The organism is Corynebacterium sp. HMSC036D02, assembly GCF_001836165.1.
Lineage (GTDB): Bacteria > Actinomycetota > Actinomycetes > Mycobacteriales > Mycobacteriaceae > Corynebacterium.
This window is the reverse complement of record NZ_KV827705.1, coordinates 1-56739: the sequence shown is the minus strand read 5'-3', so window position 1 is coordinate 56739 and position 56739 is coordinate 1. Positions and strand designations below refer to the sequence as shown.

The following is a 56739-nucleotide window of genomic DNA, read 5'->3' as shown; positions in this document are numbered from 1 at the left end:
GTAATGATGACCTCTGCACCCTCCACGGCGGCGGTGGGGGAATCGGCAAGGGTAGCGCCGGCATCGACCAGCGGCTGCGCGCGCTCGACGGTGCGGTTCCAAACGGTGAGCTCATGGTTCTTGAGGAGGTGTCGGGCGAGCTCCGTGCCCATGCGGCCAGTACCAAGGAATGCAATCTTCATGCCGCCCAGTGTGCCATTATTGTGGGCAGGCTCGCCGCGATTTATGCGAGCCCCGGACGAGGGAGCCGTACCCGGTGACGCGACAAGACGGCCAGAAAGGGCTGGCCATGTCGTGGTTCGTGTTGATTTTCTCCGGTGCCTTTGAGGCTGTGTGGGCAGCGGCGCTGGATAAGTCGGAGGGCTTTAGCCGCCTGTGGCCCTCGGTGATCTTTTTCGTTGCCTGCGCCATTTCCATGGGTGGGTTGGGCTGGGCCATGAAGTCCATCCCCGTGGGCACGGCCTATGCGGTGTGGGCCGGCGTGGGCGCGGTGGTCACCGTCATTTACTCCTTCGCCGCCGGGCACGAGGCGGCCACGGTGTGGAAGGTGCTATTCCTCGCCATGATTATTGGTGGGATCGTGGGGCTGAAGGTGGTGCACTAGGGGGCGCTGTCGTTTGAAACGACGACGCGACACTTATTCGTAGCGCAGTGCCTCAATCGGGTCCAGTTTCGCGGCCTTGCCCGCGGGGTAGTAGCCAAAGAAAAGGCCAATAGCCAGCGAGAAGAGCAGCGAGAGGATGACCGCCCACAGCGGCGGCGCCACGAGTGAGCCGATGGCGGCCGCGCCCGCCATGCCGGCGGCGGTGCCGATGGCGATGCCGATGACACCACCGATGAGGCAGACCACGATGGCCTCCGTGATGAACTGGATGCGGATATCGCGGCGGCGTGCGCCAAGCGCCTTGCGGATACCAATCTCGCGGGTGCGCTCCGTGACGGTGATGAGCATAATGTTCATCACGCCGATACCGCCGACGAGCAGCGAGATACCGCCGATGGCCGCGAGAACCAGGCTCATCGTGGTGAAGATCTGGTTCAGGGACGCGAGGTCATCGCTGAAGTCAGATACCTTCACCATGTAGTCAGGGTTGTCCTCGTAGTAGCTATCGAAGACGCGCTGCAGGTTGCTGGCTACCGCGGCCTTATCCAAATCCGGGTTGCCGCGAACGGTGACCTCGCTGAACGCGGTGCCAGCACCTGGGGAATCGGAAAGCTCGGCCTCCAGCGGGTAAGGAACGAAGGCGGTTTGGCTGGGGCCACCGCCCACCAGAGGCCCAGTTTGGGGCTCTTCAAAGACACCGATGACAGCGAGCTCAATGGGGGAGGCCTCCTGGCTTTCAAAGCTCACGTATTGGCCAATGGCGTCTTCAGGGGCGCCGAAAAGCTTGGTGGCTGTTTCCTTATCCAGCATGGCCACTGCCCGGCTGGAGTCGATATCGTCTTCGCTGAGGAAGCGCCCGGCCACGATGGAATAGGACGAGCCTGAGACATAGTCCGGGTTGGTCGGGCGGACCAGGAGGTTGGCGGTCTCCTCCCCAGACGTGCCCTCGACTACGAGGGCGCCGGAATAAGAGCTGTACTCGCCGATATTGATGCCGGCGATCTGATCTCCCAAGACCTCCTTGGCGCGGTCCAGCATGTCAGGGGTGAGCATGGAGGATTCGTCTTCGACGAAGCCGCCGCCCATGAAGGGATCATCGGCTTCTTCCTCTTCGCCCTCCTCAGGGCGCTCCTTGACCTGGACGGTGAAGTTATTGGCGCCGACCTTGTCCAAGTCTTTCTGCACGGAAGCCTGCAAGGAGTGGCCGAGCGTGACGATGGCGATGACCGCGGCGATGCCGATGATGACGCCCAAGAGCGTCAGCGCCGAGCGCATCTTGTTGGTGCGCAGGCTGGTCAGCGCCATCTTGGTGGATTCAGCAAAATTCATGACAGCACACCGTCCTTCATCGTGACGGTGCGGCTGCACTCATCAGCCAATTCCGGGTTGTGGGTAATGAACAAAATGGTCTTTCCATGCGTGCGGTGCAGTTCGTGGAAGAGGTCCATGACCATGCGGCCGGTCTGCGAATCCAGCGCGCCGGTGGGCTCGTCCGCTAGGAGAATCTCCGGCTGGTTGGCCAAGGCGCGTGCCACCGCCACGCGCTGCTTCTGACCACCGGAGAGCTCATTGGGGAGGTGGTTCATGCGGTCGGACATGCCGACCATCTCCAGAAGCTCTTCCGCACGCTGGGTGCGCTCGTGGGCGGAAACGCCTGCATAAACCATGGGCATCTCCACGTTCTTCAGCGCGGACATGCGGCCGATCAGGTTGAAATTCTGGAAGATGAAGCCGATTTTTTGGCCGCGGAAGGAGGCTAGTTTGTCGTCGCCAAGCGCCAGCGCATCCACCCCAGCCAGCTGGTACTCGCCAGCGGTGGGGCGGTCGAGCAAGCCAATGATATTCATCAGCGTGGACTTGCCGGAGCCGGACTGGCCCACGACGGCCACGAACTCGCCCTCCTCCACGCTGAAGTCGAGGCCCGGGATGACGGTTAGCTCGCTGTCGAGGCCCTCGTTGAAGCGTTTGACGATTCCCCGCATCTCAATGAGGCGGCTCATGCGTTCTCTTCCGCAGCATCGGATCCATCGACGGAGGCGGACATGCCGACCATGTCCTTGTGCGTATCCGCCTGGCTGATGACGGTCTCGCCCTCCTTGAGGCCGGAGGCGATGGCGGCAGAGAAATCAGATTCGCTGGCCACTTTGACCTCGCGCGCCTGGATCGTGCCGTTGTCGACGACGAGGACGTTCTTCTTGCCGCCTTCTTCATAGATGGCGGAGAGCGGCACGGTGATGACGTTCTTGTCCTTCTTCGTAATGATCTTCACCTTCGTGGTGGAACCGAGGCGCAGACCCTCGCGGTTGCCATCGACACGGATGTGCACCGGGAATTCGGGCTTGGAGGAGCCAGTTGGCTTGCCGGAGCCGCCGCCTGCACCAGCCTCGGCGTCGGGCTGCTCAGCGGTGGGGGAGATGAAGGTGACCTTGCCCTTGAACTCCTTGCCGGGGCTCGACGGCGAGGTGAACGTTACTTCATCGCCGACCTTGATGCGGGCGATATCGCCCTCCTTGACCGTGGATTTCACCAACAGGGAGGAATCATCCGCCACGGTGAGGATGGGGCCTTCGGCGGGCATGCCGGCTTCGCCATTGACGGCGGTGACAACGCCCGCCAACGGGGAGCGCAGGTCGGCCTGGGAGAGCCTGTACTCCAGAGGCCCATTTTCCTTGGCGTTGTTCGCGCTTGCCGACGCCGCCGATTCCACCGCATGGTTCACCGCTTGGGACTGGGAGGAAATCTGCTGTTCGATGGCCAGGTTGCTGGCTTGGAGTGCGCGTTCGGCATCGGCAACCGCTTGGTAGGAGGCGGCGGTGGCGCGCTGCTGTTCGCCCAGCTCGCGGTCGATGCCGCGGAGGACGCGGCCATAGGATTCCTCGGACTGCTTGAGCTGACGTTCAGAGTCCTGCACGGCCTCGTCGGAGTCGAGGTAGCTCAAGAAAGCGCTGGCGGTGTTGATTCCGGAGGGGTCCTCGGTGGCGGTGCCGATGGAGGCCAGTGCGGACTGGAAAGACTTGGACTCCGCATCGCGCACACCGGAGCGCGCTTGTTCGACGGCCGCGCGGGCCTCTGCAATTTCGGGGCGGTCGCCCTTGGTGGCGAGGGCATCGTCGAGCTTGCGTTGTGCCTCGGCGTACTCGGTCTGCGCCGAGTTCACGGCGGACTGGGCGCTGTTGACCTCTGGGTTGAGGCCTTGGTCGAGGGAATCTTGGAGCTGGCGCAGCTGGAGCTGGGCGTCCTCGATCTGGTGGACGGCCTCGAGCTTGCCTGCCTCCTGGGAGGTGCGCTGGGCTTCGAGCTCGCGCTCGGTCTCGGTGGTGTCCATGCGGCCGAGCAGCTGTTGGGCCTCGACGCGGTCACCCACCTTCGCGTCCAAGGACTGGATGGGGCCGGTCAGCGAGGTTGTCAGCGAGAGCTCGCGCTCGGCAGAAACCGTGCCGGTGGCGGAGACGGAGCTGATGAGGTCTTCTTTGGCAGTTTTCGTGACATCGGTTGCGGTGAGCTGAATATCGGAAGACCCACTGGTTAGTGCGTACATTCCACCACCGCCTGCGAGGAGAACCGCAGCGATAGCGCCAGCAGTGATGCCGAGAGCTTTCTTATTCATGAATCCCTTACTGTCAGGTTAACGCCGTCATTGAAAATCGGGTTCAGATTAACTCTCGGGCATGCTTCCTGTCATGCGCAGTGGGGGAATATAGGAGGTAGATCAGGGTCTACCCTTAGTTGGTGTGAGGCCATGAGGACTGGTGACGTTTCGATCAAATAAGGGCTCCAAAACGGGCGGTTTCCTGCCACTATTTGATCGAAACGTACGTGGCATCCGCCTTTTAGAGGGGCACATCGATGCGGATATCCTCCGCGCGCGGCAGCGGGGGAAGCGTAGGTATGTGGTTGAGGCCGTCCTGGACTTCCGGTGGAAGGGGGATCTGCGGAGGCTGGGGCAGTTCCAGCTTGGGTTTGGGTCGCTGCGGCGGGGCTGGGCGTGGCGCAGGAGCGGGCGCGGGCGCTGGCGCGCGGACGGTGACGGTTTCTACTTCGACGCGCGGCGTGGGTGTTTCGGCTACTGCGGGTGCGGGAGCTGGTGCTTCGGCTTCAGGTTCCGGTTCGGCTGGGGCGGGAGCAATAGAGGTGGTGCCGCCAAGGCGGTTGACCGGCTGGGGCACCGCATCAGGCTCCCAGGAAGGCAGCTGGGTCGAGGTGGTGGGACTGGGGTCGGTTTGCGGAGCGGGCTCCGCCTGCGTGGCAGCGCAGGCGGAAAGCGGAAGGCAAGCAAGAATGACAAGAATACGGCGCGATGCCATGGGAATCCCCCTTAAGTAGTGCCTCTCCACAGCGCACCCCAGCGCTTAATGAAGGAAAGGCAGAATCAACAGTGTGCTGTCAGCATAGCGTTCCCGTGGCGGGTGCGCAGCGCGAGCGCACTGAGGGTGCTCGCGAGGCGGTGGAGAGGCGGCTGCAGGACACGAGGGGAGTCCAACTTTTGTATAGGGCTAAAACCGATACAATGTGGGCTATGCCTAACTCCAGCCAGCTAAACCAGCAGAATACGTCCCAGTCCGCCGAGTGGTTCGAGCGCGCCACCAAGGTCACCCCGGGTGGCGTGAATTCCCCGGTTCGCGCCTTCGGTTCCGTGGGCGGCCAAGCCCGCGTTATCGCGCGCGGTGAGGGCTCCCGCCTCTGGGATATCGACGGCAATGAGTACGTTGACCTGGTCAGCTCCTATGGCCCGATGATCCACGGCAATGCCCACCCGGCCATCGTGGAGGCAGTGCAGAAGGCGGCTGCCGACGGCCTCTCCTTCGGCGCCCCCACCGAGGGCGAGACGCTGCTGGCGGAGCACATCGTCAAGCGCACCGCCGTGGAGCAGGTGCGCCTGGTCAACTCCGGTACCGAGGCCACCATGTCCGCCGTGCGGCTGGCCCGTGGTTTCACCGGCCGCGCCAAGGTCCTGAAGTTTGAGGGCTGCTACCACGGCCACGTGGACGCGCTGTTGGCGTCGGCTGGCTCCGGCGTGGCCACCTTCGCGCTCCCGGATTCCCCGGGCGTGACCGGCGCCTCGGCCGCGGATACCATCGTTGTTCCTTATAACGATCTCGACGCCGTCCGCGAGGCCTTTGCCGCGCACCCGGGAGAGATCGCCTGCATCATCGCCGAAGCCGCGGCGGGCAACATGGGCACCGTGGCCCCAGAGGAGGGCTTCAACGCGGCACTCAAGGAGATCGCGCATGCCGACGGCGCCCTGCTCATCCTCGACGAGGTCATGACCGGTTTCCGCACCTCCTACAAGGGCTGGTTCGGCGTCGATGGGGTAGCGGGTGACCTGGTGACCTTCGGCAAGGTGGTCTCCGGTGGCCTGCCCGCAGCTGCCTTCGGTGGCCGCGCCGACGTCATGGCATCGCTGGCCCCGGCTGGCCCCGTCTACCAGGCGGGCACGCTGTCCGGTAACCCGGTGGCGATGGCCTCCGGTCTGGCTTCGCTGGAACTGGCCAACGAAGAGCTGTACCCGCGCCTGCACTCCAATGCGGATCGCCTGACCGGCCTTATCACCGAGGCACTGAGCGCCGCCGGCGTGGAACACCACATCCAGCGCGCGGAGACGATGTTCTCCATCCGCTTTGCTGAGGGGCAGGGCCGCAACTTCGCCGATATGCAGACCGCCGATACCTGGCGCTTCGCCCCCTTCTTCCACGCACTGCTGGAGGGCGGCGTCTACGTCCCGCCGTCAGCCTTCGAGACCTGGTTTGTGTCTGATGCGCTCACGGACAATGATTTTGAGGTAATCGAGGCAGCTCTCAAGCCTGCCGCCCAGGCCGCCGCCAGCGCGCAGCGCCCGCAGTAAACCAACCATTTGAGGGGATAGACACAGGTATATGTCCACCACCATCGTCCACTTCGTCCGCCACGGCGAGGTTTATAACCCGGATAAGATCCTTTACGGGCGCATCCCGGGCTATCACTTGTCCTCACGTGGGCACTCGATGGCTGCGCGCACGGCGAAAGCCTTCGAAGGCCATGACGTGACCTACCTGGCGGCCTCGCCGCTGCAGCGCGCGCAGGAGACCGCGATGCCGATTGCACAGGTGACGGGCTTGGAGGTGGACGTCGACAAGGGCGTCATCGAGTCCGGCAACCGCTTCGAGGGCCTGCGCACCAAGGGCTGGAACTCGCAGCTGTGGAACCCGCAGCGCTGGCCGCTCATGGTCAACCCGCTCGAGCCCTCGTGGGGCGAGCCTTTCGAGGAGATCGCCGCGCGCATGATGGACGCCGCCGAGCGCGCCCGCGCCAAGGCCGAGGGGCACGAGGCCATCGTGGTGTCTCATCAGCTGCCCATCGTCATGGTGCAGCGCACCGTGTTGGGCAAGCGCCTGGCCCACGCGCCGTGGGACCGCACGTGCGCGCTGGCTTCGGTGACCTCGTTGGTCTACCGCGACCGCGAAATCATCGATATCTTCTACTCCGAACCGGCCCAGGACATCTAATGGCGCGCAGAACTATCCGCGCCGCCGCGGCCGGTGTCCTTGCTGTGATTGCCTTGGCCGGCTGCTCGCAAAGCGAAGAAAACGCACAGAACGCCGTGGCTTCCGGCGGCACCTTCGAGTTCATCTCGCCCGGCGGGCAAACCACCATCCGCTATCCGGAGGAAGAGCGCAAGCCGCTCAAGGACTTCTCCGGCGAGGACCTGCGGGATGAGTCCACGACGATCAAGCTCTCGGATTTCAAAGACCAGATCGTCGTCCTCAACTCCTGGGGCCAATGGTGCGCGCCGTGCCGCTCCGAATCAGATGACCTCCAGGCCATCCACGCGGAGCTGCAGAAGCGCAAGGTCGGCACCGTACTGGGCATCAACGTCAAGGACTTCAACCCGGAGATCTCCCGGGACTTTATGGCCGATAACGGCCTAGAGTACCCTTCCATCTACGACCCGCCCTTCAAGACGGCCGCAGCACTCGGCGGCGTGCCTACCTCCGTGGTGCCCACCACCATCGTGCTGGATAAGCAGCACCGCCCCGCCGCGGTCTTCCTGACCGAGATCACGGAGAAGGATGTCCTCGAGGTCGTCGACGAACTGGAGAAAGAACAGTGATCCTCGCCGCTGACGGTGTGGGACAAAGCTTTGCTGATGCCGCAGTGTCCGGCCCGCTCCTTATCGGAGTGCTCGCCGCCGCTGTGGCCGGTCTGGTCTCTTTCGCCTCACCCTGTGTGGTTCCGCTGGTTCCTGGTTATATCTCTTACCTCGCCTCCGTGGTCGGCGGTGAGGTGAGTTATGACGAGGAGCTTGGGGTGGGCGTCGGCAAGCGCCGGCGTTGGGCCGTCGTCGGTGCCGCAGCACTGTTCGTGCTGGGGTTTACCGTCGTGTTCGTGCTGGCCACGGTCTCGGTTTTCGGCGCTATTTCGGCGCTGACTCTCAACGCGGATACCCTCATGCGCGCCGGCGGCATCATCACCATCCTCATGGGTGTGGTGTTCATGGGCGTGGTGCCGGTGCTGCAGAAGGACACGCGCATGGCGCCGCGGCGCTGGACCACGTGGCTGGGCGCGCCTCTGCTCGGCGGGGTTTTCGCCCTGGGCTGGACCCCGTGCTTGGGCCCCACGCTGGCTGCCATCATGTCCGTCTCCGTCGGCACCGAGGGAACCACCGCGCTACGCGGCATCATCCTCATCATTGGCTACTGCCTGGGCCTGGGCCTGCCCTTCCTGCTCGTGGCACTGGGCTCGGCCAAGGCCATGCGCACCATTTCGTGGATGCGCACGCACTCCCGCGCCATCCAGATTGCCGGGGGTATCGCCATGATCCTCGTTGGTCTAGCGCTGTTGACCGGGCTCTGGGGAGATTTCATCAACGCCATCCGCCAGTGGACTGTGTCCTATGGTGCGACGCTGCTGTAAAGGAGAATTTTCGTGAGATATATCCGCAAGGCCTGGCACTGGTTGACCAGCATGCGCACCGCGCTGGCGCTGCTCTTCCTGCTGGCCATTGCCGCCATTCCCGGATCGCTCCTGCCGCAGCGCTCGCTCAATGAATCCAACGTTAATGACTTCATTGAGACCAACGGCAAGGTGGCGGAGATCTACGATAAGCTGCAGCTTTTCGACGTCTTCTCCTCCGTCTGGTTCCAGGCCATCTATGTGCTGCTCATGATTTCTTTGGTGGGCTGCATCATCCCGCGATCGTGGGATCACTACAAGGCTTACCGCACCCCGCCGACGCGCGCGCCGAAGTACCTGGAAAAGATGCCGCTGAACGCCACCGGGCACTCGGAGAAATCCCCGGAGGAGATCGCCGCGGCCACCACAACCATGCTGAAGAAGTGGCGAGTCTCCGAGGTCTCGCCCGAGAAGGACCGCGCGGGTGCGCAATCCTTCTCCGCGGAGCGCGGCTATGCCCGCGAGCTGTGCAACCTCATCTTCCACATCGCGCTCGTAGCCATCCTGCTGACCATGGCCGCCGGACGCCTGGTGCACTACGAGGGCCAGGTCATCGTGGTGACGGAGAAGAACTCCCAGGGCCAGACCCAGGAACAGCCACAGTCCACGGAATTCTGTAATACCTCAACCTCTGTCTATGACTCCTTCCGCGCCGGCCCGCTGTTCGACGGCACCGGCCTGCACCCCTTCTGCTTTAAGGCCCACGATTTCACCGCGGACTACCTGCCCAATGGCCAGGCGGAGATGTTCACCTCGAACGTGTCCTATGCCGCAGGCGACGATATCTTTTCGGATCCGGAGACCTGGGAGGACTACCAGCTGCAGGTCAACCACCCGCTGCGCATTGACAACAACCGGGTCTACCTGCAGGGACACGGCTTTGCGCCGACCATGACGGTGGAGTGGCCCAACGGCGAAAAGCGCACGCAGACCATCCAGTTCCAGCCCAACGACACCACGTTCTTCCTCTCTTCGGGTGTTATGCGCTTCGACCCGCCGGCGGGCATGTACCCGGACCTGTTTGAGCGCCGCCAGAACCAGATCGCCATCCAGGGCCTCTTCGCGCCGACCGCCGAGTGGTCCGGTGAGAACGGCAAGCTGCTGCAATCCTCCTACCCGGCGATGCTGGATCCGGCGGTGGCCATCGATATCTACCGCGGCGATGCCGGCCTAGACACAGGTACCCCGCAGTCCTTCTTCTCCCTCGATTCCAACCTGGTCCACACGGGCCAGCTGCAGAAGATCGACCGCGTTAACCTGAACCAGGGTGAATCGGTCACGCTGGACGACGGCACCAAGGTCACCTTCGACGGTGCCTCCGAGTTTGCGAACTACCAGGTTTCCTATGACCCCTTCCAGAGTTGGGTCTTGGTGTCCTCGCTGGTCATGCTGGTCTCGCTTGTTGGCTCGCTGGTGATTAAGCGCCGCCGCGTGTGGGTACGCATCCGGCCGGGCGCCAACGGCGGCACCGACATCGAGATGGGTGGGCTTGCTCGTACCGACCGCGCCGGCTGGTCCGAGGAGTTCCACAAGCTGCACCGCGAGCTCTTGGAGTTGCCGGATCCTGATGAGGTGGAGGAAGACGAACTCTACTCCGCCGACTAAAGGCGCGGAATACATCCTTCAAAAGTTGGATACTGCAACGGTTGAGGGGTAGCCTTATGAGCACCATAAATCTCTCCGCTCATGCAGCCTCGTGCGCGAAGCACGGTGTAGGCACGATTGTGAAGGCAAGGTTTCCCACTCATGCAGGTTGATCAAAATCTGTCCAACTTTTCCGACATCGCGGTGCAAACCGCGTTCGTCATTTATGCTCTCGCCTTGGTGCTGTCCCTGGTCTACTACGGCCGGATGCACAGCATCATCGAGGCTATGCGCGCCCGCACGACTGCCGCGGCGCAGCAGCGCGAGCTCGCCACCGTGGGGGCTTCGGCAGATGGCGCCGTGCTTGGCGACGTCCCCCCGGAAACCAGCGCTGGCCCCGATGCTGACCTAGATGCGGATCTGGCGAAAAAGCGGGAAAACGCTGACAAGCTCGGCGGCATGACGCAGATGCTGCTGTGGCTGGGTATCGCCCTGCACCTGGCTGCCATCGTGCTGCGCGGCCTGGCAACGGGACGCTTCCCGTTTGGCAACCTTTACGAGTACGTGCTCATGGTGACCGCCGGCGCCATGGTGGTGGCGACCATTGCCATGCAGCGCAAGGAATGGCGCACCCTGTGGCCGTGGCTGCTCACGCCGATTCTGGCGCTGATGTTCTACGGCTCCACCAAGCTTTATGCGGAATCCGCGCCGGTGGTTCCGGCACTGCAGTCTCACTGGCTGCCCATCCACGTCACCGTGGTCTCGCTGGGCGCGTCCATTGGCGTGGTTTCCGGTATTGCCTCTCTGCTCAGCGTGCTGCGTGAATTCCAGCCGAAGGGCAGTGAGTCCGGTTTCTTTGGTGTGCTTGCTCGCCCGCTTCCTTCGGCTAAGAAGCTCGACCGCTTGGCTTATCGCTTGGGTGTGGTGGCGCTGCCGACCCTGGGCTTGGGTATTGTGCTGGGCGCCATTTGGGCTGAGTCTGCATGGGGCCGCTACTGGGGTTGGGACCCGAAGGAGACCGTCTCTTTCGCCACCTGGATCCTCTACGCCGCTTATCTGCACGCCCGTGCGACGCCGGCCTTCCGCAAGGCCGCGCCGTATATCAACATCGCGGCGATGCTGCTCATGATCTTCAACCTGTTCTTCATCAACATGGTTGTCTCCGGCCTGCACTCCTATGCGGGGCTGAACTAAATGGCGGATACCCCTAAGCCGCGGCACAAACAGGGCAAGCCGGCGGGCGATAACCCGCAGCTCATCGCTCTCGGTGAGGGCTTTGCGCAGCGCCGCCGAGAACTCGGTATCTTGCAGCAGGAGCTGGCTGAGAAGGCCGGGATTTCGCGCTCCACGCTGCACACCATCGAGCACGGCGGCTCTGGCGTGCGCTGGGAAAAGGTGATTGCGGTGGCTGAGGCCCTCGGCCTTGAGATGACCTTCGAGCCGAAGGCTTAGGCTTCGTCGGCTTTATTGTCTTTGTCCTCGGGGGCCTTGGGTTTCTGGGAACCTTGTGAACCCTGTGAGCGCCGGCGGCGCTCTTCTTCTTGGCGCTCTGCCTCCCGCTCCTTGGCGCGGCGCTCTTTGAAGCGCTGCTTCTCGAGGTTCCACAGGAACTCTTCGTCATCGTCCGGGCCCTTGATTGCGGGGCGCTGCGGCTGCTGTGGCTGCTGCACCTTCTTATTCCAACTCGACGGCCCAAAAGCCTTCCACACGAGGACTGCCGCGAGGACAAACAAGAGTAGTAGTATCAATCGACCCATGCGTTGTATTCTACGGAATGCCCGCAAAGCAAAAGTGAGAATTATGAGTCAGACAGAAAACACCACCAATACCTCCCAGACCCCCGAGCCACCCCAGCCGGACCCGGCGCTGAAGCGCCGCTCGCGCCAAGCGCTGTGGAAGTACGGGGCTGCCCGCGTGGTGCTGTTCATTGTGCTCACCGCGGTGATTCAGCTGCTGGCCATGGCAGTACTCGGGGCCTTTCCGCTGCTGGTCTCCGCCCTGTTGGCGTTGTTTGTGGCGCTACCGCTGTCCATGCTGATCTTCTCCAAGTGGCGCATGGAAGCCACTCAGACGCTGGCGGAGTACTCCGCGCAGCGCAAGGCCCACAAGAAGTGGGTCCAGGAGGAGCTGGCTGGCCGCTAAATCGGTGCTTAAACCAGGGCCAGCGCTACTGCGTTGACAACCGCCCACACCAGCATCGCGCGGCCGGTCATGCCGAGCACCGGGATGAGTTTGGGTCCGCGCGCACCGCGGTTGACGGTGCGGATAGCGCCCAGTGCGAGGGGGAAGTAGAGCAGGGAGGCCAGCGCTGCCCAGGAATCGAAGGCCAAGCCCACGGTGAGCAACACCGGGAGCAGCAACAGGATCATGAATAGCGTGCGGGACTTTTTATCGCCCAGGCGCACGGCCAGAGTGATTTTTCCGGTGGCCTGATCGGAGGGGATGTCCCGGATGTTATTGGCCAGGTTTACCGCCGCACTCATACCGCCGATACCCACGGCTAAGGCAAGGCCTGTCCACGTGATGCGGCCGGCCTGTGTGTACTCGGTACCTAGGACCGCGACGAGCCCGAAGAACACGAAAACGGCGATTTCTCCGAACCCGCGGTAGCCGTAGGGATTCTTGCCACCGGTGTAAAACCAGGCGCCGGCGATACACACAGCGCCGACGAGGATGAACCAAGCCGCGTTGGCAGCCAGGGAGAGCGAAATGCCCGCGATAGCCGCCACGCCGAAGCAAGCGAAAGCAGCGAACTTGACGTGCTGCGGCTTGGCCAGTCCGCCCCCGGTAAGCCGCTGGGGGCCGGTGCGGTCATCATCGGTGCCGCGGATGCCATCGGAGTAATCGTTGGCGTAATTCACGCCGATGATAAGCGCCCAGGCCACGATGAGCGCCAGCAACGCCCGGCCCCAGTGCAGGCCGTGGGCCGCGGCAGCGGCACCGGTACCAGCGATAACGGGAGCAAAGGCATTGGCCCAGGTGTGCGGGCGAGCACCCTGGAGCCAATCGGCAGGAGTGGCGGAATAGGCAGACATGCTCACTATTGTGCCACTGGTGTGGTGTGCTGCGGCAATGAGCTGGTGCGTTGGCGAAAGCGGTAGATGATGAGCACTGCAACGAAAATAACGGCATTGGTGACTGTCATTGCGGCAGAGGTAGCCGCGTCAAGGACATAGGCAACCCAAAATCCCACGACCGCGCTGATAGCGGCAACGCCACAGGCGGTCAACACCAGCGTGGGCACGCGCTGAGTAAGCAGCCGCGCGGTCATCGTCGGGAATACCATGAGAGCGATGACCAGCATGGCACCGGCAGCGTGAAAGGCGGCGGTGGCGGTGCAGGCAACCACGGTCATAAATATGATGTGAAGAACGCGCGTGGGCACCCCGCGTGCGGCACAAAAATCGGCGTCAAAAGTCGTGGCGGATAAACGCGGCAGTGTAAGGGCGAGGAAGAGAGCATTGATACCCAGCACTGCGGCCATGATGTAGCAATAGTTGGGATTGGAGAAGGCCGCGAGGTTGAGATCACCGACGAGAACGGCGTGGACATCAAGGTGCACGTGGCTCATGTGCGTAGAAATCAGGATGACTCCGGCGGCAAACAGGGCGGGAAAGACCAATCCGAGGGCGGAATCAGCAGTCACCAGCGGGCTGCGCTGTAGTGCGTCAGTTCCCAACGCCACCACCAAGGCGCCAGCGGCCGCGGTAACGAGCAAGATGGGTGAATCTAGATCTGCGGTAAAGAGGTAGCCGACGGCAATTCCGGGAAGGACGGCATGGCCGATGCCGTCGATAAGCATGGCCTGGCCTTTGAGGACAACAAAGGTGCCGGGGATAGCACAGGCCAAGGCCGTCAGAACGGCAAGGAGACAAGCGGTCGCGGCGAGGGTCATGAGGCTAGCTTTCTACTGGTGAGGCTGATAGTAACGAGCGCCGCCTGAGCCAGGACGATGACCGGACCGGTGGGCAGCGGGCCGTGCGCAATGGAGACATAGCAGCCGAGAGCAGCGGTGGCCGCGCCGAAGAACCCGGAGAGCGCGATGAAAGGTAGCAAGCGCGTGGTCCAGGGGCGGGCAGCGGCGGCAGGGCTGATGACCACGGCGACCATGAGCACTACGCCGACGACTTTGACGCCGAGCACCGTGATGGCGGTGAGAGCGAAGAAACTAGCCGCGTTGAGGAACGAGGTGCGGATGCCGGCTACCTGGGCAAAACTTGAATCAAAAGTGACTGCGGCCTGCCGGGTGTGAATGAGGAAAAGAAAAAGCAGCACGCAGCCACCGATGATGAGTGTGGACCGTACATCCGCGCGAGTGAGCGTGGAGGCATTTCCCAGCAAATAATCCTGGATTCCGGCCTTGCCAGGCAATGGTCGGCGGGAAATATACTGCATGAGCAGCATTCCCACCGAGAAAAATGTGGTTAGCGTGGCCGCCATCGCAGTGGTTTGCCCCAGGGGAGTTAACCGCGGGATGAGGTGAATGCACCCCACCGCGAGGGTTCCGGTGAGCAGGGCGCCGCAAGAAAGAAGCCAGACATTTCGCCCGTCCCAGCCAATGGCGGTGGCCACGAGGAAGGCGGTGAGCAGTCCAGGCAGGGAAGAATGCGAGATGGCATCGGCCAGCAGGCTGGTGCGGCGAACATATACCAGTGGGCCTAGTGCACCAGCGCAGCCACCGATGAGCACGGTGCCCAGGAGTGCCTGGGTATAGGTGTAGTTCTGAAGAAGCTCGAGTGGGTTCATGATGGCAGGGAAAACATGTCGGCAATGGCGGACTCGGTAAGTACCTGCTCGGTGGGGCCAGCAGCAATGAGCCGGCCGTGGCCGACCATGAGGACCTCATCGCAAAAGTCGGCGACCTCCGCCAGGTTGTGATGCACCAGCAGGATGGTCACGCCGTTCTCGCGCAGTTCCTTGAGTACATCCATGATGGCGCGCTGACTCGCGGCATCGACACCAGCGAAGGGCTCGTCGAGGATGATGAATTCCGGCTCGCTAACGAGCGTGCGCGCCAACAACACGCGCTGGCGCTGACCACCAGACAGGGCGGAAATCGGCAGCTGCGCGTGTGCCTGCATTCCGGTGCGGGAAAGCGCGGCGTGAGCGGCGTCTTTGTCAGCGCGGCTGGGCCACTGCCACCAGCGCAGCCCGGCGGTGCGGCCCATCAGGGCGATGTCGAAGGCGGTGGCAGGGTAATTCCAGTCGATATCCGCATGTTGTGGCATATATCCGAGACGCTGCCGAAAATGTGCCAGATCGACGCCATCGAAGGTCATCGACCTGCAGGCTAGTGGCGGAAGGAGCCCCACCAGCGTGCGGACCAGAGTGGACTTTCCCGACCCATTCGCGCCCACCAGTCCAGTGATGGACGCGGGGGTGAGGGTGAAGGAGGCGTCGTGAAGCACCGGCGTGCGGGGATAGCCGGCGGTGAGGTTTCCTACGCTGAGCATTAGCTTAGTGCTTTCGCCACGGCGCTAGCGTTATGTTCGAAGGCTCCGAGGTAGGTATCGGTTGGGGCTTCCGGGCCGAGGGTATCGGCAAAGAGCTCTTCATCCGAGATGGTGACTGTCCAGTTGCGGGTTTCTACGGCTTCCTTGAGAGAAGTGATGGCCTGTGGGTTCGCCTGGTTATCTTGGAAGATAACGGGGACCTTCTTCTCCGCGATCGTATCCGCGAGCTCGGAGATCTCAGTGGCGGACTTGGTGGCTTCGGTGGTCACGAAGTCGGTGGCTTGGACTTCAAAGTCGAAGGTCTTGCCGAAGTAGTTGAAGGCGTCATGGCCGGTGATGAGGACGCGCGGGGAGGCGTTTTCGAGTTCCTTAGCCGCTTTGTCATGCGCGGCTGCAATCTTGTCTTCATATTCATCGGCGGCCGCGGCATAGTCTTCGGCATTGTCAGAGTCGATTTCGCCGAGTTTGGTGCCGATGTGATCGACGACCTGGCTCCACAGCTCGGGGCTATTCCAGATGTGCGGGTCGTAGAGTTTTTCGCCCTTGTCACCTTGCTCGGGCCACGGCAGAAGGTCAGCAGTATCGAGCTGTTCGCCGACAGCTAGCTGCTTCTCACCGAGGGAGGAGAGCTGGTCCACCATTTGCGCCTCGAGGTGAAGGCCATTCCAGAGGACGAGGTCGGCGTCCTGCATCTTTTCAATATCGCGCGTGGTGGGCTGGTAGGTGTGCGGATCGCCGCCGGGACCGACCATGGTGGTGATGTCGGCGTCCGGGGCGATATTGGCGGCCGCATCAGCCAAGTAACCAGTCGTGGCGAAGATCGTCAGATTGTCGTCCTGGGCTTCGGCGGAGTCGCTGCTGGTGCAGGCAGTCAGCGCGGTGGCAGCCACGAGGGAAGCGAGGGGAAGCGCAATAAGTTTCTTCACGGGAAACCTCTCTTATTAAAAGTGAATGTCGATGTTCAATAGATTGAACTTGAAAGAGCATAAGTCCTGAAACCTTTGGAAGCAATAGGCTGAACTACGATGGGGGTATGCACATCAGTGAGCTGCCCGAACGCACCCAGGATTACCTCAAGATCCTCTGGACCTATGAGGAGAAAGAGGGCGCTAATACCGCGATGCCGCTGGGGGACCTAGCTAAAGCGGCGGGGCAGAAGCTGCCCACCACGTCGGAGGCGGTCAAGCGCCTGGCCGCGAAGGGGCTGGTGGAACACGAACGCTACTTCGGTGTTCGGCTTGTTGAGGAAGGCCGGCGGCTGGCTGTGGCAATGGTGCGCCGGCATCGGCTCCTGGAAACCTTCCTCGTGCGCACTCTGGGCTATACCTGGGATGAGGTGCACGATGAGGCAGAAATGCTAGAGCACGCGACGTCCGACAGGCTCGTTGAACGTCTTGATTCTTTCCTGGGCAACCCCGCCCGCGATCCGCATGGTGATCCCATACCTGCCCCGGATGGCACTGCCGAGCCGGTCTCGCGCATTACGCTTATCGACGTCCCCGCGCAGACCCCCGTCACCGTGGAGCAGGTCACTGACGCTGATGGCGAATTTTTGCGCTACCTGGATAAATATGGAGTGCGGCCGGGAGTAGAATTGACCGTCGTTGCCCCTTCGGTTGCGGGTGTGCTCGAGGTTGCCGTCGATGAAGGTTCACACTTCCCCCTCGGGGAATCCGCTGCGCGCGGCATTGCCGTACGCAGCTTTGGCGAAGCGGAGGCTTAGCTGTCCCACATGCGGGCGACGGCGAGGCGGTCAACCTTGCCGGGACCGGTGGTGGGGAGCTGGGCCAGGCGCTTGAAGTCCTTGGGGATTTGCCACCGGGGAAGGCCACTATCGTCGAGAGCCACAAGGATATCGCCGACATCCGCCCATCCGGTATAGGCAGCGACGATCATCTGTCCTAAGCGTGGGTGGGGGATGCCGGCCACGCACACGCTCTCCACTCCCGGCACGCGCAGGATGTGCTGCTCGAGCTGTTCTGGATGGAGCTTGAGCCCGCCGGTGTTCAGGATGTTGTCGAGGCGCCCGGTGACGGTGAGGTGGCCGTCGTGAAGCGCGCCGGTGTCGGAGGTGGCGAACCAGGAAGTGCCGGATTCATCGACCATGAAAGCATCCGAGTCCACGTTGCGGTAGCCCTGCGCAATCATGGGCCCGCCGAGGAAAACGCGGTTCTCCTCGCCGATGCGCACGCGCGCACTATCCAGGGGTTCACCGTTATAGACGCAGCCCCCGGCGGTTTCCGAGGATCCATACGTAGTGACGATGCTGATGCGCAGCTTCTTTGCCGAATTCAGCAACTGCGGGTGGGTGGCAGCGCCCCCGACGAGGATGGCATCAAAGGTGCGCAGGGCCTCGATTCCCTCTAGTGAATCCATGGCCTTGGCCAGCTGCATCGGGGTCAGTCCCGTGTATGAGCGATCCCCGGTGGCGGCCAGCTCGTGCGCGGCGCGGGCGAAATGAGGGACGGAGAACCCTTCTGAGAGATCAAGGCACAGCGGCTCCACTCCCGCGACGAGGGAGCGCACCAATACTTGGATGCCCGCGATATGGGAGGCAGGCATGGCTAGCAGCCACTGGCCGGTGCCGCCGAGAGCCCGGTGCGTGGCATCGGCGCTGGAGACCAAGTTGGCGGCCGTGAGTTGCGCGCCCTTCGGTGTGCCCGTGGACCCGGAGGTGGCCACGACCAGCGCGATGGAGGAGTCAATGGGTTCTCCTGCGCGCATGTGGTTGCGCAGGAGCTGCGCGCGGGTGCGGTCCTCCGCCGGGACGGGCAGGAAGGTGGCTTGTCCTGCGATGGCCGCTTCCAGATCAGGGAGGATGGCGGCGGGGTCATGTGGATTGACAGGCAGAGGAGAGAGGATGGTCACGGTTAGCTAGGTTACCGCCCGCGGTGCTCGTAAGGGTTGATGAGCTCATCCTCCTGATCGAAGGGGCGCTCGCCGTCCCTCTGAGCCTGCTGGATGCGGCGTAACATCCACACGCGGGAACCGATGACGGCAACGAGCGCGATGGCCGCGAGGGCAATGGAAAAATAAAGCACGTCAGGCTCTCCTTGGGGGAACTAGTAGTAGTACGGGAAGTCATCCCAGTTGGGCTCGCGCTTTTCCAGGAAGGATTCCTTGCCCTCGACGGCTTCGTCGGTCATATAAGCCAAGCGGGTGGCTTCGCCGGCGAAGACCTGCTGGCCCATGAGGCCATCATCGGTGAGGTTGAAGGCGAACTTGAGCATGCGCTGGGCGGTGGGGGACTTCATGTTGATCTCGCGTCCCATCTGGATGGCGGCGTCCTCCAGCTCGGCGTGGTTAACTACTTCGTTGACGGCACCCATCTCGTACATGCGCTGCGCGTCGTAGGTGCGTCCCAAGAAAAAGATCTCGCGGGCGTACTTCTGGCCCACCATCTTGGCCAGGTAGGCCGAGCCATAGCCGGCGTCGAAAGAGCCGACGTCGGCGTCGGTCTGCTTGAAGCGGGCTTCCTGGCGGGAGGCAATGGTCATATCGCACACCACGTGCAGGGAGTGCCCGCCGCCGGCGGCCCAGCCGTTAACCACGGCGATGACCACCTTGGGCATGGTGCGGATGAGGCGCTGGACCTCCAGGATGTGCAGGCGGCCGCCCTCAACTTTTTCGCGGGCGGTGTCGACGGTGGATTCGTCGGCAGTCGCGTCATCGTGCGCGTGCTCGGTGGCGTAGCGGTACCCGGAGCGGCCGCGAATGCGCTGGTCACCGCCGGAGCAAAACGCCCAGCCGCCGTCCTTTTGGGAGGGCCCGTTGCCGGTCAGCAACACCGTGCCAACATCTGGCGTGCGGCGCGCGTGGTCCAGCGCGCGGTAGAGCTCATCCACCGTGTGCGGGCGAAACGCATTGCGCACCTCGGGGCGGTCGAAGGCGATGCGGACGATGCCGTCCTTGCGCTGTGGCTTTGGGCCGTCGCTGATGAGCCGGTGATAGGTGATATCCGTCAGGGCCTCAAAGCCCTCGACGGGGCGCCAGAGTTCCGGTTTGAACGGATTATCGGTGCTGTAATTCTTCTGCTCGCTCATGGCACACCAGCTTAATTGGAAAGCAGTGCGCCGGAAGTATAGTCCCCATTCCCAACCCTCACCCACACTCTCCGCCCAGCGCGGCGGTGATAAACAATAAACAATACTGCGGGGTATGCCCCGTCAATGTGCACGTGTACTCCGTACCAGCGCGGTACACCATACAGTGGGACGGAATCGAACCTCCCTGCCTTCTTGCGCTACGAAGGCGCCTGAGAAGCACTGGACTTTCCCTGCCCAGTAAAGGGTTGCGCTCGCTGCGAAGAGTGTGGGCTACCGTCGTGTGCGGTTCGACGCACACGACATGACTACGTGCCGCAAGGATGCGGCACAACTAGCGGCAGTCGCTATTTAGTTATCAGTTCCGTATTCCAGTTCAGCTGCTGGATGCGGGTATCCAGTTCGCGGTACTGGCGGGCCAGATCATCGGCGCGCTCGCGCAACTTCGGCACGGGCACCGTGGCCACGAACTTGATCTCTGAGCGGGAGTAGCGGTCGTGGCGCGCACCCGCGCGCTCGGCCAATCCCTGGTAAATGCGGCGCTTGCGCAGCAGTCCATCACGAAGTGCGAGTGCCTCCATCAGCGTGATCTCATCGTCGAACGCGGTAGCCGTGTTCGTGGCGTTGATCGCGATGACGAGCTCATCGATGCGCTTGGTTACGCCCTCCAGCTCACGGAGGAGATCCGTCGGGTTCTCATCCGGTTCATCGCCTTCCTGGATGCGGACGGTTGCCGCGAGTCGGTCACTCAGCGAGTTGAGGCGCTCCTGCGCCTGGGCGCGCTCGGCCAAGGCTTCAGCAAGTAGCATGGTTCCTCCTTTAACCCTTAATGGGATTGATTGTCTGTGCAATTGTACGGCAGGCAAGAGGCTTCGCCGTGCGGTCGTGACACTTCTAACAAATAGTGCCCCAAAACTTCGATGATCTGGGGCCTTATTTGATCGATATGTACGTCATGTTCGGTTTCTCGCTAAGGCTGGCCTTCGGTAGAAAGCCGGTTGGTCCACGTCTGGCTATTGGCCTCTTCAAAGCTGGCGTAGACAGAGTTGTCGCCGTCGATGCCGCAGTAGAAAGTTCGAGTGTCAGAGCCCATGGCGCAATACAGGTCGTAGGTTTGTTTGGTCGCCGGGCTCGCTGCAGAAATGTGGGTGTTGTAGGAGCCATTCACGGTGGGGTTACGCTGTGACCAGGTAAAAGTGTGCTTGATGGCCTCATCAAACATAGCGGCGGCGAACTCACAGGAGGTGTTTTCTCCTGCGTGGATCTTGTCGCCTTTATTGGTATAGCCGCATTCGCCGCCGACTTGCCCGACATTGATGTTGTGGCCGCCCGGGTTGGGGTTGGCGTTGTCGTCCGTGGCGGGGGTGTCGCTCGGGGCATCGTTAAGAGTCGGCGCGGGGCCGCTGTCCTCGGCGGCCTCGGAAGTGGAGACAGTCACTGAGGCCGCAACGGAGGTTAATTGGCTGTCGACAGAAGCCTCACTAGCAGGTGCGGAGGCATCAGGATTATCGCCGCAGGCGCTCAATGCAATTCCGGCGGCGACGAGAAAAGAGAGAGTAGAGAGTTTTCGCATGAGTTGTAGCCTAGCGCCCCGCATGGTGGTCTAAGGGGGCGCTGAGGCCATAGCCGGGGAGTGCTACCCAATAAACATGAACGCAAACAGCGTGTTGAGCACCGTCGCCACAATCATGGGCACGGAGGTGCGCTTGACCAATTGGATGGGATTGACCTTGATGGCGCCGGCAACAATGAGTACCGCGGCGTTGACCGGGGAGACCTGGCGCATCAGGTTGGACGTACCCCAAATGGCGGTGAGCATCTGCGGGGCGTGGATGGAGGTCTGCGAGGCCAGGTTGGGCACTACCTCAGAGAAGGCGAAGTAAGGCGCGGTGCCGGAACCGGTGAGTGCGGCCATCGCGGCGGTCGCGGCGACGAAGATGAGAACGATGATGACGGCGGCGCCGGAGGAGCCTTCGGCGGCGTCGATGAGCATGTCAATGACGCCCATCTGCGTAATACCTTCGACCAGGACGGCGGCGGCAACCAGCAGGGCCACGACGCCCGCAGCACCTTCGCCCATGCCCTTGAAGAAGCTGGAGATGGAATCCACGGCACCCGTGACGGTGCGCTTGCGGATGGACTCGATGATCATCGCGATGAACAGGGAGACCACAGTCACTGGGAGGATGCCGCCCTCAAAGGGGATAACGCCCATGCGGTTGAGGATGGCGGAGACGATGATGAGTAGCAGCGGCATGAGCGGAAGCACGGCGTAGTAGCCCGGCAGGGAAGCGGCGCGGGCGATAGCTTCCTCGGTAGCGTCATCGTGCATCGAATCGGCGCTGACCTCACCGGAGCTTTCAGCCTTGCGGGCATCCACCTTATCGCAGTGGCGCTGCCACCACATGTGGACGAAGGCCGTGATGAGGAGCGTGGGAACGGTGGCATAGGCGACAGCACCGTAGACGAATTCCGTCGGCGTCATGTTGGTGAGATCGGCGCCCTGAATGAGGCCGGCCTCAAGTGGGGTGGGCACAATGGTAGAGGAGGTCACCACGATGGCGCCCACGGTCAGCGGGGTCAGGCCCGCAGCGATGAGCGCTGGCAGGAGAGTGGCCACAAGAAGCAAGGACAGCGCTGCGGCCGAGGGGATCACCAGCGAGAGCAGCGTGCCCAAGATGAAGCCCACTGGAACCAGCCAGTAGGAACCTTTGAAGCGCTTGAGCGGTGAGGAGAGCACCACGACCGTCTTGGCATCAGCACCAATGTGCCGCATATAGGACACGAAGCCGAAGAGCACCATAATCGCCATGCCGATGCCGGAGAAGCGTGCTTTGAATAGCGCGTCCACGACGAGCAGCTGATCGTAGAAGGCATTACCCGTGGCTTCGATTTCGGTGGTGCGGAAATCCGCGCGCCCAGTGAGGGCGGCGAGCATGAGCAGGACTACGCCAACGGCGAAGATGGAGGCCGCGGCGTGGACTTTCTTATAGATGAGGTAGACAACTGCGGCGATGGCCAGCAGTGCGATGAGAAGGTAAAGCATCTGAGGATCCTTCTTCTGGTTATATCCACTTACTGTTATAAGGTAACACCGGCTATGACAGGTGTCGCGCTCAACCCCCCACACGTACGATGAACCTCATGCACATTGATGACGTCCTCGATCGCGCCCACGTGGTATCCCTGCCCCTCGCCGTGAAATTCCGCGGCATTACTACCCGGGAGGCGCTGCTTATCGATGGCCCCGCGGGCTGGGGTGAGTTCGCCCCCTTCCTGGAGTACGGAGCGGAGGAATCCGCCCGCTGGCTCGCCGCCGGGCTGGAAGCGGCCTACGAAGGCTTTCCGGAACCCGTGCGCGAGTGGGTAGAAGTCAACGGCACCGTCCCTGCGGTTCCTGCCGAGCAGGTGCCGGAGGTCATGGAGCGCTATCCCGGCTGCCGCACCTTCAAAATCAAGGTGGCGGAGAAGGGGCAGACCCTAGAGGACGATATCGCGCGCGTTCACGCTGTCCGCGCCTACATCGAGGCACAGGGTCGCGTGCCGGTTTTGCGCGTCGACGCCAACTGCGGCTGGAGCGTTGAGGAAGCCGTCACCGCGGCCAAGGAGCTCATGCCGCTGGATTACATGGAACAGCCGTGCAAGACCGTTGAGGAACTCAAGGAGGTGCGCACCCAGCTCATGCGCGCCGGGATTTTCGTGCGTGTGGCGGCTGATGAATCCATACGCAAGGCTAGCGACCCTTATCGGGTGGCGGAATTGCAGGCGGCCGATGTCGCCGTGGTTAAGCCCGCGCCGCTGGGCGGGGTGCGCAAAGTACTCGAGGTAGCCTCCCACCTGCGCGAGCGCCACATGGACATCACGGTGGCCTCTGCCCTGGATACCTCGGTGGGAATCTCCATGGGACTTGCCGCAGTGGCCGCCTTGCCGCAAATCTATGACGACGAAGACATCGACGTCACCCCGGCCGCTGCGGGCCTGGCTACCGGGTCGCTGTTCCTGGAGGATGTGACAGCACCACGCGAGCTTGTCGACGGTCACCTGCGCGCCGAATCCCTTGCCCCCGATCCGGATCGCCTCAGCGCGCTCGCCGCGCCGGGCGAGCGCCGCGAGTGGTGGTTCGAGCGTGTGCGTCAGTGCTGGCCGCACCTTTAAAAGCACAGCTCACGGTCCATGTCCGGAGGTCAGCGTAGGCTGGCGGGCATGACGATTTCCGTGAGAGACGCGCACCTGCACAACCTTCGCAACGTGGATGTGGACCTTCCACGCGGCCAGCTCGTGGCCGTGACGGGGGTGTCCGGTTCCGGCAAGTCCTCGCTGGCCTTCGGCACCATTCATGGCGAAGGCCAGCGCCGCTACCTGGAATCCGTCGCGCCCTTTGCTCGACGCCTCATCGCCTCCGCGGTGGACCCTCAGGTCGGCCGCATTGAGGGGTTGCCGCCGACGGTGGCGTTGCAGCAGTCGGCGTCGGCAAGCAGCGCGCGCTCCACCGTGGGCACGATCTCCGCCATGTCTAACTCCGTGCGCCTTCTTTACTCGCGCTGCGGTGACAACCCGGAGGGCCTGTACTCCGATTCCTTCTCCCCGAATACCCCAGAAGGCATGTGCCCGGAGTGCCAGGGCACCGGCGTGGTCCACGAACCCACGGAGGCGTCCATGGTGCCGGACCCCAGCCTGAGCATCGAGGAAGGCGCGATTGCTGCGTGGCCCGGAGCCTGGGCGGGCAAGAACTTCCACGACATTCTGCAAGAACTGGGCTATGACTTGGATTCACCGTGGGAGGATTTGCCGAAGAAAGACCGCGAGTGGATCCTCTTCACCGAGGAGCGCCCGGTGGTAACCGTCAAGCCGCGCCGCGGGGCGGATCAGATCCAGCGCAATTACGAGGGCACGTGGCGCTCCGTGGCCAGCTACCTGACCAAGACCTATGCGGAGACGAAGTCGGACACGCTTCGCGCCCGCGTCTTGAGCTTCATGGAAACCCGCCGCTGCGATGTTTGCGATGGGCGGCGGCTGACGGCGAAGGCGCTCAAGGTGACCTATGCCGGGCTGCCTATCGATCGTTTCAATGCCCTCCCGCTCAGCGAAACCTTCGAGCTCCTCAAAGCCCAGAAACCGCAACCGAATGACGCTGAGGACCTGCTCCTCAAGGCCCTCCTGCCGGCTTTTGAATCGGCCTTAGAGCTCGGCCTTGGGCACCTCAGCCTGGACCGGCCGACGGAGACACTTTCGGGCGGTGAGGTCCAACGCCTGCGCCTGGCCGCGCAGCTGCGCTCCGGGCTCTATGGCGTGACCTATGTCCTGGATGAGCCCTCTGCGGGCTTGCATCCGGTGGAGAGGGGCGCGGTGCTGGACATGTGCCGTCGCTTCATTGCGGAGGGCAACTCGGTGCTGCTGGTGGAACATGACATGGAACTGGTCAAGCACGCCGATTGGATCGTGGACGTCGGCCCACTCGCCGGTGAGCGCGGCGGCCAGGTGGTGTACTCGGGTCCTGTTGCTGACTACATTGCGGCCGCGGACTCCGCCGACACTCCCACCGCGCGTGCCTTGGCTCGCCCGCGCCCCACGCCCAAGGCCGATGCGCGCTCGGCACACGGGGATATCGCTCTGCGCCAGGTGCGCTCGCACACCATCGACGGCCTTGACGTGGACTTCGGGCTCGGCCAGTTTACGGCCATTACTGGGCTGTCGGGCTCCGGCAAATCCACATTGCTGGCCGCACTCAATGACACGCTCACGGGCCCGGAGTGCCCGGAGCAGGTCAAGCGCGTGGTCTCCATTACCCAAAAGCCCATCGGCCGAACCCCGCGCTCCACGGTGGCGACGTACACCAACCTCTTCGACAACGTGCGCAAGCTCTTCGCCGCTACCCCGGAGGCCAAGAAAAAGAAATGGACGGTCTCGCGCTTTTCCTACAACGTCAAGCAAGGCCAGTGCCATACCTGCGGCGGTGCCGGTCAGATTGAAGTCGAGCTGGTCTTCCTGCCCGGCTCCTATACCCAGTGCCCGGACTGCCACGGACAGCGCTATAACGATGACACCTTGTCCATCCGCTGGCAGGGTAGGACCATCGCGGACATCTTGGACCTCACGGTGGAAGAAGCCCTGGAAGTCTTTGCGGATGAAGCACCGATTCTCCACGCGCTCCAAACACTGGAAGCGGTGGGGCTGGGCTACCTGCGCTTAGGGCAGGGCGCGCCGGAGCTCTCCGGCGGTGAGGCGCAGCGCATCAAGCTCGCCACGGAGCTGCAGCGCTCCCGCAACTCGCGCCGGGGCCATACCGTCTACCTGTTGGATGAGCCGACCGTTGGTTTGCACCCGGCCGATATTGACCTCCTGATTACGGAGCTACATTCGCTGGTGGATGCCTCCCACACCGTGGTGGTGGCGGACCACGACCGCCACCTCATCACCGGCGCGGACCGCGTCATCGAGATGGGCCCGGGCTCCGGGTCGGAGGGCGGACAGATCGTGGCGGATGGCACGCCGGGTCAGGTCGCCACGGGCCAAACGCCCACCGGCCGGGTGCTAAGCGGCGCGGGTGCACGATAAGGTAAATCCCATGACCCACAACAACGGTGACAACGAGACGCGGCAGTTCGGCCGCGTCACCGGTGAGAATGAAACCCGCCAGTTCGGCGCGCCCCAACAGCAGCCGCCACAGCGCCCCCAACAACACTTCCCGGAGCCCGGCTCCCAGAACACGCAGGCTTTCGGCCAGCCCTATCAGCAGGGCTATGACCAGAATTATCAGCAGCCGCAGTATGACCCGGTGCCGTCCAGCTACCAGGTGGAGCAGCCGAAGAAGGGTGGGGGAGCCCTGTCCTATGTCTTCGCGGCCATCGCTGCCCTCGCCGTCGTTATTGCCGGCGTGCTGTTTTTCTTGTGGCGAGGTGCGGCAGCGGATGCCGATAAGCCTGCTCCGGAGCCGGTCACCGAGACCGTGACCACTGAGGTTCCCACCACGGTGACCACCACCAAGAGCTCGCCACGGGATAACCTCCCCACCGATATTCCGACGGAGCTGCCTACGGAGCTGCCGCCGGACATCCGGGACCGAGTGGAACGGGGCGGAGACGACATCGATGGGTTGATCAATGACCTCTTCGAGCAATTCGATTCGGGCATGGAAGAACTCGGTGCGGGTGATGCAGGCAATGCCTAATACTGAGTCTCATTCCGAGAAGACTGCCGCCGCGCAGCCGGAGTCGATGCAGCTGGCCGAAGCGCTGGCGGCCCAGCTTTCGCGGCACCTCACTGACGTGGTGATCTGCCCGGGTTCGCGCAATGCACCGCTGTCTTTGGCGCTTCTCGCGCGCAGCGATATTCGCGTGCATACCCGCCTGGATGAGCGCTCCGCCGCATTCGCCGCCTTAGGTCTGGCCCGCGTCCAGCGCCGGCACGTCGGCATCGTCATGACCTCCGGCACCGCGGTGGCCAATACGCTGCCCGCGATGGTGGAGGCGCATTACTCCCATACCCCGCTGGCCGTCATCAGCGCGGACCGCCCGGCTCGCTTGGTGGGCACGGGGGCCTCTCAGACCATTGAGCAGCCCGGCATCTTTGGTGTGTATGCGGAGACCACCCAGGTGGAGAGCACGGGTGATATTCCGCTCATCGCCGAGCGTTTTTTGAATGACCGCCAGGTGCACATCAACGTGGCTCTCGATGCCCCGCTGGTAGGGGAGGAGCTGCCCGGTACCCCGACGGATTACACGCAGCACCGCGCGCGCACCCCGCGGTGGTCCAATCACGGCGAAGTGGCTGTCGATCTCAGCCGCAACACGCTCGTCATCGCGGGCGATGAAGCCTGGGAGGTCGAGGGGCTGGAGGATGTCCCGACCATCGCCGAGCCCACCGCACCCGCGCCCTATCACCCGGTGCACCCGGCCGCAGCACACCTCTTCCGCCGCGCCCAAGTTTCCGCCAATGACTACGTGGTCAACACCAAGGTGGAGCAGGTTATCGTCGTAGGCCACCCCACCCTGCACCGTGGTGTCCTGGCACTGCTGAGTGATCCCGATATCGACCTCATCTGCCTGTCCCGCACGGAAGATTTCACCAACCCGCGCGGCGAAGCCGCACAGCTGGGAACCACCGTGAAGACCAGCGGCGAGCCGACGCGCGAGTGGATGAAGATCTGCGAAGGTGCGGCACAGATGGCGGCCGACGGCGTTCGTGAGGTTCTAGCGGAGACCACCGGTGAGGATGCCACCAAGCCCGAGATCGGCTTTACCGGCCTCCACGTCGCCGCCGCGGTGGGGGATACCCTGGCCGTCGGCGATACCCTTGTCCTGGGCGCCTCCAACGCGGTGCGGGATGCTTCCTTCATCGGCCTGCCTTTCGACGGCGTGGAAACCTACTCGCCGCGCGGGGCCGCCGGCATCGACGGCACCATCGCGCAGGCCATCGGTATCGCGCTGGCCACCCAGTCCCGCGAGGCTGACGCACCCCGCGCCCCACGCACCGTGGCGCTCATGGGGGATGTCACCTTCCTCTACGACGCCACCTCGCTCATTCTCCCCGAGGACAACCCGCGTCCGGAGAACCTCACCGTCGTCGTTTCAAACGACGACGGCGGCGGCATTTTCGAGGTGCTGGAACAAGGCCGTGAGCCCCTGCGCCCCTCCTTTGAGAGGGCCTTTGGGACGCCGCATGGGGTGGGTGCTGCCAAGCTGGCGGAAGCCTGCGGCGCTGAGCACCGCGAGGTGAGCTCGGCGCAGGAGCTTCTCGACGTTTTGGCAGAACTCAAGGAATACTCCACCGGCATCACCGTGGTGGAGGCACATACCACCCGGTCTTCGCGCCGTGCGCTACAGGAAGCGCTGAACGCCAAGGTAGGTCAGTAAATGCCGCGGCGCCGGGTACGCCAGCTGATCCTGGTGCTGTATGCCGCAGCTTTAGTGGGCATGGCGGGAATGGTCATCGGTCCTTTCCTCAATGACCGCACCATCGGCGCCAACCCCGGGCGCGCCCTGGCCACGGTGACGGATGTCGGTACCTTACGCACCTTCGTGGATTTCCAGGATTCGAAAGGGATTTATCACACCCCGCCCACCGGACTGCTTTATCCCACCGGGCTGGGGGAGGGCCAGCAGGTGTGGGTGCTCTATGCCAAGAACAACCCGGACCTAGTCAAGGTGGAAGGCCGAGAATGGACGCTATCGATCATTCCGGCGTTGTCCTCTGCGGCCGTGGCCACCTTGATCGCCGGGGCATGCTGGTGGGCAAGCGGGAAAATTAACCGGAATTTAGCGCGTGCTTTACCAGCTGAGCACTCAGGAAAGGAATGATGGGGCGCATGCGTGTAGCCATCGTCGCGGAATCCTTCTTGCCTAACGTCAACGGAGTGACCAACTCCGTGCTGCGTGTCCTCGAACACCTCCACGAGCACGGCCATGAGGCCATCGTCATCGCCCCCGGCGCCCGGGATGGGCAGGAGGAGATCCCCGATTATCTCGGCTTCACCATCGTGCGCGTGCCCACCGTGCGGGTGCCGCTGGTGGATTCGCTCCCGGTCGGGGTGCCCACCTCCGCAGTGGACGAGGCGCTGCGCGAGTTCAAGCCGGACATCATCCACCTGGCCAGTCCCTTCGTTCTCGGAGCTGCGGGAGCATTCTCCGCACGTCAGCTGCGCATTCCTGCAGTGGCGCTGTACCAGACGGACGTCGCGGGATTTGCCACCAAGTACCACGCCTCCGCGCTGGCCTATGGGGTGTGGGAGTGGCTGCGCACCATCCACAATGCGTGCCAGATGACTCTCGCGCCCTCCTCACTGACCATCAGCGACTTGGAGAAGCACCACATCAAGAACGTACGCCACTGGGGTCGCGGCGTGGACTCGGAGCGCTTCCACCCCTCGAAGCGCTCGGCCGCACTGCGCCGCGAGTGGGATCCCACAGGAAGCAAGAAGATCGTCGGCTTTGTGGGACGCCTGGCCGCGGAGAAGGGCGTGCACCGTCTGTCGGCCCTTAACGGTCGCGAAGACATTCAGCTCGTCATTGTTGGCGATGGCCCAGAGCGTCCGCTGCTGGAGGCCCAGCTGCCAGGTGCAGTCTTCACTGGGGCGCTGGGTGGCGAGGAGCTCGCAGCCGCATATGCAAGCCTTGATGTCTTCGTGCACGCCGGCGAGTTCGAGACTTTCTGCCAGGCCATCCAGGAAGCGCAGGCCTCAGGCGTGCCCACCATCGGCCCCCGCGCGGGCGGCCCGGTGGACCTCATCGAGGAGGGCTATAACGGGTTGCTTCTCGATGTCCCCACGTTCGTCGAGGATCTCCCGAATGCCGTCGACGCGCTTCTCAATCCGGAGATTCACCAGGAGTTGCGGGAGAACGCCCGGAAGTCGATTGCCTCCAAGACCTGGCCGGCTCTCTGCGAGCAGCTGCTGGGCTACTACGACGAGGTTTTGGAGAATGTCCGTGAGGTCCCGCTGACCATTTTGGGCCAGCGTCCGGAGCTGCCGCGTTGGGCCGCTCGCGCTCTGGGAGCGCGCGTCGCCTAAACTAGGCGCTTGTGTCTAAGGCAGATCTGGAGAAGAAGCCCTTCGATGTCGCGCGCATGTTTGACGCGGTGGGCAAGAAATACGACATCACCAACACGGTGCTGTCCTTTGGGCAGGACGCGCGCTGGCGCCGGCTGACCCGCGAGCGGCTCAACCTGCAGCCGGGGGAGAAGGTCCTTGACTTGGCTGCCGGAACGGCCGTCTCTACCGAGGAGCTGTCCAAGTCCGGCGCGTGGTGCGTGGCCTGTGACTTTTCCCTCGGCATGCTCGCGGCTGGCGCGGAACGCGATGTTCCCAAGGTGGCCGGCGATGGAATGCGCCTGCCCTTTGCGGATAACACTTTTGACGCGGTGACCATTTCCTACGGTCTGCGCAATATCCACGACTTCGAGCTGGGCCTGCGGGAGATGGCGCGCGTGACCAAGCCCGGCGGGCGCCTAGCGGTGGCGGAGTTCTCCAAGCCGGTCATCCCGGTCTTTGGCACCGTCTACAAGGAGTATCTGACCCGCCTGTTACCGCCGATTGCCAAGGTCGTCTCCTCCAACCCGGAGGCCTATATCTACCTCGCAGAGTCCATCCGTGCGTGGCCGGAGCAGCATGAGCTGGCCGCCGCTATTAATCGCAATGGCTGGGAACAAGCAGGTTGGCGCAACCTGACCTGGGGCATCGTGGCGTTGCACTCCGCAGTGAAGCCCGCTTAAGAGGGCAGCAGGCCTAAAGGCCCTAGGCCCAGAGAGGTGTATCGCGCCGCAGCGTGGAGACCGCCCCGCCGGCCAGCCGCCAGGCGCGGGCGAGGAGGTCCTTGTCCTCGTCGGTGATGAGGTTGCCCATAAGGCGTGCCGCGGCCGGCATGAGCATGCGGCCCACCGGCCCGCGCATGGCCACTGGCCCGGCCAGCGGCAGGAATTGTGGGTAGGTCAGCAGGCGCGCGGCGGTGCGAGCGAGCAGGAAGGCCTCGCCATACTCGGCGCGCAGCCGGTCTGGCCACGCCAAGGTGAGGTCCTTGGTGCCGAGCATCTCCACGGCGAGCGCTGCCGTTTCCAGGCCATAATCGATGCCCTCGCCGTTGAGCGGATTAACGCAGGCCGCAGCGTCACCGATGAGCATCCAATTGGCGCCGGCAACTCCAGACACCGCACCACCCATCGGCAGCATCGCCGAGGTGACGTTGCGCAGCTCGCCTAGACCCCACTCCGAACGCTGCTGTTCGGCGTAGAAATCCAGCGCCTTCTTCGTGTTGAGGCGGGCCGGGCGGGCGGCCGTAGAGAGCGCGCCCAAGCCGATATTGACCCCCTGGCCCAGCGGAAAGATCCAGCCATAGCCCGGCTGCACCACGCCCTCGGGGTCCTTGAGCTCAACGTGGGAGTGCATCCATTCCTCGCCGTCCCGCAGTGAATCGGCATAAGCGCGTGCAGCAATGCCATAGACCTCCTCGCGGTGCCAGGTGCGGCCCAACTGCTTGCCAAACGTCGAGCGCACCCCGTCGGCCACGATGACCCACTGGGCGCGCACGCGGCGCTTGCCGACGGAGAACTCCACCAGCCGGTTGCCGTCCAGCTCCGGCTGTGTCGCCGCGCCGGTCACTAGCCGTGCGCCGGATTCTTGGGCGGCATTGACAAGCAGCGCGTCGAATTCATAGCGCGGCAGGGCTGTGCCTTCGTGAGAGGGGTAGGTCTTAGGCCACGGAGCGGTTACGGTGCCGCCGAAGCCGTGTAGCTTGAGCCCGCGGTTGCGGTAGGACGCGTTGACCTCGATGCCGAGGAGCTCCAACTGGTGCATGGCGCGCGGGGTCAGTCCATCGCCGCAGGTCTTGTCGCGGGGGAAAGGGGAGGCGTCGACAAGCAGCGTCTCATGGCCGGCGCGTGCGGCGTGGATAGCGGCGGCAGCGCCGGCGGGCCCGGCACCTACGATGGCGACGTCAACAAGGGTGGAATCGATCTGCTCCGACATGGGGACTATCATTGCACGGGATAGTGGCCACAAGTGTGTTGAGGGCCGTGCCATGGGCTACGGTAAGTAAACACTAGGATTTTTGAGCTTAAAGGAACACGTTTAATGTCACACGGCCAAACTCACGCCAAGCACGTGGACTTGGGGGATGCGCAGCTCACCGAGCGTATCAACGCCGGGATGGCTGCTGTAGAGGACCTGCTGAATACGGAGCTCGACCGCGGGCAGGACTTCATCAAGGACAAAGTGCGCCACCTGTCCCTGGCTGGTGGCAAGCGTTTCCGCCCGATGATGGCGTTGTTGGCCTCCGAGTTCGGTGAACGTTCACAATCCCCCGAGGTGGTGAAGGCGGCAACCGTGGTGGAAATGGTCCACGTGGCTACGCTCTACCACGACGATGTCATGGATGAGGCGGAGCGCCGACGCGGCGTGGATTCCGCGAACTTCCGGTGGACCAACTCGGTGGCGATTCTGGCGGGCGATGCACTGCTCGCGCACGCCTCGCGGCTGATGAGCCAGCTGGATACCCACACGGTGGAGCATTTCGCGGAGACTTTCGAGGAGCTCGTCACCGGCCAGATGCGGGAAACCATCGGTGCTGGCGAAGCCAACGCCGTAGAGCACTACACGGCGGTGATCCGGGAAAAGACCGCGGTGCTGATTGCCTCCGCCGGCTACCTGGGTGCCTACCACGCGGGTGCGGGTCCAGAACAGTGCGAGGCGCTGCGCCAAATCGGTGCGGCCGTAGGCATGATTTTCCAGATCGTCGACGATGTCATCGACATCTTCTCCGACTCCGAGGAATCCGGGAAGACCCCGGGCACGGACCTGCGCGAGGGCGTGTTCACCCTGCCGGTGCTCTATGCCCTGGAGGAGGAAGGCGAGGTCGGCGATGAGCTGCGCGCCCTGCTGACAGGCCCGCTGGAGGATGACGCTTCCGTGCAACGCGCCATCGAGCTGCTGTGGCAGTCGGGCGGCCGTGATAAGGCGCTGGCCGACGTCAACGCCTACCTGCGCGTGGTCGAGGACCAGCTCTCCCTGCTGCCGGAATGCACGGCTAGTGAAGCACTGCGCCAGTTGGCGGACTATACCGTTCAGCGCGTGGGTTAAAAGCCCCTCCTGCCTGGCGATTTGCATGTTAGGCGGGAGTTCGTAGTAAAGTACATAACCGCACTCAAGAGTGCTTGCCAGGTTGCCCGAGCGGCCAAAGGGAGCGGACTGTAAATCCGCCGGCTTTCGCCTTCAGAAGTTCGAATCTTCTACCTGGCACAGAATAAATCCCGCAGACGCGATGATGAGTCTGCGGGATTTTTCGATCTCCGGGTGACTCAGGGTCTAATCCAAGGAGAACAGCTCTCGCTGGAAATCCGTGGGGTTCTTCAACCGCTCAGCCTTGGGCAACGGCCCCGGCAGGGTGGTGCCTTCAGCGAAGGGAGCACCCGGCAGGTGATCGCGGCCGTGGGGCTGTGCCAAGCCATTAAGGTCGGGACCGGCCGGTACGACTTGGGTGGGATTAATTTCGCGGTGGACGATGTAGTAGTGCTGCTTGATCTCGGTGAAGTCGGTGGTATCGCCGAAACCGGGGAGCTGGAATAGCTCGCGCAAGTAGCCATAAACGTTCGGCATCTCGCTGATTTTGTTCCGGTTGGTCTTGAAGTGGCCGTGGTAGACAGCGTCAAAGCGGATCAAGGTGGTGTATGCCCGGATATCGGTCTCCGTGATGTGCTCACCCATGATGAAGCGGCGGTGGGCTAGCCGCTCCTCCAGCCAGTCGAGGACCTCGAAGACATCCGCATAGGCCTCTTCATAAGCCTCCTGGGATGCGGAGAATCCCGCGCGATACACGCCGTTGTTGAGCTTCCTGAAGATGAAGTCGTTGATTTCCTCCATCTCCTCCTGCTGCTCGGATGGCGGCAGCAGGTTGGGTGCGCCTTCTCGCTGGAACTCGGTCCACTCTGTCTGAAAGTCCCGCACCATGGAGTTGAAGTCGTTGGTCACGACCTTGCCGCTGGATTCTTCCACAATGGCTGGCACCGTGATGCCCCGCGGGTACTCAGGGAAGCGCGCGAAATACGCATCCTGCAGGCGGGGGATGCGCAGGACGGGATCGAGTCCGTCGGGGTCGAGATCGAAAGTCCAGGAGCGCTTGTCGTGGGTCGGGCCTGCCAAGCCTAAGGAGATGACATCCTCCAGTCCCAACAAACGCCGAACGATGACCGCGCGGTGCGCCCACGGGCAAGCGCGCGCGGCGATGAGACGGTAGCGGTGGGGTTGCACCGGCCAGTGCAGGGCTTCTCCACCCTCGTTATTGGCGGGCTGGGGCTCATCGCTGGTGATGGAGGCGAGAATGCGATCGCCGATGTAGTTGGTATCCCGCTTGAATTCGCCCTCCATCGAGGCATTCTGGGCGTCCCCGGCCCAGTCCTTCGATGGTTCTTTGTGGATGGCAGTAGTCATTTTTCCTCCCTGTAGCCGGAAAAGTATTTGATACGTCAACAATAGCTGGATTTGGCATACAGGTGGCAAGAGGTGGATTGCCGCGAGTGTGACGAAGGGGTTGTTAGGGATGGATTTACGTGATTAAAAGCTCCTAAAAACCAATGGTGTACTGGCGATTTGTGTTGTTTAAGCGTTTCGGGTTAATCTTTTCAAGGCTTCAACGAGAGCACAGCGGAGAAACTCCGTGACTCTAAGAGGCTGTGCCCCCTTAGCTCAGTCGGCAGAGCGTTTCCATGGTAAGGAAAAGGTCGACAGTTCGATTCTGTCAGGGGGCTCCATTCATGTTTCTGGAGGCTTTCAGAAAGTGAATATGGCGGTGTAGCTCAGTGGTAGAGCAAGCGACTCATAATCGCTGTGTCGCGAGTTCAATTCTCGCCATCGCTACCGGGAAAGAAAAGCGCCCGCGCACGGGCGCTTTTTCATTACCGACTCCCAGCCTTATACGGCACGTGGTTTTCATGGGGAATCACCGTTCTGGTAGGGTTGTGCGTTGTCCCAAAAGGGCACGCAAAGGGGCGTGGCGCAATTGGTAGCGCAACGGTCTCCAAAACCGTAGGTTGCAGGTTCGAGTCCTGTCGCCCCTGCCACATCACTTCCAAGGAGGGAATCGCCGTGAGCGATGAAAAGCAGCCGAGCACCGGGGCCCCGCGCCCAACCGGCAAGCGTCAGCTCTCTGGCGCAGCGACCACCTCTACCGATTCCTACACCGACAAGCGCGTTGTGCGCGTCGAGGATAAGAAGGAAGATTCTTTCGGCGGATCTGTCGGCTCCTTCCCGGGTGAAGTTGCTTCCGAGCTGAAGAAGGTTGTCTGGCCTACCGGCAAGGAAATGCTGCAGTATGTTCTGGTGACCTTCGCGTTCCTTATTGTCCTTACCGCCCTAGTGTGGGGCGTGGACACGCTGACTGGCCTCGGAGTTGAAGCAATCCTCGCGCCTTAGTACACTAATCTCATACTTTCATCCCGCCGCCTTCCCGCTAGCTTGACTAGGGGAAACGGCGGGATACTTTTTGCCCTAGTCCCGCCGAGTACCCTGGTGGGGGACTAGAAGAATGAACACCAATTTGGAGTAGCAGACAATGAGCGAAGAAAACACTGGCACCTCCCTCGAGCAGGCCATGATCGATAACGTCCAGGAACAGGCCGCTGAAGCGGTCGAGGCTACTGAGGAATCCCAGCAGCCGCAGGAGGAACTGTCCGCCGAGGAGAAGGAAGCTGCCGAAAAGGAAGCTGCTACCAAGGCCGCTGAGGCTGCTCTCGGTGGCGTCACGGATGAGGCTGAAGGCGAGGGTGCGGGGGAGGCGTCGGCAAGCGCTGAGGCAGACGCCGCCGCTGCCGCAGACGCCGAGTACAAGTCCCGCCTGCGCGCCTTTACCCGCGAGCTGAAGAAGCAGCCGGGCCAGTGGTACATCATCCAGTGCTACTCCGGTTATGAGAACAAGGTGAAGACCAACCTCGACATGCGCGCCCAGACCCTCGAGGTGGAGGATTCCATCTTTGAGGTCGTTGTGCCGGTCGAGCAGGTCCTGGAGAAGAAGGACGGCAAGAAGAAGGTGGTGAAGCGCAAGCTGCTGCCGGGCTACGTGTTGGTGCGCATGGAGCTTAACGACGCTGCCTGGTCCGTCGTCCGCGATACCCCGGGCGTGACCTCCTTCGTGGGCAATGAGGGCAACGCGACCCCGGTGAAGATCCGCGACGTGGCTAAGTTCCTCATGCCGAACGATCCGACGGTCTCTCCGGAGGACTCCGCAGCAGACTCCGAAGGCGAGCAGGTTGTGGCCATGCCGGAGAAGGAGGCCGCCAAGGCCTACGCGCACGACTTCGAAGTGGGCGAGGCCGTCACCATCCTGTCCGGCCCGCTGGCTTCTGTTTCCGCCACCATCTCCGAAATCGACCCGGAGACCGGCAAGATGCAGGGCCTGGTGTCCATCTTCGGCCGCGAAACCCCGGTGGAGCTGTCCCCGACGGAGATCGAGCGCATCTCCTAAAAGCGATTTTGAGCTGGGCGCACGGTGTTCTAAACTTGAACGCCGTGCGCTTTTGCGCATCTTGAAACGTTCATCCTCCGGTGGCCCACAATGCGTGAGCATCCGGACGGGGCGCTGTTATTCATCGTGGCAGCACTCCGGTACCACAGGAAAGAGGTAATTCGATGGCTCCCAAGAAGAAGGTCACTGGCCTGATCAAGCTCCAGATCGAGGCAGGCGCTGCTAACCCGGCTCCGCCGGTCGGCCCGGCACTCGGTGCCCACGGCGTCAACATCATGGAGTTCTGCAAGGCCTACAACGCTGCGACCGAGTCCCAGCGCGGCAACGTCGTGCCGGTAGAAATCACCGTCTACGAGGACCGCTCCTTCGACTTCAAGCTGAAGACCCCGCCGGCAGCGAAGCTCCTGCTCAAGGCCGCTGGCATCAAGAAGGGCTCCGGCGTTCCGCACACCGACAAGGTCGGTTCCGTGACCTGGGATCAGTGCAAGGAGATTGCACAGACCAAGTTTGAGGACCTCAACGCTCGTGACATCGAGAACGGCGCCCGCATCATCGCTGGTACCGCTCGCTCCATGGGCATCACTGTTGACGGCGTCCCGGCTAAGTAATAATTCGATTTAATGCGCGATACGTTCTGTATCGCGCGTGGCAGGGCCAGCTTCGGCCCGCTAACACCACATCAATCCAAGAAAAGGAATTGCACTTATGAGCACCAAGTCCAAGGCATACAAGGCTGCCGCTGAGCTGGTAGACCGCTCCCGTCAGTACCGTCCGATCGAGGCCGCCAAGCTGGCTAAGGAGACCTCCTCCAAGAACTTCGACGCTACTGTCGACGTTGTCTTCCGCCTGGGCGTTGACCCGCGTAAGGCTGACCAGCTGGTTCGCGGCACTGTCTCCCTGCCGCACGGCACTGGTAAGGACGTCCGCGTGGCCGTCTTCGCTGAGGGCGACAACGCTGAGGCCGCTAAGGCTGCTGGCGCTGACATCGTCGGCACTGAAGAGCTGATCGCTGCCATCAACGAGGGCAACATCGACTTCGACGTTGCTATCGCCACCCCGGATCAGATGGCCAAGGTTGGCCGCGTTGCCCGCGTGCTGGGCCCGCGTGGTCTCATGCCGAACCCGAAGACCGGCACCGTGACCGCTGACGTGACCAAGGCTGTTGCTGACGTCAAGGGCGGTAAGATTTCCTTCCGCGTGGACAAGGCTTCCAACCTGCACGCCATCATCGGCAAGGCTTCCTTCGACGCTGAGAAGCTGGCAGAGAACTACGGCGCGCTGTACGACGAGATCATTCGTCTGAAGCCGTCCTCCGCCAAGGGCGTCTACGCCAAGAAGATCACCATCTCCACCACCTCCGGCCCGGGCATCCCGGTCGATGCTTCCGTGGAGAAGAATTACACCGACTAATTGATGTCTGTGTTAACGGCGTAAAGGCCTCGGCTCATTCGTGAGCCGGGGCCTTTTCCTATGCTTCACCTGCGCTTGGCTGCAGAGCACTACGCGCATCTTCGCGAAACGGATTACATTCTTTGTTCTTCTTGTAACTCGCAACGTCTGCGTGCCTCCATCGACGTGCTAGAGGCATCGGACAAATGGTGTCTGATAAAAGGCATCAGTCATAAGGCGTTTTCACGGCGGAAAACGCCTTTTACTCATTGCAGATGGCGTTTTAGACCCAAAGACGCCTTTTACCAGATGCCTGTAGTCAGATGCCTTTTGTAGGACGCCCTCCTGACTTAGGTCAATTCAGTACGGAAGTATCCCATCTCACCGCCGAATAACACTAGGTAGCAGCGGTAGGAGTGGCGTTGTTCATCCGCCCATGGCCTCAATCGGAAAGCCTTCGTATATGCAGGTTAAGCGACTGGGTTTCACTGACAGGTAATTGGCAGTAAAGTGCGATGGCCTTATAAGGAAAGTGCTGCATACTAATTCTTGTGCGTTTGAGAGAGGCGCATGAGAGATAGAGAGAACACCCTGAGTCTTGCAGGGCGGGCGGCGTGAGAAACCGTCTGATAGACAAGACCCCTTACAACGCGGGTTCCGGATTTCACCGGGACCCGCGTTGTGCTGTGTGTCCCAAGTCAGGTGCTCCACGCCGTGGACTTAAGCGGAGATACATCAGGCCTAGGGCAAACGCGGACGCTGGATGTAGATGGTTCTAGTCAAAAGGTTTTCTTGGGGGCAAACAAACCATCTGGGGTAGCGAGGAAGGTTCGTTTGGGGGCAAGTGAACCTTCTGACTGAAACCTCTTGACGGGAACCTTCTGGTGGGAACCATGTGGAAGCGCACCGAGTTATACACCGGCTATCCACTGCCGGTTAAAAGGATTAGATGCATGCGAAGTCCGCTTTAAGGCCGCGGCTTGCCTTTCATCCAGTACACGGACCAGATGACATCCTCGCGCGGTACACCCCAGTCATGCACGGCTATCGAGCGCACTGCTTTCGCCAGGTCCCCTTCGCCGGACACCCACACCGAATCCGGCGCTGTATCCGCGGAGAAACGGGAACTAAGAAGCTGAACGGCGCGTGCGCTGTGTTCGTCGTGTGGAGCGACAATCATGGTGAGCGAGCGAACCTTTCCGCGCCACGTCTTTTCAAAGCCGTCTTCAATTTCATCGTCGTCCGCAATCATGGCAACGACGTCGACGCTGTCCAAGGTTTCCGGTGAAGAGGCTTCGTAGTGCTCCAGGATGTGCCACAGTGCTGGAAGAGCGGAGGCGTCCGCGAGTAGCAACTGTGACTTCTTAGGGGCCTGCCACCGTGCTTGCCCGGTATAAAGTCCAGCGGTATCCCCGGGTTGGGCCTTAAGGATCCACCGCGAGCCCGGGCCATTATCGCCATGGGTCACCACATCGACATCGATGGTGCAGGTTTTATGGTTGAGCCTGCGAATTGTGTACCACCGCAATGCCGGGCGGACGTCGTCGGGCAATCCAGTGGCGGCGGCGCGCACATTGGCATCCTCTACTGGGAAGGGGAAAAACTCCTGCCCGTCCTGGGGCATGAGGAGGCCAAAATACTCATCAGGCCCGGCTAGGGGGTAGGAGCCGAAGGCGGGCGAGTGAAAAGTAAGGCGGTGCAGCCGCGGCTTGAGGCGGGTGTTCCCCGTGAGGGTGACGGGTAATAAGCGGTGATTCGTCAAAGGAATTGTTCCTAGGTATAAGGGAAATTTGAATCCATGATAAAGCAGAGGTTAGGCTAGCCTCAAATAGGTTAGGGGTGCGAACGCTTGTCCGCTCGTTCCCATTGAAGGAAAGGTTTATTCCATGGTTGCTATCCATCGGCGCGCGAAAGCCGTGCTCGCGATTGTCTCGGCGGCAGCGATTGCTCTGACGGGGTGCTCGCGCGGAAGCGGCGAGGACAACGGCGCTGCAGGCAGTGCTGAGGAGGTGCGGGTTGCCAGCCTGGGGCTGGGTGACGCCGATACCGTACTCGCACTCGGAATCACTCCCGTTGCTGTGGCGCCGTGGGGTTCGCAAGGCGACGGCGATGGCTCCGGAGTTGGCCCGTGGGCGAAGGAGCTTTTGGGAGATGCACAGCCCGAGGTCATCTATAACACCGCTTCCGGTTTCACGGCCGAGGTTCTTGAACAGGTCACTGCCTCGGATCCCACGCAGATCATCGCCGTGAACCAGGCAGTGGACCAGGAGGCAAAGAAATCCCTCGAGGATATCGCCCCGCTGACCGTGAAGCCAGAAGGTTTCGAGGACTGGCAGATCCCCTGGGAGGAGCAGGTCAAGACCATCGCCGCTGCTGTGGATAAGGAAGAGGAGGGCGAGAAGCTCATTGACCAAGCGGAGGACGCCTTTGAGCAGTTCAGGGACTCCCACCCGGAGCTGGAGGGCAAGCGAGCAGCCATCGTCATGCCCTATGACGGGAAGCTGGGTCTCTACACGGCAGAAGACGGCCGCGGCCAGTTCATTGAGAACCTGGGCTTTGAGATCCCACAGGAACTGCAGGGCGATGGTTCCAGCTTCTTCGTGGACTACGCACCAGAAAACTACTCCCAGCTCAACGACGTGGACTACCTGTTCGTCTTGGACTACAACGGCGCGGCCGATGAGCTGAAGAAGGATTCCACGTTCCAAGGCCTAGACGTTGTTAAGGATGGTCGCGTTCGCTACCTGGACACGGACACCGGTAATGCGATGAGCATGCCGAACCCGCTGACTATTCCGTGGGCCGTCGACAAGTTCGAAGAGAAGCTCTAAGTGCTCGCGCTACCGAGGAAGGCTGACGCTATCCACGGTGCTGCGGGTGCGCGCCACGGTGGCACGGCAGTCGCGCTGGATTCGAGGGGGAGAAGCCGTGCACTGCTCACCATGGCCCTAGTGGTGTCGACCCTCCTCCTTCTACTGTGCTCATTGGCGGTGGGCTCGAGGGCTATCCCGTTGCCTGATCTGTTTTCTGCCCTCCTCCGCGGAGGCGAAGCAGATATCGAGAATATCGTGTGGGATTTGCGTATCCCCCGCACGTTCGTGGCCTACTTCGCGGGAGCAGCAATCGCGGTATCGGGTGTTATCGCTCAGTCTTGGACTAGAAATCCCCTGGCCGATCCGGGCTTCATTGGTATTACTGCGGGAGCTTCGTTCCTGGTTGCCCTCGGCACGGCGCTAGGTATCGCCACCTCAACCGGTATGCGGACCGCGCTCGCCCTCGTAGGCGCCGGCCTGGCCACAGCATTAGTGCTGGGTGTATCCCGGCGGTTTCAGGATCCCCTGACGCTGGTCCTAGTGGGCGCAGGAGTTGCTGCTGCCTTGAGTTCTGGCGCCATGCTGATCGGCCTGTACTCCACGGATGTCCTCGACAGCATGCGCCGGTGGACCATCGGCTCTACGTTTGGGCGGGGACCAGAGGATGTCGCCATCGCAGGTGCCGGATTGCTCATCGGGTTTATCATCGCCGCACGCGTGGCGCGACCGCTCGATCTTCTGGCAATGGGGGAGGAATCCTCGGTTGCTCTAGGCGGTTCTCCCACGCTGGCGCGGCGCGGCGCTGCCTTGAGCATCGTTGTTCTAGCAGGATGCGCAACTGCGGCAACAGGTCCCATTGCCTTCGTCGGGTTTGCCATCCCCCATCTGCTGCGCCGGTTTACGGGGCCAGAAGTTACCGCGATGATTGCTCCTGCCGCGTTGCTCGGTGGTTGCTCCGTGCTCGCTGCGGATATTCTGGGCCGCCTCATCGCGGGCCCCTCTGAGCTGGAGATGTCCATCGTCTTGGCCTTTGTGGGCGCACCATTTCTCATTTGGGCCGTACACCGTGGGGAGCACAAGCTATGAATGGGCGGGTGAAGGGGGACGTCGCCAAGCATCTGCGTTCCCAAGAGCGGCAGCGCCGGGCATGGATGTGGGGAGCCACCTGTTTCTTTGTTGTGGTCGCGGCAAGCTCCTATGTCCTCCTGCTGGGACAGGGCCCTGTGGCCTTGAGCCCGGGGCAGGTTCTCGAGATTCTCAACGGCGGGGGAAGCCGAAGCGAGATTCGGGTTGTCTGGGACCTGCGCATGCCCGTAGCGCTAGCGACCCTCATCGTGGGTGCCGCGCTCGGACTAGCGGGGTCATGGACGCAATCAATGTCGCGCAATCCGTTGGCCTCGCCTGACATTCTTGGCGTGACTGGCGGCGCGTCCGTCATGGTGGTCCTCGGAACGGTGTTCTCTCGGCCGCTGCTTGCCGACGGGCTCTCCATGTTCTGGTGGCGGGCCGGACTCGCGCTGCTGGGAGCCGTGCTGGCAGCCATCCTGCTGGTGGCGCTTGGGGGAATCGGCACGAGCAACCGCATCGTCATCGTCGGAATCGCGCTCTCCTTGTTGTTCCAAGCGCTGGTGGCGTATCTCTTGCGCGCAGCCGAGCTCCTCCGCGCGGCGCAATCCCAGCTGTGGCTGGCGGGAACCACGGGCTTTGTGCGGATGGAGGTCATTCTCCCTTTGCTTGTGGGGTTGACTCCTTTCGTGGTGCTTGGCCTGTGGTGCGCTCGGGAGTTGCCGCTCCTTGCACACGATGATCTTTCGGCCCTTTCCCTCGGGGTCAACATCACGCGAACACGCGCGCTGCTGCTGGTGGCAGCTACGGGTATCTGCGCGGTGACCGTGTCCGTGGCCGGTCCCATTGGTTTCATCGCGCTTCTGGCCCCGCATGTAGGGCGCATTGTTGCTCGGACGCCCACGCCTGTGCCGCTGGTTTCGTGTGCCGCTGGCGCTGCCTTGTTGAGCGCATGCGCTGTCATTGCTGGGGCGTTGCCGATGGACGCTCCGGTGGGTGCCGTCTCCTCCATCATCGGAGGGTGCGCCCTGGTCATCTTGGTGTGGAATGCCGCGCGGCGGAGAGGATAAAAGCTAGTGAAAGACAGAGTAATTACGGCCGCCGGTATTCATGCCGGCTATAAGGACGGGGAAGACATCCTGTCGGGCGTTGACTTGGTGGCCCGTCCGGGCGAAATCACCACGCTCATTGGGCCGAATGGCTGCGGCAAGTCCACGTTGCTGAAGACCTTGTCTAAGATTCTTCGCCCGCGCCAGGGGAGCGTGCACATCGGCGAGTTGGACGTGCACGCCATGAGCCCGAAAGAAGCAGCAGCCCACGTGGCGCTCCTTCCGCAGCAGCCGACGGCGCCGGATGGGCTGCGAGTGGGAGAGCTCGTCGCACGGGGCCGATACCCGCACCTGGGCCGCGGTCGGGGCCTATCCGCGAAGGACCGCGACATCATCGCGCAGGCCTGCGTGGAGACTGGCATTACGGACTTCATCGACCGTGATATCGCGGCGCTCTCGGGCGGCCAGCGCCAGCGGGTCTGGCTCGCGCTGGCCTTGGCGCAGGACACGCCAGTGCTGCTTCTCGACGAACCCACAACCTTCCTTGATCCAGCCCATGCCATCAGCGTTTTGCAGCTCGTGCGCAAGCAAGCCGACGCCGGGAAAACGGTCGTCGTCGTGCTGCATGATCTTATGTTGGCCGGCCAGTACTCCGACACCATGGTGGTCATGAACAACGGCGAGGTTCTCGCGCAGGGGAGTCCTCGCCAGGCGTTGCGGAAAGAGGTGCTGGCAGCCGCCTATGGCATCGACGTCGAGATCTGGGAGGACCCGCGCAGCGACGCCCCCGTCATCGTTCCGCGTGGGGTGCTCAGTGACTAGAAGTGACTAGAAATGCTCATACACGAGGCTGAGTAGGACACTCCCAGTGGAGCGATTTGGAGTTGTGGCAGGTCGGGTTGTAAAGTACCTAGCGAAGTTTGAACGGCCCCTGAGGCCGAGTCAAAGTTCACCGAAGACCGTCGGTCATCCGGACACCCGGATCGAAGGTTCCTCATCCTAGAGGGCGGCCCACGCAGGAGACACTTTGCGAATAAGCGCGGATTTCCGCGCGCGCCCTGTGCTCTTGCACGGGGCTTTTGTTATTTCGGTTGTCCATCGGGCAAGCGGAGTAGGGAAGGCCCCGGCGGAAAACACAAGAGATGTTTCGAAAGGAGGCGAAGTAGAAAATGGCAAACCCGAAGAACACCGCAGACCTGGCGGCACTGAAGGAAAAGCTCGAGGGTGCAAACTCCATCGTGCTTACCGAGTACCGTGGCCTGACCGTGGGTCAGCTCCAGGAGCTGCGTAACAACCTCGGCTTTGACGTTGAGTACTCCGTCGCCAAGAACACCCTTTTCAAGATCGCTGCCAACGAAGCTGGCATCGAGGGTCTTGACGAGCAGCTGACTGGCCCGACCGCTATTGCGTTCATCAAGGGCGAGGCAGTGGATGCTGCGAAGGTCATCACCAAGTTCGCTGATGACAACAAGGCACTCGTTATCAAGGGTGGCTACATGGACGGCAACGCTCTGTCTGCCGACCAGGTTGAGGCCATCGCCAAGCTGGACAACCGCGAGACCACCCTCGCAAAGCTGGCTGGCGCCATGAAGGGTTCTATGGCAAAGGCTGCCGCCGTATTCAACGCTCCTGCAACCAAGATGGTCCGCACCGCTGCGGCCCTGCAGGACAAGAAGGCTGCGGAAGCTTAAGACGCCAACTACAGGCGCACAACTTAAACACACACACTTATCTGGCTGCCTAGCGCGGCCAGGAACAATGAGAAAGGATGCCAATCATGGCTAAGCTCACCAAGGACGAGCTCATTGAAGCTTTCAAGGAAATGACCCTCATCGAGCTCTCCGAGTTCGTTAAGGAGTTCGAGGAGGTCTTCGACGTTGAGGCCGCTGCTCCGGTTGCTGCTGTTGCTGCTGGTGCCCCGGCTGCCGGCGGTGCCGCTGAGGAAGAGAAGACCGAGTTCGACGTCGTTCTGACCGACGCTGGCGCTAAGAAGATCGGCGTTATTAAGGCTGTCCGCGAGATCGTCTCCGGCCTGGGCCTGAAGGAAGCTAAGGAGCTCGTTGAGGGTGCTCCGAAGGCTATCCTCGAGGGTGCTTCCAAGGATGACGCTGAGGCTGCTAAGGCTAAGCTCGAAGAGGCTGGCGCTTCCGTCGAGCTCAAGTAATTCACCTGAATTACTCAGCTTTCCCGCACAGCACACTCGCTGCGCACCAACAACCCCGTTCCGCTTGTGGCGGTGCGGGGTTGTTCCCGTTTTGATGGGGATGGGCTGTAGAATGAGCCACCATGCTGCCCAAGTCCCGCATCTTCTCCGTCCTCCTGCTTGGCCTCGGCGTTGCGCTGCTCGCTGCCGGCTTGGCGGCGTCGAGCTTCTTGAGCTTTAGTCCGCGCCTGCCGCTGGATATCAAGGACACCACGTGGACGATGCAGGATGAGAACGCCACCGCGCAAGCGCTGTCCGCGGAGGGTGCTTCGCAGTACGAGGGGCCGATGACCTATCAGCTCAACATGGACATCCAGGATCCGGCGGACAAGGAGACCGCAACGCTGCGAGTGGGGGAGTCCGCCATCCGCGGCGGCACGGGCAACGTGGAGGACTTGAGCTTTGCGCGTGTGTGGAATTATCCCGTCGATCGCCTCAGCGGTGAGGCCACGGGCCCGGCGGCGCTCTCCCACACCATGGGCTCGCCCACGGCGGAGGTTCCCGTCGAAGGCTACTGGCTGAAGCTGCCTGCCGATGCCGAGCAGACCACCTACCCGGTCTTTGACCCTGTGCTGCGTAAGGCAGCAGACGCCGTCTTCGAGGAATCTCTCGACATCGATGGCCGCACGGTCTACCGCTACCGCCAGGAGATTGAGCCCACCAACGTGGCTACCCTCTACGCAGGTAACACGACCACCACCCTGAGCAACGAGGATGGCTCCACTGAACAGGGCTACCTCTTCCACGCCGCAACGCGGGATCTTTACGTGGACCAGGCCACCGGACTGGTCGTGGGCATGGGCATTGATGTGCGGGACTACTGGGCTGACCGTGAAGGCAACGAGCGTGAGGTGCAGTTCGCGTTTCAAGGCGCTACCGATGAGGAAGCCCGCGCGGAGTTGCTCCAGCAAGCAGAGCGCTTCCCGCGGAGTGCTGTGGGGCAGTGGCTGCGCTGGGGTGGCGTCGGAGTCGGCGCGCTTCTGGTGCTGCTCGGAGCGCTGGGAGCTTTCCGTCGTCCCACGAGCCGTCACGCCCGCTAGCCGCGCGTGCTAGAGGCCCGCGCGAGCGGATCTGTGTAGCGACACGCCAATAGCGCGTTTCGCCTTTACAAGGCCGCCATTATGCTATAGGCTATTTCGTTGCGCTGGAATCTGGATCTTTAGTGCACATTTAGCCTTTCGAGCGGTGATGGTAAAACCGACTTGACAAGGTGGTTTTGTGCATTCTAAACCCAGTCATTCCACAGCAGACCGAATGCTAAATCTACCAGCGGTTTTGCACCTCACCGGCCAGGGTGGGGCCGCAATCCGCCAGAGGTACTGGAAGGACCCATCTTGGCAGTCTCCCGCCAGACCAAGTCAGTGGCCAACATCCCTGGAGCCCCGAAGCGATACTCCTTCGCTAAAATCAGCGAGCCTATCGCTGTCCCGGGTCTCCTCGATCTACAACTCGATTCTTACGCGTGGCTCATCGGCACCCCCGAGTGGCGCGAGCGCGAGCAGGCAGAGCGCGGCGAAGACGCACGCGTGACGAGCGGCCTTGAGGATATCCTCGAGGAGCTTTCTCCGATCCAGGATTACTCGGGCAACATGTCCCTGTCCCTGTCGGAGCCTCGCTTCGAGCCGGTGAAGAACACCGTGGACGAGTGCAAAGAGAAGGACATCAACTACTCGGCGCCACTGTACGTCACCGCAGAATTCATCAATAACGACACCCAGGAAATTAAGTCCCAGACCGTCTTCATCGGCGATTTCCCGATGATGACCGAGAAGGGCACCTTCATCGTCAACGGCACCGAGCGCGTTATCGTCTCGCAGCTCGTGCGTTCCCCGGGTGTCTACTTCGACCAGACCATCGACAAGTCCACCGAGCGCCCGCTGCACTCCGTGAAGGTCATTCCTTCCCGCGGTGCATGGTTGGAGTTTGACGTCGACAAGCGCGACACCGTTGGCGTTCGTATCGACCGCAAGCGCCGCCAGCCGGTGACCGTGCTGCTCAAGGCCCTGGGTTGGTCCGAGGAGCAGATCAAGGAGCGCTTCGGCTTCTCCGAGCTCATGATGTCCACGCTCGAGTCCGATGGCGTGGCCAACACCGATGAGGCTCTGCTGGAGATCTACCGCAAGCAGCGCCCGGGCGAGCAGCCCACGCGCGACCTCGCGCAGGCACTGCTGGATAACTCCTTCTTCCGCGCCAAGCGCTATGACCTGGCCAAGGTGGGCCGCTACAAGGTCAACCGCAAGCTCGGCCTAGGCGGAGACCACGATGGTCTGATGACCCTGACCGAGGAAGACATTGCCGTCACCCTCGAGTACCTCGTGCGCCTGCACGCCGGCGAGCGTGAGATGAAGGCCCCGAACGGTGAGATGATCTCCATCCACACCGACGACATCGACCACTTTGGTAACCGTCGTCTGCGCACCGTCGGCGAGCTCATCCAGAACCAGGTCCGCGTGGGCCTGTCCCGCATGGAGCGCGTCGTCCGCGAGCGCATGACCACCCAGGACGCGGAGTCGATTACCCCGACCTCCCTGATCAACGTTCGCCCGGTTTCTGCTGCCATCCGCGAGTTCTTCGGTACCTCCCAGCTCTCGCAGTTCATGGACCAGAACAACTCCCTGTCCGGCCTGACCCACAAGCGCCGCCTGTCTGCGCTGGGCCCGGGCGGTCTGTCCCGTGAGCGCGCCGGCATTGAGGTGCGAGACGTTCACGCTTCGCACTACGGCCGCATGTGCCCGATTGAAACGCCGGAAGGCCCGAACATTGGCCTGATCGGCTCGCTGGCTTCCTACGCTCGCGTGAACGCTTTCGGCTTCATCGAGACCCCGTACCGCAAGGTTGTGGACGGCAAGGTGACCGACCAGGTGGAGTACCTCACCGCCGATGAAGAGGATCGCTACGCCATCGCGCAGGCCGAGGTGGAGAAGGATGCCGACGGCACCCTGACCGGCGACCGCATCGAGGTCCGCCTCAAGGACGGCGATATCGGCGTGACCGACGCTGCCGGCGTTGACTACGTCGACGTTTCCCCGCGCCAGATGGTGTCTGTGGCTACCGCCATGATTCCGTTCCTTGAGCACGACGATGCTAACCGTGCCCTCATGGGCGCGAACATGCAGCGCCAGGCCGTGCCGCTGGTTCGCTCCGAGGCCCCGTACGTGGGCACCGGTATGGAGCAGCGTGCTGCTTATGACGCTGGTGACCTCATCATCACCCCGAAGGCGGGCGTAGTGGAGAACGTCACCGCGGACCTCATCACCATCATGGATGACGAGGGCCAGCGCGATACCTACATGCTGCGCAAGTTCGAGCGCACCAACCAGAACACCAACTACAACCAGACCCCGCTGGTTTCCCTGGGTGAGCGCGTCGAGGCGGGCCAGGTGCTTGCCGACGGCCCCGGTACCCACAACGGTGAGATGTCCCTCGGCCGCAACCTGCTGGTTGCCTTCATGCCGTGGGAAGGCCACAACTACGAGGACGCCATCATCCTCAACCAGCGCATCGTGGAGGAGGACATCCTCACCTCGATCCACATCGAGGAGCACGAGATCGATGCCCGCGATACCAAGCTGGGCCCAGAGGAGATCACCCGTGAGATCCCGAACGTCTCCGATGACGTTCTGCGTGACCTCGACGAGCGCGGCATCGTCCGCATTGGTGCCGACGTCCGCGCGGGCGACATCCTCGTCGGTAAGGTCACCCCGAAGGGTGAGACCGAGCTGACCCCGGAGGAGCGCCTGCTGCGCGCCATCTTCGGTGAGAAGGCCCGCGAGGTCCGCGATACCTCCATGAAGGTGCCGCACGGTGAGACCGGTAAGGTCATCGGCGTCTCCCGCTTCTCCCGCGAGGATGATGACGACCTGGCCCCGGGCGTCAACGAGATGATCCGCGTCTACGTGGCTCAGAAGCGCAAGATCCAGGATGGCGATAAGCTCGCCGGCCGCCACGGTAACAAGGGCGTTGTGGGCAAGATTCTCCCGCCGGAGGATATGCCCTTCATGGAGGATGGCACCCCGGTGGACATCATCCTTAACACCCACGGTGTGCCGCGTCGTATGAACATCGGCCAGGTTCTCGAGGTTCACCTCGGCTGGCTGGCACACGCCGGTTGGAAGATCGACACTGAGGACCCGGCCAACGCCGAGCTGCTCAAGACCCTGCCGGAAGAGCTTTACGACGTCCCGCCGGAGTCCCTCACCGCAACACCGGTCTTCGACGGTGCCACCAACGAGGAGATCTCCCGCCTGCTGGCTTCCTCCAAGCCGAACCGCGATGGCGACGTCATGGTGGATGAGCACGGTAAGGCCCGCCTCTTCGACGGCCGCTCCGGCGAGCCGTACATGTACCCGGTTTCCGTCGGTTACATGTACATGCTCAAGCTGCACCACCTCGTCGACGAGAAGATCCACGCCCGCTCCACCGGCCCGTACTCCATGATTACCCAGCAGCCGCTGGGTGGTAAGGCACAGTTCGGTGGCCAGCGCTTCGGTGAGATGGAGGTGTGGGCAATGCAGGCATACGGCGCTGCCTACACCCTGCAGGAGCTTCTGACCATCAAGTCCGATGACGTGGTCGGCCGCGTCAAGGTCTACGAGGCCATTGTCAAGGGTGACAACATCCCGGATCCGGGCATCCCGGAGTCCTTCAAGGTTCTCCTCAAGGAGCTGCAGTCCCTCTGCCTGAACGTGGAGGTTCTCTCCACTGACGGCACCCCGATGGAACTGTCTGGCTCCGACGATGACGACATGGACGGCGCTCCGTCCCTGGGCATTAACCTGTCCCGCGACGAGCGCTCCGACGCAGACATCGCCTAGCTTCTTGGTCCGCCGCTTATCAAGGCGGCGGGCATAACGAAACACCACCTACATACAAAGCCATCAACTTCCCCCCTGACGGGGGATGAAAGGGAGACATTACGTGTTTGACGTAAATCTCTTCGACGAGCTCCGCATCGGGCTGGCCACCGCAGAGGACATCCGTCGCTGGTCCAAGGGCGAGGTCAAGAAACCCGAAACCATTAACTACCGCACCTTGAAGCCGGAGAAGGACGGCCTCTTCTGTGAGCGCATCTTCGGCCCGACCCGTGACTGGGAGTGCGCCTGCGGTAAGTACAAGCGCGTGCGCTACAAGGGCATCATCTGTGAGCGCTGTGGCGTCGAGGTGACCAAGTCCAAGGTGCGTCGTGAGCGCATGGGCCACATCGAGCTGGCCGCGCCGGTTACCCACATCTGGTACTTCAAGGGCGTTCCTTCCCGCCTGGGCTACCTGCTGGACCTGGCTCCGAAGGATCTTGAGCGCATCATTTACTTCGCCGCCAACATCATCACCTCCGTTGACGAGGAAGCTCGCCACAATGACCAGTCCACTCTGGAAGCAGAAATGCTGCTGGAGAAGAAGGACGTGGAGGATGACGTCGAGGCAGAGATCGCTGAGCGCGCTGCCAAGCTCGAGCAGGATCTGGCCGAGCTGGAGGCTGCCGGCGCTAAGGCCGACGCCCGCCGCAAGGTTCAGAACGCTGCCGATAAGGAGATGCAGCACATCCGCGAGCGCGGTGAGCGCGAGGTCGCTCGCCTCGACGAAATCTGGAACACCTTCATCAAGCTGGCTCCGAAGCAGATGATCATCGATGAGACCATCTACGAAGAGTTGGTTGACCGCTACGAGGATTACTTCACCGGCGGCATGGGTGCAGAGGCTATTCAGACCCTCATCCGCAACTTCGACCTCGAGGCTGAGGCCGAGGAGCTCAAGGAGATCATCAACAACGGCAAGGGCCAGAAGAAGATGCGTGCCCTCAAGCGCCTGAAGGTTGTTGCAGCCTTCCTGCGCTCGGGCAACGACCCGGCCGGCATGGTCCTGGATGCTATCCCGGTGATCCCACCGGAGCTGCGCCCGATGGTGCAGCTGGACGGTGGCCGCTTCGCCACTTCCGACCTCAACGACCTCTACCGTCGCGTGATCAACCGCAACAACCGCCTCAAGCGCATGATCGACCTCGGTGCTCCCGAGATCATCGTGAACAACGAGAAGCGCATGCTGCAGGAGTCTGTTGACGCGCTCTTCGACAACGGCCGCCGCGGTCGTCCGGTCACTGGCCCGGGTAATCGCCCGCTGAAGTCCCTGTCTGACCTGCTCAAGGGTAAGCAGGGCCGCTTCCGCCAGAACCTGCTGGGTAAGCGCGTGGACTACTCCGGCCGTTCCGTGATTATCGTCGGCCCGCAGCTCAAGCTGCACGAGTGTGGTCTGCCGAAGCTTATGGCTCTGGAGCTGTTCAAGCCCTTCGTCATGAAGCGCCTGGTGGAAAACGACTACGCACAGAACATCAAGTCCGCTAAGCGCATGGTGGAGCGCCAGCGCCCTGAGGTATGGGACGTCCTCGAAGAGGCCATTTCCGAGCACCCGGTGATGCTGAACCGTGCACCTACCCTGCACCGCCTGGGTATCCAGGCCTTCGAGCCGAAGCTGGTCGAAGGTAAGGCCATCCAGCTGCACCCGCTGGCTTGTGAGGCTTTCAACGCCGACTTCGACGGTGACCAGATGGCAGTCCACCTGCCGCTGTCCGCTGAGGCACAGGCTGAGGCCCGTGTGCTGATGCTGGCTTCCAACAACATCCTGTCCCCGGCCTCCGGTAAGCCGCTGGCTATGCCGCGCCTGGATATGGTTACCGGCCTGTATTACCTCACCATGGACAAGGGCGAGGACGAGATCGGTGGCGCGGGAGCTTACGCTCCCGCAGACGAAAACGGACCGGCCCAGGGCGTGTACTCCTCCTACGCGGAGGCCATCATGGCCCGTGACCGCGGCGTTCTGGGCCTGCAGGCCCCGATCAAGGTGCGCATCTCCCACCTGCGCCCGCCGTCAGACATCGAGGCAGAGCAGTTCCCGGATGGTTGGCAGAAGGGCCAGGCATGGCTCGCTGAGACCACCCTGGGCCGCATCATGTTCAATGACCTGCTGCCGTGGAACTACCCGTACCTTGAGGGCGTCATGGTCCGTAAGGGCGGCGCCGGCAACAAGATGCTGCTTGGTGATGTCATTAATGACCTCGCCGCGAAGTACCCGATGATCACCGTTGCCCAGGTTCTGGACAAGATGAAGGACGCTGGCTTCTACTGGGCCACCCGTTCCGGCGTGACCATCACCATGGATGACGTGCTGGTCCTCCCGAACAAGCACGAGGTGCTCGAGTCCTACGAGAAGGAAGCCGAGCGCATCGAGCGTAAGTACTGGGAGCAGGGTGCTCTTACTGAGCGCGAGCGTTACGACCGCCTGGTTGAGCTGTGGAAGGACGCCACGGACACCGTGGGTAACGCCGTCGAGGAGCTGTACCCCGACGACAACCCGATTCCGATGATCGTGAAGTCCGGTGCTGCCGGTAACATGCGTCAGATCTGGACCCTGGCCGGCATGAAGGGCATGGTTGTGAACTCCAAGGGTGACTACATCACCCGTCCGATTAAGACCTCCTTCCGTGAAGGCCTGTCGGTTCTGGAGTACTTCAACAACTCGCACGGTTCCCGTAAGGGCCTGGCGGATACCGCTCTGCGTACCGCTGACTCCGGCTACCTCACCCGTCGTCTGGTGGACGTGGCGCAGGACGTCATCGTCCGCGAGGAGGACTGTGGCACCCGTCAGGGCGTGCGCGTCCCGCTCGGCGTCGAGGTTGCCCCTGGCTCCTACGACCTGCACGAGCTGTGGGAAACCTCCGCATCCGGCCGCGTCGTGGCTAACGACGTCAAGGATGAAAACGGTGAGGTTATCGCCGAGGCCGGCGCCGACCTGACTGAGGAGCTCAGCCGCAAGATCGTCAATGCTGGCGTTCTGGAGATCAAGGTCCGCTCCGTGCTGACCTGCCAGACCCCGGCTGGTGTCTGTGCCAAGTGCTACGGCAAGTCCATGGCCTCCGGCAAGCTCGTCGATATCGGCGAGGCAGTCGGCATCGTGGCCGCACAGTCCATTGGTGAGCCGGGTACCCAGCTGACCATGCGTACCTTCCACCAGGGTGGTGTCGGTGGCGATATTACCGGCGGTCTGCCGCGTGTTCAGGAGCTCTTCGAGGCCCGTAACCCGAAGAACCGCGCTCCTATCGCTTCCGTCGACGGCACCGTGTCCCTGTCCGATGAGGGCAACTTCTGGACGCTGACCATCACTCCCGATGACGGTTCCGACAATGTTGTCTACGAGAAGCTGTCGAAGCGCCAGGGCCTGGCTCAGGTCCGCCGCCCGATGGAGTCCAACCCGGACGCCATGATCGAGCGCTCGCTTCGCGACGGTGACCACGTCACCACCGGTGACCGCCTCATGCGCGGTGCGGCTGACCCGCACGACGTGCTGGAGGTCCTCGGCCGCCGCGGTGTGGAGAAGCACCTCATCGACGAGGTTCAGGCCGTCTACCGTGCACAGGGTGTGGCCATCCACGACAAGCACATCGAGATCATCATCCGTCAGATGCTGCGTCGCGGTACCGTCATTGACGCTGGTACCACCGACCTGCTGCCGGGCAACCTCATTGACCTCTCTGAGGCCAAGCAGGTCAACGCCGCTCAGGTTGCTGAGGGCGGCCAGCCGGCACAGCTGCGCAGTGAGATCATGGGTATCACCAAGGCCTCGCTGGCTACGGAGTCCTGGCTGTCTGCGGCCTCCTTCCAGGAGACCACGCGTGTGCTTACCGACGCCGCCATCAACAAGCGCTCCGATCAGCTCATTGGTCTGAAGGAGAACGTCATCATCGGTAAGCTGATCCCGGCCGGTACGGGTATTTCCCGCTACCGCAACATCAGCGTGAAGCCGACTGAGGCCGCACGCAATGCTGCGTACTCCATCCCGACCTACGGTGATTCCATCTACGGCGACGATGGCTTCGGTGAGTTCACCGGCGCTTCCGTCCCGCTGGAAGAGGACTACACCTTCTAGGACCTAGTCCTTAGCCCCTTAACGGCAAAGGGAAACCAAGACCCGCACTTCACCCACCACACTGGTGGGGAAGAGGTGCGGGTCTTTGTTTGCGTGCAACTCTATTTGGCTTTGCTTAGAATAGTGCCTACGACGCAGTAGACCCCCGCACTCCTGTCAAGAAGGGCCTAACCTATGACCCACGCCAACAAGAGCCTCAAGGATACGAATTCATCCACGACTGTGATTGCAGAAAAGACAAAGGCGTGGACTGGTATTGACGCCCTCGTGGTCTTGGGTTTCGCCCTCATGGGTGCATTGTTGCTGTGGGGCAAAGCCGCTGTCTTTCACCGAGCGGCGACGGGGGAGGGCATTCCCCTCGGTTGGAACAACCTTATGGCTCTGCTCTCTGCGTTATGGGTGCTGCAGTTCATGGGAGCCCTGTGCGCGGCCTTGACCACCCGCAAGCCGGGTGCGGCGTTCGTGGGGTATGTCATGACCGTCATTTTGTGCCGTGCGCTGGTTGGGAGCTTTGAGCAGCTGAGCTGGCCAACAATCCTCCTCACCGCCCTGGCGATGGAGGCAGCCTTTCTCGCCTTCAAATACAAGCGCTTCACCATTCTTACCGGCGCACTGTCCGGCGCTGCCGCGGTGGTCGTTACCGGAATCGCAACCTTCACCACCCACGACCTCGCTCCAGGGACTGCCGCGCTCCAATTCCGCGCCGAAGTCATTCAGCTACTCGTCACCGTTGTGACCGTGGCGCCGGTGTCCTACCTTCTTGCCATGGCGGTGCGGTCGGCGTTCTATAAAATTTCTTAGATTCAACCTCAGGTTGATACCCCCGTCAAGCCCTCTCCATGGGGACCTTGATGGGGGTAACTTTTGTGCGGCCCAAATTACGAACCTAAATAAACCTGTGAACGTTATGAACATGGGAACCGACTGTGGCCTGCAGCTTTACAGAGTTCTACCTACGGAAACTCCGTGACATGCATGGACACCGTTAACCGCCGACGAAATTAGCCCTTGCGGAGAGTGGCGGGGGGGGGTAACGTCTCAGCTTGAGTCCAGTCTGCCTTCAGGAACGCTTAAGAGGCTTCGAAATCTGACCTAGGGCAGCAGTTGACCCATTCCCTAATTGTTCTCATGAAAGGATTCTTCATGAATTTGAAGAGTTTCAACGGTTCCGCTCGTCGTCGCGGTACGACGATTGCAGCCGCCGCGCTCTCTGTCGCGATGGTTGCGCCCTTCGTTCACCCAATCGCATCCCCACAGGCCGCAGCAGTGGCTCAGGCTCAGGAGTCTACCGCGCCTGCTTCCAACAACAATGCGATTGAGGCAGATGCCATTGCGAACGGGTACATTGGTTCTGCCACCGACATGACAAATGCAAAGTCAACGTTGTCTGGTCGCGCCTACATTGATGATGGCTCCGGATTCAGCCCGACCGATGCTGGCAACCTCCCGGTTCCGGAAGGAACCACTGTTTACATGCAGTGGATTGATACGGATGGTGCGGTTTCCCCGGTATACTCTGCTAAGACCTCCGATCAGCTGAGCAGTGACAAGACCTCTCAGGCGGGACCGGGTGCGTATGCATTCGATCTGCGCGAGCCGTGGACGGACGCGCACGGTAAAGAGCACACCTATACTGCTAGTAATAACCAGCGTTACAGGCTTTGGATCAACCCCTTCACTGATGAGCGCAACGGTGCGACAGTTGTTCCTTTCCGGCAAGTTGGTGGATTCTTCCCTGGCGCATTCAGGAACTCTGCCGGAGCATCACAGCAGGGCGCATTTAACCTTATCGGTACAAATATGCAGCGTACGGCAGTGCTCATGCAGAATGAGGGGGATACCTCTTATATGCATAAGCCAAAGGCGGAGTGGGTAGAGGATACCGAGGAAACCCTGTCGAGCCAGGCAACCAACCTCAACATGAAGAACCATGTGGGTGGGCGTGTTTGGCTCGAGACCCGTGATATTCGCGTGGATGGGCCGGATATGACTGGTAGCGACGTTGCTGCTGCCGGTTACAACGTGGTGATGAGTGTTCTCACGCCAGAGGGCATCGGAGAATATGCGGCAAAGGTTGAGACTCTTCCGCTGGCGCAACAGCAGGCTGCCGCAAAGCAGCTGCTAGAGGAGCACCCAGAGTACATTGCAGAAACGGTAACCACCAAGGTTGGTGAGGATGGTTACTACTCTGTCAAGTTCTCGGATGGGAAGCTGACGAACGAGTCGAAGAAATACCTCTACGCCCATGTAGAGTCTCCAGATGGTAAGCCTATGATCGGCTACTCAGGTTGGCGTCTGCCTCTGTACCAGAGCCCAACGGCAAACGGCGGGCGTAACCCCAACCCAATTGCCGCACAAAACCTGGTTGCTAACCCAATGTGGTACAACGTGAATTTTGCACTGGTACCTAGGCATAACGTGTCACTGGATATCACCAACTATGACATGACTGAGAACCCTGCTCGCGCAGGCGACACGCCGGTTTTGGACGTCAAGGGGCCGTTCCCTGTAACTCCTAACAAGATCGTTTGGAAGAAGAACGGCAAAGAGTTCAAGACCTGTGAGGGCATCACTTCTGAGGCAGAGGCTAATAAGTGTGTATTTGTCGTTCCTGAGGACGCGGTTAAGGGCGATGTTTTCACTGCTGAGTTTGTCACCGGCGATGATACGGTGATTGCTGCTGACTCTTTCGTGGTAACGGATAAGCCTTATGCTGAAGAACTCGAGCCGAAGTATGAGGACACGAAGGTTGTT

Annotated in this window: 52 protein-coding genes, 4 tRNA genes, 1 pseudogene and 1 riboswitch (1 of these 58 only partly in view); of the genes and pseudogenes, 37 read left to right on the top strand and 20 right to left on the bottom strand. The window is 62.0% G+C overall.

Features of this window, described 5'->3' with window-relative positions; all coding sequences use genetic code 11:
• On the bottom strand, nucleotides 1-182 hold the 5' end (the start) of the coding sequence (locus HMPREF2743_RS10325; RefSeq protein WP_070818769.1) for an NAD(P)-dependent oxidoreductase. It extends 658 nt beyond the left edge of the window; 182 of the gene's 840 nt are visible here — the first part of the coding sequence; its start codon is at nucleotides 180-182; the stop codon falls past the left edge of the window.
• Nucleotides 183-207: 25 nt separating this feature from the next.
• A riboswitch (guanidine-III (ykkC-III) riboswitch) is annotated at nucleotides 208-278 on the top strand.
• Between the two features lie 11 nt (nucleotides 279-289).
• Between HMPREF2743_RS10325 and HMPREF2743_RS10320 the strand changes: the two genes are divergently transcribed.
• Complete coding sequence (locus HMPREF2743_RS10320) at nucleotides 290-604, top strand: DMT family transporter (protein WP_070447941.1); 315 nt, start codon at nucleotides 290-292, stop codon at nucleotides 602-604.
• 33 nt (nucleotides 605-637) lie between these two features.
• On the opposite strand, the gene HMPREF2743_RS10315 is transcribed toward HMPREF2743_RS10320, so the two are convergent.
• From HMPREF2743_RS10315 to HMPREF2743_RS10300, 4 genes are all read right to left on the bottom strand, one after another.
• Complete coding sequence (locus HMPREF2743_RS10315) at nucleotides 638-1933, bottom strand: ABC transporter permease (RefSeq protein ID WP_070818768.1); 1296 nt, start codon at nucleotides 1931-1933, stop codon at nucleotides 638-640.
• Nucleotides 1930-2604 (bottom strand): ABC transporter ATP-binding protein, encoded by a 675-nt coding sequence (locus tag HMPREF2743_RS10310; protein ID WP_010189772.1) that lies wholly within the window; start codon nucleotides 2602-2604, stop codon nucleotides 1930-1932. The genes HMPREF2743_RS10315 and HMPREF2743_RS10310 overlap by 4 nt, the downstream gene beginning before the upstream one ends.
• Entirely contained in the window at nucleotides 2601-4211 is a 1611-nt protein-coding gene (locus HMPREF2743_RS10305) for a permuted SH3 domain-containing protein (protein WP_070818767.1), read from the bottom strand. Before HMPREF2743_RS10305 ends, HMPREF2743_RS10310 begins: the two co-directional genes overlap by 4 nt.
• Before the next feature lie 223 nt (nucleotides 4212-4434).
• The gene (locus tag HMPREF2743_RS10300) at nucleotides 4435-4908 is read right to left on the bottom strand and encodes a hypothetical protein (protein ID WP_070526070.1); all 474 of its coding nucleotides are present in this window, start codon (nucleotides 4906-4908) and stop codon (nucleotides 4435-4437) included.
• Between the two features lie 203 nt (nucleotides 4909-5111).
• Between HMPREF2743_RS10300 and hemL the strand changes: the two genes are divergently transcribed.
• The 7 genes from hemL (at nucleotide 5112) to HMPREF2743_RS10265 (ending at nucleotide 11569) form a co-directional block, all read left to right on the top strand.
• Complete coding sequence (hemL, locus tag HMPREF2743_RS10295) at nucleotides 5112-6446, top strand: glutamate-1-semialdehyde 2,1-aminomutase (protein WP_070526068.1); 1335 nt, start codon at nucleotides 5112-5114, stop codon at nucleotides 6444-6446.
• A gap of 31 nt (nucleotides 6447-6477) precedes the next feature.
• Nucleotides 6478-7086 carry a histidine phosphatase family protein gene (locus HMPREF2743_RS10290; RefSeq protein ID WP_070526066.1) on the top strand — a complete coding sequence of 203 codons (609 nt, stop codon included), beginning with the start codon at nucleotides 6478-6480 and terminating at the stop codon, nucleotides 7084-7086.
• The gene (locus tag HMPREF2743_RS10285) at nucleotides 7086-7691 is read left to right on the top strand and encodes a TlpA disulfide reductase family protein (RefSeq protein ID WP_070818766.1); all 606 of its coding nucleotides are present in this window, start codon (nucleotides 7086-7088) and stop codon (nucleotides 7689-7691) included. Before HMPREF2743_RS10290 ends, HMPREF2743_RS10285 begins: the two co-directional genes overlap by 1 nt.
• Complete coding sequence (locus tag HMPREF2743_RS10280; protein WP_070818765.1) at nucleotides 7688-8494, top strand: cytochrome c biogenesis CcdA family protein; 807 nt, start codon at nucleotides 7688-7690, stop codon at nucleotides 8492-8494. Before HMPREF2743_RS10285 ends, HMPREF2743_RS10280 begins: the two co-directional genes overlap by 4 nt.
• 12 nt (nucleotides 8495-8506) lie before the next feature.
• Nucleotides 8507-10138 (top strand): cytochrome c biogenesis protein ResB, encoded by a 1632-nt coding sequence (locus tag HMPREF2743_RS10275; RefSeq protein WP_070818764.1) that lies wholly within the window; start codon nucleotides 8507-8509, stop codon nucleotides 10136-10138.
• Nucleotides 10139-10279: 141 nt separating this feature from the next.
• Complete coding sequence (gene ccsB, locus HMPREF2743_RS10270) at nucleotides 10280-11311, top strand: c-type cytochrome biogenesis protein CcsB (RefSeq protein WP_070818763.1); 1032 nt, start codon at nucleotides 10280-10282, stop codon at nucleotides 11309-11311.
• Complete coding sequence (locus HMPREF2743_RS10265) at nucleotides 11312-11569, top strand: helix-turn-helix domain-containing protein (protein WP_046647787.1); 258 nt, start codon at nucleotides 11312-11314, stop codon at nucleotides 11567-11569.
• On the opposite strand, the gene HMPREF2743_RS10260 is transcribed toward HMPREF2743_RS10265, so the two are convergent.
• A complete protein-coding gene (locus HMPREF2743_RS10260) occupies nucleotides 11566-11874 on the bottom strand; it encodes a hypothetical protein (RefSeq protein ID WP_070818762.1) in 309 nt (102 codons plus the stop codon). The genes HMPREF2743_RS10265 and HMPREF2743_RS10260 overlap by 4 nt on opposite strands.
• 43 nt (nucleotides 11875-11917) lie before the next feature.
• Here HMPREF2743_RS10260 and HMPREF2743_RS10255 point away from each other — a divergent pair, with 43 nt between their 5' ends.
• Entirely contained in the window at nucleotides 11918-12259 is a 342-nt protein-coding gene (locus HMPREF2743_RS10255; protein WP_070818761.1) for a DUF4229 domain-containing protein, read from the top strand.
• Nucleotides 12260-12267: 8 nt separating this feature from the next.
• Here HMPREF2743_RS10255 and HMPREF2743_RS10250 read toward each other — a convergent pair whose 3' ends face one another.
• Genes HMPREF2743_RS10250 through HMPREF2743_RS10230 form a run of 5 tightly spaced genes read right to left on the bottom strand, consistent with a single transcriptional unit; the run spans nucleotide 12268 to nucleotide 16496 of the window.
• The gene (locus HMPREF2743_RS10250; RefSeq protein WP_070818760.1) at nucleotides 12268-13152 is read right to left on the bottom strand and encodes a 1,4-dihydroxy-2-naphthoate polyprenyltransferase; all 885 of its coding nucleotides are present in this window, start codon (nucleotides 13150-13152) and stop codon (nucleotides 12268-12270) included.
• A 5-nt stretch (nucleotides 13153-13157) separates the two neighbouring features.
• The gene (locus HMPREF2743_RS10245) at nucleotides 13158-14012 is read right to left on the bottom strand and encodes a metal ABC transporter permease (protein ID WP_010189755.1); all 855 of its coding nucleotides are present in this window, start codon (nucleotides 14010-14012) and stop codon (nucleotides 13158-13160) included.
• Nucleotides 14009-14863, bottom strand: a complete 855-nt coding sequence (locus tag HMPREF2743_RS10240) for a metal ABC transporter permease (RefSeq protein WP_010189752.1) — start codon at nucleotides 14861-14863, stop codon at nucleotides 14009-14011. The genes HMPREF2743_RS10245 and HMPREF2743_RS10240 overlap by 4 nt, the downstream gene beginning before the upstream one ends.
• A complete protein-coding gene (locus tag HMPREF2743_RS10235) occupies nucleotides 14860-15570 on the bottom strand; it encodes a metal ABC transporter ATP-binding protein (RefSeq protein ID WP_070818759.1) in 711 nt (236 codons plus the stop codon). Before HMPREF2743_RS10235 ends, HMPREF2743_RS10240 begins: the two co-directional genes overlap by 4 nt.
• Complete coding sequence (locus HMPREF2743_RS10230) at nucleotides 15570-16496, bottom strand: metal ABC transporter substrate-binding protein (protein WP_070521016.1); 927 nt, start codon at nucleotides 16494-16496, stop codon at nucleotides 15570-15572. The genes HMPREF2743_RS10235 and HMPREF2743_RS10230 overlap by 1 nt, the downstream gene beginning before the upstream one ends.
• A 107-nt stretch (nucleotides 16497-16603) precedes the next feature.
• On the opposite strand from HMPREF2743_RS10230, the gene HMPREF2743_RS10225 reads away from it, so the two are divergent.
• The gene (locus tag HMPREF2743_RS10225) at nucleotides 16604-17293 is read left to right on the top strand and encodes a metal-dependent transcriptional regulator (protein WP_046647781.1); all 690 of its coding nucleotides are present in this window, start codon (nucleotides 16604-16606) and stop codon (nucleotides 17291-17293) included.
• On the opposite strand, the gene menE is transcribed toward HMPREF2743_RS10225, so the two are convergent.
• From menE to dcuC, 6 genes are all read right to left on the bottom strand, one after another.
• Entirely contained in the window at nucleotides 17290-18438 is a 1149-nt protein-coding gene (menE, locus tag HMPREF2743_RS10220; protein ID WP_070818758.1) for an o-succinylbenzoate--CoA ligase, read from the bottom strand. The genes HMPREF2743_RS10225 and menE overlap by 4 nt on opposite strands.
• Nucleotides 18439-18449: 11 nt before the next feature.
• On the bottom strand, nucleotides 18450-18611 hold the full coding sequence (locus HMPREF2743_RS12800) for a hypothetical protein (RefSeq protein WP_168167323.1): 162 nt from the start codon (nucleotides 18609-18611) through the stop codon (nucleotides 18450-18452).
• Between the two features lie 21 nt (nucleotides 18612-18632).
• The gene (locus tag HMPREF2743_RS10215; protein ID WP_070596767.1) at nucleotides 18633-19613 is read right to left on the bottom strand and encodes a 1,4-dihydroxy-2-naphthoyl-CoA synthase; all 981 of its coding nucleotides are present in this window, start codon (nucleotides 19611-19613) and stop codon (nucleotides 18633-18635) included.
• 347 nt (nucleotides 19614-19960) lie between these two features.
• The gene (locus HMPREF2743_RS10210; RefSeq protein WP_010189741.1) at nucleotides 19961-20422 is read right to left on the bottom strand and encodes a DIP1984 family protein; all 462 of its coding nucleotides are present in this window, start codon (nucleotides 20420-20422) and stop codon (nucleotides 19961-19963) included.
• A 161-nt stretch (nucleotides 20423-20583) separates the two neighbouring features.
• Nucleotides 20584-21186, bottom strand: coding sequence for a hypothetical protein (locus HMPREF2743_RS10205; RefSeq protein ID WP_070818757.1), 603 nt, complete (start codon nucleotides 21184-21186; stop codon nucleotides 20584-20586).
• A 63-nt stretch (nucleotides 21187-21249) separates the two neighbouring features.
• Nucleotides 21250-22659, bottom strand: a complete 1410-nt coding sequence (gene dcuC, locus HMPREF2743_RS10200; protein ID WP_070711044.1) for a C4-dicarboxylate transporter DcuC — start codon at nucleotides 22657-22659, stop codon at nucleotides 21250-21252.
• A 98-nt stretch (nucleotides 22660-22757) separates the two neighbouring features.
• On the opposite strand from dcuC, the gene HMPREF2743_RS10195 reads away from it, so the two are divergent.
• From HMPREF2743_RS10195 to HMPREF2743_RS10165, 7 genes are read left to right on the top strand one after another with little or no spacing between them, the layout of a single operon-like run.
• A complete protein-coding gene (locus HMPREF2743_RS10195; RefSeq protein ID WP_070711063.1) occupies nucleotides 22758-23768 on the top strand; it encodes an o-succinylbenzoate synthase in 1011 nt (336 codons plus the stop codon).
• Between the two features lie 48 nt (nucleotides 23769-23816).
• A complete protein-coding gene (locus HMPREF2743_RS10190; RefSeq protein WP_070818756.1) occupies nucleotides 23817-26168 on the top strand; it encodes an ATP-binding cassette domain-containing protein in 2352 nt (783 codons plus the stop codon).
• A 10-nt stretch (nucleotides 26169-26178) separates the two neighbouring features.
• Nucleotides 26179-26781 carry a hypothetical protein gene (locus tag HMPREF2743_RS10185; protein WP_070818755.1) on the top strand — a complete coding sequence of 201 codons (603 nt, stop codon included), beginning with the start codon at nucleotides 26179-26181 and terminating at the stop codon, nucleotides 26779-26781.
• On the top strand, nucleotides 26765-28465 hold the full coding sequence (gene menD / locus HMPREF2743_RS10180) for a 2-succinyl-5-enolpyruvyl-6-hydroxy-3-cyclohexene-1-carboxylic-acid synthase (RefSeq protein ID WP_070818754.1): 1701 nt from the start codon (nucleotides 26765-26767) through the stop codon (nucleotides 28463-28465). The genes HMPREF2743_RS10185 and menD overlap by 17 nt, the downstream gene beginning before the upstream one ends.
• On the top strand, nucleotides 28466-28909 hold the full coding sequence (locus HMPREF2743_RS10175) for a DUF3592 domain-containing protein (RefSeq protein ID WP_070818753.1): 444 nt from the start codon (nucleotides 28466-28468) through the stop codon (nucleotides 28907-28909).
• An 8-nt stretch (nucleotides 28910-28917) separates the two neighbouring features.
• Nucleotides 28918-30117 (top strand): glycosyltransferase family 4 protein, encoded by a 1200-nt coding sequence (locus tag HMPREF2743_RS10170; protein ID WP_070818797.1) that lies wholly within the window; start codon nucleotides 28918-28920, stop codon nucleotides 30115-30117.
• A gap of 11 nt (nucleotides 30118-30128) precedes the next feature.
• Complete coding sequence (locus HMPREF2743_RS10165; protein WP_070731367.1) at nucleotides 30129-30818, top strand: demethylmenaquinone methyltransferase; 690 nt, start codon at nucleotides 30129-30131, stop codon at nucleotides 30816-30818.
• Between the two features lie 22 nt (nucleotides 30819-30840).
• Here the strand turns inward: HMPREF2743_RS10165 and HMPREF2743_RS10160 are convergent, their stop codons facing one another.
• Nucleotides 30841-32079: a geranylgeranyl reductase family protein gene (locus tag HMPREF2743_RS10160; protein WP_070818752.1), complete on the bottom strand. Its 1239-nt coding sequence runs from the start codon at nucleotides 32077-32079 to the stop codon at nucleotides 30841-30843.
• Nucleotides 32080-32172: 93 nt separating this feature from the next.
• Here HMPREF2743_RS10160 and HMPREF2743_RS10155 point away from each other — a divergent pair, with 93 nt between their 5' ends.
• Both HMPREF2743_RS10155 and HMPREF2743_RS10150 read left to right on the top strand, forming a co-directional pair.
• Nucleotides 32173-33177 (top strand): polyprenyl synthetase family protein, encoded by a 1005-nt coding sequence (locus tag HMPREF2743_RS10155; RefSeq protein WP_070447998.1) that lies wholly within the window; start codon nucleotides 32173-32175, stop codon nucleotides 33175-33177.
• A 76-nt stretch (nucleotides 33178-33253) separates the two neighbouring features.
• Nucleotides 33254-33336: transfer RNA gene (locus HMPREF2743_RS10150), tRNA-Tyr, on the top strand.
• 66 nt (nucleotides 33337-33402) lie between these two features.
• Here the strand turns inward: HMPREF2743_RS10150 and HMPREF2743_RS10145 are convergent.
• Complete coding sequence (locus tag HMPREF2743_RS10145) at nucleotides 33403-34524, bottom strand: glutathione S-transferase C-terminal domain-containing protein (RefSeq protein WP_070818751.1); 1122 nt, start codon at nucleotides 34522-34524, stop codon at nucleotides 33403-33405.
• 244 nt (nucleotides 34525-34768) lie between these two features.
• Between HMPREF2743_RS10145 and HMPREF2743_RS10140 the strand changes: the two genes are divergently transcribed.
• From HMPREF2743_RS10140 to rplA, 7 genes are all read left to right on the top strand, one after another.
• Nucleotides 34769-34844, top strand: a tRNA-Thr gene (locus HMPREF2743_RS10140).
• A gap of 34 nt (nucleotides 34845-34878) precedes the next feature.
• Nucleotides 34879-34950, top strand: a tRNA-Met gene (locus HMPREF2743_RS10135).
• Nucleotides 34951-35077: 127 nt separating this feature from the next.
• Nucleotides 35078-35153, top strand: a tRNA-Trp gene (locus tag HMPREF2743_RS10130).
• A gap of 25 nt (nucleotides 35154-35178) precedes the next feature.
• Nucleotides 35179-35505 carry a preprotein translocase subunit SecE gene (gene secE / locus HMPREF2743_RS10125; protein WP_070624551.1) on the top strand — a complete coding sequence of 109 codons (327 nt, stop codon included), beginning with the start codon at nucleotides 35179-35181 and terminating at the stop codon, nucleotides 35503-35505.
• 139 nt (nucleotides 35506-35644) lie between these two features.
• Nucleotides 35645-36553 carry a transcription termination/antitermination protein NusG gene (gene nusG, locus HMPREF2743_RS10120; RefSeq protein ID WP_070818750.1) on the top strand — a complete coding sequence of 303 codons (909 nt, stop codon included), beginning with the start codon at nucleotides 35645-35647 and terminating at the stop codon, nucleotides 36551-36553.
• 164 nt (nucleotides 36554-36717) lie between these two features.
• Nucleotides 36718-37161, top strand: coding sequence for a 50S ribosomal protein L11 (gene rplK, locus HMPREF2743_RS10115; protein ID WP_010189723.1), 444 nt, complete (start codon nucleotides 36718-36720; stop codon nucleotides 37159-37161).
• A gap of 97 nt (nucleotides 37162-37258) precedes the next feature.
• Nucleotides 37259-37963 (top strand): 50S ribosomal protein L1, encoded by a 705-nt coding sequence (gene rplA / locus HMPREF2743_RS10110; protein ID WP_070744475.1) that lies wholly within the window; start codon nucleotides 37259-37261, stop codon nucleotides 37961-37963.
• Nucleotides 37964-38909: 946 nt separating this feature from the next.
• Here the strand turns inward: rplA and HMPREF2743_RS10105 are convergent.
• The gene (locus HMPREF2743_RS10105) at nucleotides 38910-39704 is read right to left on the bottom strand and encodes a siderophore-interacting protein (protein WP_070526012.1); all 795 of its coding nucleotides are present in this window, start codon (nucleotides 39702-39704) and stop codon (nucleotides 38910-38912) included.
• Between the two features lie 124 nt (nucleotides 39705-39828).
• On the opposite strand from HMPREF2743_RS10105, the gene HMPREF2743_RS10100 reads away from it, so the two are divergent.
• The 11 genes and pseudogenes from HMPREF2743_RS10100 to HMPREF2743_RS10050 all read left to right on the top strand — a co-directional run.
• Nucleotides 39829-40773 (top strand): ABC transporter substrate-binding protein, encoded by a 945-nt coding sequence (locus HMPREF2743_RS10100; RefSeq protein WP_070624550.1) that lies wholly within the window; start codon nucleotides 39829-39831, stop codon nucleotides 40771-40773.
• A complete protein-coding gene (locus tag HMPREF2743_RS10095) occupies nucleotides 40774-41841 on the top strand; it encodes a FecCD family ABC transporter permease (RefSeq protein WP_070624549.1) in 1068 nt (355 codons plus the stop codon). It begins immediately after the preceding gene.
• Nucleotides 41838-42890, top strand: a complete 1053-nt coding sequence (locus HMPREF2743_RS10090; RefSeq protein ID WP_070624548.1) for a FecCD family ABC transporter permease — start codon at nucleotides 41838-41840, stop codon at nucleotides 42888-42890. Before HMPREF2743_RS10095 ends, HMPREF2743_RS10090 begins: the two co-directional genes overlap by 4 nt.
• Nucleotides 42891-42896: 6 nt before the next feature.
• Nucleotides 42897-43691: an ABC transporter ATP-binding protein gene (locus HMPREF2743_RS10085; RefSeq protein ID WP_070818749.1), complete on the top strand. Its 795-nt coding sequence runs from the start codon at nucleotides 42897-42899 to the stop codon at nucleotides 43689-43691.
• Nucleotides 43692-44038: 347 nt separating this feature from the next.
• Nucleotides 44039-44560 (top strand): 50S ribosomal protein L10, encoded by a 522-nt coding sequence (rplJ, locus tag HMPREF2743_RS10080; RefSeq protein ID WP_070624546.1) that lies wholly within the window; start codon nucleotides 44039-44041, stop codon nucleotides 44558-44560.
• Nucleotides 44561-44646: 86 nt separating this feature from the next.
• Nucleotides 44647-45033: a 50S ribosomal protein L7/L12 gene (rplL, locus tag HMPREF2743_RS10075; protein ID WP_010189710.1), complete on the top strand. Its 387-nt coding sequence runs from the start codon at nucleotides 44647-44649 to the stop codon at nucleotides 45031-45033.
• 122 nt (nucleotides 45034-45155) lie between these two features.
• On the top strand, nucleotides 45156-46112 hold the full coding sequence (locus HMPREF2743_RS10070; protein ID WP_070526000.1) for a cell envelope lipid trafficking protein PgfA: 957 nt from the start codon (nucleotides 45156-45158) through the stop codon (nucleotides 46110-46112).
• 294 nt (nucleotides 46113-46406) lie between these two features.
• Nucleotides 46407-49886, top strand: a complete 3480-nt coding sequence (locus HMPREF2743_RS10065) for a DNA-directed RNA polymerase subunit beta (protein WP_070818748.1) — start codon at nucleotides 46407-46409, stop codon at nucleotides 49884-49886.
• Nucleotides 49887-49989: 103 nt separating this feature from the next.
• Nucleotides 49990-53985, top strand: coding sequence for a DNA-directed RNA polymerase subunit beta' (locus HMPREF2743_RS10060; protein ID WP_070818747.1), 3996 nt, complete (start codon nucleotides 49990-49992; stop codon nucleotides 53983-53985).
• 174 nt (nucleotides 53986-54159) lie between these two features.
• Nucleotides 54160-54786 (top strand): ECF transporter S component, encoded by a 627-nt coding sequence (locus tag HMPREF2743_RS10055; RefSeq protein ID WP_070525994.1) that lies wholly within the window; start codon nucleotides 54160-54162, stop codon nucleotides 54784-54786.
• Nucleotides 54787-55128: 342 nt separating this feature from the next.
• Nucleotides 55129-56739 (top strand): annotated as a pseudogene (locus HMPREF2743_RS10050) (adhesin); the annotation flags it as partial.

Coding starts and splice junctions, on each gene's coding strand:
- HMPREF2743_RS10320 (WP_070447941.1), top strand. CDS start 290: ATGTCGTGGTTCGTGTTGATTTTCTCCGGTGCCTTTGAGGCTGTGTGG.
- HMPREF2743_RS10315 (WP_070818768.1), bottom strand. CDS start 1,933: ATGAATTTTGCTGAATCCACCAAGATGGCGCTGACCAGCCTGCGCACC.
- HMPREF2743_RS10310 (WP_010189772.1), bottom strand. CDS start 2,604: ATGAGCCGCCTCATTGAGATGCGGGGAATCGTCAAACGCTTCAACGAG.
- HMPREF2743_RS10305 (WP_070818767.1), bottom strand. CDS start 4,211: ATGAATAAGAAAGCTCTCGGCATCACTGCTGGCGCTATCGCTGCGGTT.
- HMPREF2743_RS10300 (WP_070526070.1), bottom strand. CDS start 4,908: ATGGCATCGCGCCGTATTCTTGTCATTCTTGCTTGCCTTCCGCTTTCC.
- hemL (WP_070526068.1), top strand. CDS start 5,112: ATGTGGGCTATGCCTAACTCCAGCCAGCTAAACCAGCAGAATACGTCC.
- HMPREF2743_RS10290 (WP_070526066.1), top strand. CDS start 6,478: ATGTCCACCACCATCGTCCACTTCGTCCGCCACGGCGAGGTTTATAAC.
- HMPREF2743_RS10285 (WP_070818766.1), top strand. CDS start 7,086: ATGGCGCGCAGAACTATCCGCGCCGCCGCGGCCGGTGTCCTTGCTGTG.
- ccsB (WP_070818763.1), top strand. CDS start 10,280: ATGCAGGTTGATCAAAATCTGTCCAACTTTTCCGACATCGCGGTGCAA.
- HMPREF2743_RS10265 (WP_046647787.1), top strand. CDS start 11,312: ATGGCGGATACCCCTAAGCCGCGGCACAAACAGGGCAAGCCGGCGGGC.
- HMPREF2743_RS10260 (WP_070818762.1), bottom strand. CDS start 11,874: ATGGGTCGATTGATACTACTACTCTTGTTTGTCCTCGCGGCAGTCCTC.
- HMPREF2743_RS10255 (WP_070818761.1), top strand. CDS start 11,918: ATGAGTCAGACAGAAAACACCACCAATACCTCCCAGACCCCCGAGCCA.
- HMPREF2743_RS10250 (WP_070818760.1), bottom strand. CDS start 13,152: ATGTCTGCCTATTCCGCCACTCCTGCCGATTGGCTCCAGGGTGCTCGC.
- HMPREF2743_RS10245 (WP_010189755.1), bottom strand. CDS start 14,012: ATGACCCTCGCCGCGACCGCTTGTCTCCTTGCCGTTCTGACGGCCTTG.
- HMPREF2743_RS10240 (WP_010189752.1), bottom strand. CDS start 14,863: ATGAACCCACTCGAGCTTCTTCAGAACTACACCTATACCCAGGCACTC.
- HMPREF2743_RS10235 (WP_070818759.1), bottom strand. CDS start 15,570: ATGCTCAGCGTAGGAAACCTCACCGCCGGCTATCCCCGCACGCCGGTG.
- HMPREF2743_RS10225 (WP_046647781.1), top strand. CDS start 16,604: ATGCACATCAGTGAGCTGCCCGAACGCACCCAGGATTACCTCAAGATC.
- HMPREF2743_RS10215 (WP_070596767.1), bottom strand. CDS start 19,613: ATGAGCGAGCAGAAGAATTACAGCACCGATAATCCGTTCAAACCGGAA.
- HMPREF2743_RS10210 (WP_010189741.1), bottom strand. CDS start 20,422: ATGCTACTTGCTGAAGCCTTGGCCGAGCGCGCCCAGGCGCAGGAGCGC.
- HMPREF2743_RS10205 (WP_070818757.1), bottom strand. CDS start 21,186: ATGCGAAAACTCTCTACTCTCTCTTTTCTCGTCGCCGCCGGAATTGCA.
- dcuC (WP_070711044.1), bottom strand. CDS start 22,659: ATGCTTTACCTTCTCATCGCACTGCTGGCCATCGCCGCAGTTGTCTAC.
- HMPREF2743_RS10195 (WP_070711063.1), top strand. CDS start 22,758: ATGCACATTGATGACGTCCTCGATCGCGCCCACGTGGTATCCCTGCCC.
- HMPREF2743_RS10190 (WP_070818756.1), top strand. CDS start 23,817: ATGACGATTTCCGTGAGAGACGCGCACCTGCACAACCTTCGCAACGTG.
- HMPREF2743_RS10185 (WP_070818755.1), top strand. CDS start 26,179: ATGACCCACAACAACGGTGACAACGAGACGCGGCAGTTCGGCCGCGTC.
- menD (WP_070818754.1), top strand. CDS start 26,765: ATGCAGGCAATGCCTAATACTGAGTCTCATTCCGAGAAGACTGCCGCC.
- HMPREF2743_RS10175 (WP_070818753.1), top strand. CDS start 28,466: ATGCCGCGGCGCCGGGTACGCCAGCTGATCCTGGTGCTGTATGCCGCA.
- HMPREF2743_RS10170 (WP_070818797.1), top strand. CDS start 28,918: ATGCGTGTAGCCATCGTCGCGGAATCCTTCTTGCCTAACGTCAACGGA.
- HMPREF2743_RS10160 (WP_070818752.1), bottom strand. CDS start 32,079: ATGATAGTCCCCATGTCGGAGCAGATCGATTCCACCCTTGTTGACGTC.
- HMPREF2743_RS10155 (WP_070447998.1), top strand. CDS start 32,173: ATGTCACACGGCCAAACTCACGCCAAGCACGTGGACTTGGGGGATGCG.
- HMPREF2743_RS10145 (WP_070818751.1), bottom strand. CDS start 34,524: ATGACTACTGCCATCCACAAAGAACCATCGAAGGACTGGGCCGGGGAC.
- nusG (WP_070818750.1), top strand. CDS start 35,645: ATGAGCGAAGAAAACACTGGCACCTCCCTCGAGCAGGCCATGATCGAT.
- rplK (WP_010189723.1), top strand. CDS start 36,718: ATGGCTCCCAAGAAGAAGGTCACTGGCCTGATCAAGCTCCAGATCGAG.
- rplA (WP_070744475.1), top strand. CDS start 37,259: ATGAGCACCAAGTCCAAGGCATACAAGGCTGCCGCTGAGCTGGTAGAC.
- HMPREF2743_RS10100 (WP_070624550.1), top strand. CDS start 39,829: ATGGTTGCTATCCATCGGCGCGCGAAAGCCGTGCTCGCGATTGTCTCG.
- HMPREF2743_RS10090 (WP_070624548.1), top strand. CDS start 41,838: ATGAATGGGCGGGTGAAGGGGGACGTCGCCAAGCATCTGCGTTCCCAA.
- rplJ (WP_070624546.1), top strand. CDS start 44,039: ATGGCAAACCCGAAGAACACCGCAGACCTGGCGGCACTGAAGGAAAAG.
- rplL (WP_010189710.1), top strand. CDS start 44,647: ATGGCTAAGCTCACCAAGGACGAGCTCATTGAAGCTTTCAAGGAAATG.
- HMPREF2743_RS10070 (WP_070526000.1), top strand. CDS start 45,156: ATGCTGCCCAAGTCCCGCATCTTCTCCGTCCTCCTGCTTGGCCTCGGC.
- HMPREF2743_RS10055 (WP_070525994.1), top strand. CDS start 54,160: ATGACCCACGCCAACAAGAGCCTCAAGGATACGAATTCATCCACGACT.